The sequence below is a fragment of the Pseudoxanthomonas sp. 134C1 genome (assembly GCF_057773065.1).
This window is the reverse complement of the sequence record NZ_JBYMTH010000011.1, coordinates 113,702-169,657: the sequence shown is the minus strand read 5'-3', so window position 1 is coordinate 169,657 and position 55,956 is coordinate 113,702. Positions and strand designations below refer to the sequence as shown.

The following is a 55,956-nucleotide window of genomic DNA, read 5'->3' as shown; positions in this document are numbered from 1 at the left end:
CGCGGTCGGCGAGGCGGTGCGCGTGGCCAACGACGTTTCGCGCGGCAAGCTGGACGGCACCATCGACACCTCGCGCAAGGACGAGGTCGGCGAACTGCTGGCCTCCATGCAGCGCATGCAGCATCAGGTGCAGTCGGTCATCGCCGCGCAGTCGGAGATGGCGCAGCGCCACGAGGAAGGCGCGATCAGCTACCGCATGGACGACAGCGCGTTCCCGGGCGAGTACGGCCGCATGGTCCGCGACACCAACGCGCTGGTTACCTCGCACCTGGAAGCCATCGGCAGCGCGCAGCGGATCATGCAGCGCTACGCCATCGGCGACCTGAGCCCGGACATGGAACGCCTGCCGGGCGAGAAGGCCACCCTGACCGAAACCATGGACGCCACCAAGGCGAGCCTGTCGGCCATCAATGCCGAAATCAAGCGCCTGGCCAGCGCGGCGGCCGCCGGCGACTTCAGCCAGCGCGGTGAGGTGGACCGCTACCAGTACGACTTCCGCGACATGGTCGCCGGCCTGAACCAGCTCATGGAAACCACCGACGGCAACCTGGACCAGGTCTCCCAGCTGCTCCAGGCCATCGCCCGCGGCGACCTCACCACCCGCATGGACGGCGACTTCCACGGCGTGTTCGCCCGCATGCGCGACGACGCCAACGCCACCGTCGCCCAGCTCACCGACATCGTCTCGCGCATCCAGGACGCCTCCACCGCCATCAACACCGCCGCCGGCGAAATCGCCTCCGGCAACGCCGACCTGTCCCGCCGCACCGAACAGCAGGCCGCCAACCTGGAAGAAACCGCCGCCTCCATGGAGGAACTGACCTCCACCGTCCGCCAGAACGCCGACTCGGCCCGCCAGGCCAACCAGCTGGCCATCGGCGCGGCCTCGGTGGCCTCCCAGGGCGGCAACGTTGTCGGCCAGGTCGTCACCACCATGCGCGACATCGAAGCGGCCTCGCGCAAGATTGCCGAAATCATCGCCGTCATCGACGGCATCGCCTTCCAGACCAACATCCTGGCCCTCAATGCGGCGGTGGAAGCGGCCCGCGCCGGCGAACAGGGCCGCGGCTTCGCGGTGGTGGCCTCCGAGGTGCGCACGCTCGCCCAGCGCAGCGCCAACGCGGCCAAGGAAATCAAGGGGCTGATTGAGGCCTCGGTGGACCAGGTGTCCACCGGCTCGGCGCTGGTCAACCAGGCCGGCGCGACCATGGGCGAGATTGTCGCTTCGGTCCAGCGGGTCACCGACATCATGGCCGAAATCGCCGCCGCCTCGCAGGAGCAGTCCGCCGGCATCGAGCAGGTCAACCAGACCATCACCCAGATGGACGAGACCACCCAGCAGAACGCCGCCCTGGTCGAGGAAGCCTCCGCCGCCGCGCGCAGCATGGAGCAGCAGGCGCAAAGCCTCGCCGAGGCCGTGTCGGTGTTCGAGCTGGACGATCTGGCGCCAGCGCCGGTGGCCAGGCCAATCGCCAGCGCGAAGCAGGCGGAGCCGGCCGTGACCCGCGCCCCGCAGCGGAAAACCCCCGCCGCGATCGTGGAAGCCGCGCTCGCCACCGAAGGAGAGGACTGGCAGGAATTCTGATCCGTGGAGCGGAGCTCGCTCCGCTCCTGCGCGAATGTTTTAAATCCCGCCAACCGAGTGAACCAGGTCGACCGGGTGAGCCGGGCAAGCTCGGCTCCACGGAGAACGCGAACCCCGCGGAGTGGCGCTTGCTCCACTCCATGGCCGGACGTTTGAACACCCGGACCGCCGGGCACGCCCGGCTCCACCCCGCCCCCCCGCATGCCGAGCACGCTCGGCGCCATCCGAGACTTTCATGTCCGCCCCGCTCCGTTCCCGCGAAACCGCCGCGCAAGATGACGATCTCCCCCGCACCCACGGGCGCGAATTCGAATTCGGCGATCGCGATTTCCGCCGCGTCTGCGATCTGATCCGCCAGCGCGCGGGCATCGCCCTGGCCGATGGCAAGCGCGACATGGTCTACGGCCGGCTGTCCCGGCGCCTGCGCGCGCTCGGCCTGCGCAGCTTCCGCGAATACCTGGATCAGCTGGAGACCGACGGCGGCGACGAGTGGCAGGCGTTCACCAACGCATTGACCACCAACCTGACCGCGTTCTTCCGCGAGCCGCATCACTTCGATCGCCTGCGCGACGAACTGTCGCGGCGCACCGGCGATGGTCTGATCCGGTTGTGGTCGTGCGCCGCCTCCACCGGCGAGGAACCCTACTCCATCGCCATCACCGCGTGCGAGGTCTTCGGCAGCCTCAATCCGCCGGTGCGCATCCTCGCCACCGATGTCGACACCCAGGTGCTGGCGACCGGCGGGCGCGGCGTCTACCCGCTGGAGCGCATCGCAGGGCTGGACGACGGCCTTCGTCGCCGCTACTTCCAGCGCGGCACCGGCCCGAACGAGGGCCATTGCCGGGTCCATCCCGCCCTTCGCCAGCTGATCGAGTTCCGTCCGCTCAACCTGCTGGCGCCGCGCTACGACGTCGAGGGCCCGTACACGGCGATTTTCTGCCGCAACGTGATGATCTACTTCGACAAGCCGACCCAGCGCGGGATCCTGTCGCGACTGGTGCCGCACCTGGCCGACGACGGCATGCTCTACACCGGCCATTCCGAAAACTACCTGCACGCCGCCGACATCATCCAGCCATGCGGACGCACGCTGTACCGTCGCGCCGGAGTCCGCGCATGAGCGCCGCCGCCCTCGCCTTCGCCGACGGCAGCGTGCTGCGCTACCACGACGCCCGCTTCCAGACCCCGGCCGCCAAACTGTTGCCCACGCAGTATCTGGTGGTCGACGACGACACCGCGCTGGTCACCGTGCTGGGTTCCTGCGTGGCCGCCTGCATCCGCGATCCCCTGCTCAAGCTGGGCGGCATGAACCATTTCCTGCTCCCCGACGGCCAGGCCGGCGACGGCGCGCCGTCGCGCTACGGCAGCTTCGCGATGGAACTGCTGATCAACGATCTGCTCAAGCGCGGCGCCAGCCGTGCGCGCCTGGAGGCCAAGGTATTCGGCGGCGCCAACGTGCTGAAGGGCTTCACCAGCAATCCGGTCGGCACCCGCAACGCCGAATTCGTCCGCCGCTACCTGGAGACCGAACGCATCCCGGTGATCGCGGAGGATCTGTGCGGCATCCATCCGCGCAAGGTGTGGTTCTTCGCCGCCACCGGCCGGGTGGTGGTGCAGCGCCTGCCGCACGCGCACGACGCCGAAGTGGTGGCCGCCGAATCCGCCGCCCGCGCGCGGCTGTCGCGCACGCCGGTCAGCGGTGGCGTGGAGCTGTTCTGATGGGCGCGCCCTGCAAGGTCCTGATCGTCGACGACTCCGCGGTCGTTCGGCAGATGCTCACCGAGATCCTGTCCAGCGATCCCGGCATCGAAGTGGTCGGCTCGGCCACCGATCCGCTGATCGCGCGCGAGAAGATCAAGCGCCTGAATCCGGACGTGCTCACCCTGGACGTGGAAATGCCGCGCATGGACGGGCTGGCGTTCCTGGAAAACCTGATGCGGCTGCGTCCGTTGCCGGTGGTGATGATCTCCTCGCTGACCGAGCGTGGCGCCGACACCACCCTGCAGGCGCTGGCGCTGGGCGCGGTCGATTTCGTCTCCAAGCCCAAGCTCGACGTGGTCCGCGGGCTGGAGTCGTACGCCGACGAGATCGTCGCCAAGGTCAAGGCGGCGGCGCGCGCCAAGGTGCGCCCGCTGGCGCGTCCGGCCAGCGTGCGCCAGAACGTCGACGCGGTGCTGCCCGCCGCGTCGCCGGCGCGGGCGCTGCGCTTCCAGACCACCGATCGCCTGATCGCCATCGGCGCCTCTGCCGGCGGCACCGAGGCGCTGCGGGTGGTGCTGGAGCAGATGCCCGCCGATGCCCCCGCGATCGTCATGACCCAGCACATCCCCGCCGGTTTCAGCCGCGCGTTCGCCGAACGCCTGGACCGGCATTCGGCGATGGCCGTGCGCGAAGCCGCCGACGGCGAAGCGATCCTGCCCGGCCACGCCTATCTGCCGCCGGGCGGCCGCCACCTGCGGGTGATCCGCGATGGTGCGCGCTGGCGCTGCCGGATCGACGACGGCCCGCCGGTCAACCGGCACAAGCCGGCGGTCGACGTACTGTTCCGTTCGGTCGCGCACGCCGCCGGCGACAACGCCATCGGCGTGATCCTCACCGGCATGGGCGACGACGGCGCGCGCGGTCTGCTGGAAATCGCCCAGGCCGGCGCCCCCACCTTCGTCCAGGACGAGGCCACCAGCGTCGTCTGGGGCATGCCCGGCGCCGCCGTGCGACTGGGCGCGGCCAGCGAAACCGTCCCGCTGGATGACGTCGCCGAACGCCTGGTTCAGCTGTCCGCGCAATCCCGCTGACACCCTCTTTCCGCCGTATTTCCGGCGGATCTCCACCGCGGTCACAGTTTCGTCCGCGCATCGCGCATCACCGCGACGAACGCTAAAGAGCCATCCCCCATGGCCGATATCCATACCGTGATTCAGTAGAGAGCACCCATGTATTCGCGCATTCTGGTTCGTCTTGCCGCTCCCCTGCTCCTGACGCTGGTGTTCCCGCTGTCGGTCGCCTTCGACTGGCCCGGTGCGGTCCAATGGGCCATCCTGACCACGATGACGCTGGCCTGGCTGCTGTTTGCCTTCCTGTCGGTGTGGGGGGCGCAGAAGCCCAGCGCCGAGCACACCAGCATCCTGCGCGAGCAGGACACCCTGCTCAACGAACTGCGCCGCTTCGTCGGCAACGAAATCGACGGCTCGCGTGCCGAGATCGACCGCGCGCGCGGCCTGATCCGCGATGCGGTCGGTGGCCTCGGCGAGAGCTTCGACGCGATGATGCGCAAGTCCCGCGAGCAGAGCCAGGCGGTGTCGCGCATCGTCGACCGCGCCGGCGACGGCGACCGCGCCGGGGTGGACGTGGCCCGCTTCGCCCAGCACGCCAGCCAGCGCATGGAGCAGCTGGTGGAAGCGCTGGAACAGGTCAGCGGCCAGAGCACCACTACCGTGCACCACATCGACGAGATGGCCCAGCACCTGGACGGCATCTTCTCGCTGCTGGAAGATGTCAAGTCGATTGCCGACCAGACCAATCTGCTGGCGCTCAACGCCGCCATCGAAGCGGCCCGCGCCGGCGAGGCCGGTCGCGGCTTCGCGGTGGTCGCCGACGAGGTGCGCAACCTGTCCGAGCGCTCGACCGCGTTCAACGAACAGATCCGCAAGCTGGCGCACAGCTCCAAGGACGCCATCGCCAAGGTCCGCGAGACCGTCTCGCACATGGCCTCGCGCGATCTGGACCGTTCCCGCGAAGCCCGCGGCGAAGCCGCCGGCATGCTGACCCAGGTCGCCGCCATCAATGCCTCGCTGGGCGACGGCATGCGCGAAATCTCCCAGTGCGGCCATGCCATCGACCTCAGCGTGGCCGAAGCGGTGCGCGCCCTGCAGTTCGAGGACATCGCCACCCAGTCGCTGGGCAGCGCGGCCACCCACCTCGATCGCCTGACCACCATCAACCAGGAAGCGCTGGCCCTGCAGGAACTGCTGCACCGCAGTGGCGGCGTGATGGACCAGGAGCTGCTCTCGGCCCTGCGCCACATCGGCAACCGCCTGCGCGACCGCCGCAGCGAATGGGAACGCCCGCCGCACAAGCCGGTGGCGCAGCAGAACATGGGCGCGGGCACCGTCGAACTGTTCTGACCCGGCGGCATCCGCTTCCCGCGACGCCGGCGCCGCCTCCACGGTGCCGGCGTCGTCGTGTCCGCGCCGCCCCGCCGGGCAACTGGCATACTGGCGCGGTTGCTTCCCTGCCCGTTGCCCGATGACGGCCCGCACGCCTCCCACCGCCTCCAACGCCCCGAGCACCGCCGCCGACGCCCTGCGCGAGCTGTACGCACGCCAGGAAGCCGAGCGCCGGCATGTCGCGCGGGCGCTGCACAACGAGATCGGCCAGGCGTTGTCGGCGATCAAGATGTCCGCGCACCTGGCCGGTGACGAGGACGATGCCGCGCAGCGCGGCCAGGATCTGGCCGACATCGTGCGCATCGCCGACGACACCGTCGCCCGCCTGCGCGACCTGTACGCGGATCTGCGCCCGCCGCAGATCGACACGCTCGGTCTGGCCGCCTCGCTGCGCGGCGAAGCCGACCGCTGGCAGGCGCGCTGGGGCGTGACCCCGCAACTGGCGCTGACCGATCCGTCCCCGCGCGCGAGCGCGGACATCGAACTGGCCGCGTTCCGCCTGGTCCAGGATCTGCTGCTGCCGCTGGACAACCTGTCGACGCTGATGGTGCGACTGGCGCCCGCGCATGCGGGCCACGCCGTCCTGGAAGTCCATCATGACGGCGCGCCCGCCGATGCGCTGACCACCGCGCTGCTGCAATCACGCGCGCAGGCCGTCGGGCTGTCCCTGGATCTGGCCGCAACGCCGGGACAACCGCGCCTGCGACTGGCGCTGCCGGCGACGGCGGAGGATTGAGGATGTCCGTCTACCCCGCCGCCGCCGCGCCGATCGCCCGCCTGGGCGCGCAGGATCCGGAACTGCAGCGGCTGATCGATCAGGCCATGGGCGGCGGCGCGCCGCTGATGCTGCTGCATATCGACATCGATCACTTCCGCTCGATCAACGAGAACATGGGCGACGAGGTCGGCGACCAGGCGTTGCTGCTGCTGGGACAGCACCTGGCCAGCCAGCTTGGCCCGGACGCGCGGGTGTGGCGCCAGGGCAGCGACGAGTTCATCGTCGCCATGCCGCGCCTGCCGCATCTGGCATCACCCGATGAGTTCGGCGCGCTCGTGCGCGATCAGGTCGAACTGCCGATGGCGGTGCTGCCGTACACCCTGTTCCTCACCGCCACCATCGGCATCGCCCTGTGTCCGGAGGATGCCACCACCGCGAGCGGCCTGCTGCAGTGCGCGGAGACCGCGGTCGGCCAGGCCAAGCACGAGGGCCTGAACCTGGTCCGCCGCTACGCCCGCGACGCCGCCATCAGCATCCGCAGCGACAGCATCATCGCCCGCCAGATCGTCAACGCGATCGACAACAACGAATTCCGCCTGCACTACCAGCCGCAGATCAACGCGCACGACGGCCGCGTGGTCGGCATGGAAGCGCTGCTGCGCTGGCATTCGCCGGCGCTGGGCGTGCTGGTGCCGGAACGCTTCATGCACGTGGCCGAGAAACTCGGCGTGATCGTCCAGATCGGCGACTGGGTGCTGCGCCAGGCGTTCCGCCAGGCCCGCGTGTGGCGCGACTGGGGCTTCGACGATTTCGAGATCGCGGTCAACGTCTCCACCCTGCAGCTGCTGCGGCCGAATTTCGTGATGGAGGTGCTGGAGGCGATGCAGGGCGCCGGCATTCCGCCGCAGATGGTGGTGCTGGAGGTACGCCAGAACGCGCTGGCCAAGGACACCCTGCTGGTCCACCGCACCCTCGCCAGCCTGCACCGCGAGGGCGTGCGCCTGACCCTGGACGATTTCGGCATGGGCGATTCCAATCTGGATTCGCTGGTGCGTTTCGCGGTGGACAAGATCAAGATCGACCGCAGTTTCGTGAAGGGCGTGCCTGCCAGCAACCGCGAGGTCGCCATCACCTGCGCGATCATCGCCATGGGCCACCAGCTGGGCATGAAGGTGATCGCGCACGGAGTGGAAACCGACATCCAGCTGGGCTTCCTGCGCCGCAACCATTGCGACATGTTCCAGGGCCACCTGTTCGGCGAGCCGATGTCCGCCGAGGATGCCGGCGCGGTGCTGCGCCGCCGCTATCTGCGCGCCGACGCGTTCGCCGCGACCAAGCCGGACCGCACCCTGCTGCTGCTGGACGACGAAGAGAACATCCTGCGTTCGCTGGTGCGCCTGTTCCGCCGCGACGGTTACCGCATCCTGGCCGCCTCCAGCGTCAACGACGCCTTCGAACTGCTGGCCACCAACGACGTGCAGGTGATCCTGTCCGACCAGCGCATGTCCGACATGAGCGGCACCGAGTTCCTCGGTCGCGTGCGCGTGCTGTATCCGGACACCGTGCGCCTGGTGCTGTCCGGCTACACCGATCTGGCGACCGTCACCGAGGCGATCAACCGCGGCGAGATCTACCGCTTCCTGACCAAGCCCTGGAACGACGACGACCTGCGCGAACACATCCGCCAGGCCTTCACCGCCTACGAGAACCAGCCGCATCACCGCGTGGTGGGTTGATTGCCACGGCGAGGCCGCGCAGCGAGCGCCGCTCTACGGGTTGTGCGGAGCCGGGCCTGCTCGCCTGCCTTTGCGGATCGCGGAAACCCGCGTCGGGCTCAAGCCGCGTCCTTGCCCGGCTGCCGCACCGGCAGGGTGATCCGGAAGCGCGAGCCAAGGCCCGCCTTGCTGTCCACTTCGATGCGTCCGTTGTGCTTCTTCACGATGCCGTAGGAAATCGACAGGCCCAGGCCGGTGCCGCTGCCGACCGGCTTGGTGGTGAAGAACGGATCGAAAATGTTCTGCAGGATGCCCTCGGGGATGCCGCTGCCGGTGTCGGCGATTTCGATCCAGACCTCTTCGCCGGACAGGCCGGTGGTGACGCTGATGCGGCCTTTTTCCTCGATCGCGTGGCCGGCGTTGAGCAGGATGTTCATGAACACCTGGTTGAGCTCGGAAGGCAGGCACTGCACCAGCGGCAGCTTGCCGTAGTGCTTGTCCAGGGTGACCTTGTACTTGAGCTCGTTCCAGATGATGTTGATGGTCGAATCCAGCCCGTGATGCAGATCCGCCAGCTTCCACGAGTCGTCGCGACCGGAATAGGAGAAGTCCTTGAGGCTGCGCACGATCTGGGTCACCCGTTCGATGCCCTCGCGCGACTCCGACATCAGCTGCGGCAGATCGCTGGTGATGAAATCGATGTCGCAGCGCGCCCGCATGTCGTCGATTTCCGGCAGCAGCGTCTTCGGATCCGGCGCGCGCAGCGCCCGCTCGTACACCTCGATGAGGGCGAACAGGCTGTGCAGGTACTCCTGCAGCGAGCCCAGGTTGGAGTGCACGTAGCCGATCGGGTTGTTGATTTCGTGCGCCACGCCGGCGGCGAGCTGGCCGATGGAGGCCATTTTCTCCGACTGCACCAGTTGCTCCTGGGTGCCGGCCAGGCGAATCAGCGTCTGGCGCAGCTGGGCGTGGCGGCGCTGCAGTTCCTGCTGGCGCGCATGCCCTTCGCTGATGTCGTGGAACAGGATCAGCGCGTAGCCGTCGTCGCCGGGCGCGTGGTGGTGGTAGATGCGCAGTTGCAGGATGCGGCCATCCTCCAGCCCCAGTTCGCCGCTCCAGCGTCCGGTCGCGCGGGCGGCGCGGCGCGCCTCCGACGGCACCAGTTCGAGCACCGCCTGCAGCGATTCCGGTTCCTCGCCCTCGGGCAGCAACGCCAGCGCGGACGCATTCGCATGCAGGGCGCGGTCGTCGCCGCGGCACAGCAGCACGCCGTCGTCCATCAGCTCGGTGAGCGCCTGGATGTCGACGAAGGACGGGACGTCCGCGGGGAAACGGGAAGCGGAGGAAACACTCACGACGGATGGCCCTGCGGAAGGGTCTGGCGGCGACGGGGGCCGCCAGTATCGGCAAGCCTCACGATGGCGGCAAGCACGCGCCCACGGCGTGGCTCAGACCACCGCGAGGGGACGACTGCCACGCAGGACTTCGGTCTGTCCGTTGGCGTCGTAGGCGCCGCTGCTCTCGCTGCGCCCGAGGTGACGCAGTGCCCAGTTCACTTCGCGGCGGCGACGCGCCAGCAGCGCGCCATTGGCCTGGTTGGCCTCGGACAGTTCGCGCAGGCGGGCTTCGAACGGCGCTTCCGGCTGCGCGGGCATCCGGCTTTCCAGTTCGCGCAGCGCGGCGAGCTTCTCCCGGGTCGAGCGCACCAGCGCCTCGACGTCGTGTTCCAGGATCGCGCGGCGCTCCTCGGCCAGCGCCGAGGCCAGGCGCTCCATCGGCGTCTCCGGTCCGGCGCTCATCGGCCGAGCTGGCGTTCCAGGCTCAGCATGCCGTCGGCGATCGCCTCGGCGTTGATCTGATAGGTCCCGGCCTGCAGCGCATCGCGGATCTGCTGCACGCGTCCGGTGTCCACCGCCGAAGCCGAGGACAGCTCGCGCTGCAGCGCCTGCAGGCTGGTGGCCTCGCCGGTCAGGCGCAGGCTGTCACCGCCCGCGCTGGCTTCCACCGGACGGGAACGTTCGGCGCCGGAGGCCGCCACCTTGCCACCGACGGGTCCGGTGGTGCGGATGGCAGAAGGCGCGTTGCCTTCGATTTTCTGGCTCATGTCGGTCTACCTGTTGCGGGTTCAAACAGCATATCGGCCGTCAAAGACAAAGCTTTAGTGACGGAATCCACATTTCTTTATCGGAAGCGCACCCGGGGCGCACTTCCCTGCATGCTCGGTATCGGCCGTCCTGGCGGGGACTTTAGGGCCGGCGCGCATCTTTTCCATCATCGGCTCACCCAGACGTCGCCGCCCGGGCCCACCACGCCCTGCACCACCCGGCGTGAGGACAGGTTTTCCACCGTCACCCGCTCGTTTTCGCCGGCATCGGCCAGCGCCTTGCCGGCCACCCGCACCTCGACACCGCCACGCCGCGACACCAGCGCCACATTGTCGCCGCGCCGGATCAAACGGGGCGCGACCAGATCATTCGCACCCAGCACGGAACCGGCGGTCAGCATGCGCCGGGCGACCTGGCCAATGGCCTGCGCGGGATCGGTCAACGCACCCGCGCCGATCCGCCCGCCATCGCGGGTCTCGGCGGCGAAGGCATCCGCGGTCACCACCTGCCCCGGCGCGATGCCGCGGTTGAGCACCAGCACGGTCTGGCTGCGGCGCACCCGCACCGGCACGAACAGGCGCCAGCCCTGCGGACAGCCGACCTCGACCGAACCGCCGTTCTGCACACGGGCCTCCAGCGGTGCGGCGCAACGCGGCAGGCGCAGGTTCGGATCCAGTGTGGCCTCCGCCTCGCCGGCCGAGGCCATCGCGCCGACCGCGGCCTGGCGGATGCTGTCCACCGGCTGGAAGTCCGCCGCCGGCACGGCGAACGCCGCCAGCAGCGCGGGCAGCAGCGCGAGTCGTCGCATGGGCGGGCTCCGTCGATTCATCATGCCGGTGGATGCAAGCCGTGTGCCGTAGCCGGGCCGCATCGCGCGCGCCGGGGACGACGCGGCGAAATGGCCGCGTGATCACCGTTGCGCGATGGCCACGCCGTTCTCCTCATCCGGATGTCCGCACCGCTCAAGCCGTCCGCAACCCGGCCGATATGCCTGCATGACCCAGGATCTGCTCAACCGCATCGACCAGCGCACCCGCCTGGCCGGCCACAACCGGCTCGCCCTGTTGCTGTTCCGCCTGGGCGGGCGTCAGCTTTTTGGCGTCAACGTCTTCAAGGTGCAGGAGGTCCTGCGCCGCCCGCCCCTGTTCCAGCTGCCCGGTCTGCCCACCGAGTTCGCCGGCGCGGCCGATGTGCGCGGCCGCTCGATCCCGGTGCTGGACCTGGGCCTGAGCATCGGCCATCCGGAACGCGATCCGGATCCGGCGCGCGCGCCCAATTATCTGGTGGTCACCGAATTCAACCGCTCGGTGCAGGGTTTCCTGGTCAGCGACGTCGAGCGCATCGTCAACATCGCGGTCGAGGACATCCACCCGCCGCCGGAACTGGGCGCCGAAGCCAGCTACCTCACCGCGGTCACCCGCTTCCAGGGCGAGCTCATCCAGGTGATCGACGTGGAAAGCGTGCTCGCCGACATCTCGCAGGCGCGCATGGACGCGCCGCTGGCGCCGGAAATGGCGCTGCCGGCCGACGCCCCGCCGCTGCAGGTGCTGGTGGTGGACGATTCGCGCGTGGCCCGTTCGCAGATCCGCAGCGTGCTGGACCAGTTGGGAGTCAGCGCCACCCTGCTCTCCGACGGCAAGCAGGCCCTGGATCACCTCCTGCAGATCCAGGCCGCCGGCGAGGATCCGGCCGAGCGCTACGCCATGGTCATCTCCGACATCGAGATGCCGGCCATGGACGGCTACACCCTGACGACGGAAATCCGTCGCCACCCCGGCCTGGCCGGCCTGTATGTCCTGCTCCACACCTCGCTCTCGGGCGTGTTCAACAACGCCATGGTCGAGCGCGTCGGCGCCAACGCCTTCGTCGCCAAGTACAGCCCGCATGAACTGGCGGACTATGTCCTGAACCGGCTGAAGCAGGTAGTGGCGACGAAACGGGCGGCGTGAGGGCGGCCCGTTGGCCGCCGGGATTGGGGATTCCGAATCGTGGATTGAGTAGCCCCTTTGGAAAAGGGGGGCGGACGGCCCGCGCCAGCGCGGCGACGGGGGATTTGCGCGCGGTGCCCGGGTTCTGACAAGAAGCAAATCCCCCTCGGTCCCCCTTTTGACCCGCCATTCGGCTGCTGAGAAGCGCCGCAAAGGGGGAGGCGAAACCACCAGGCGCCAACCGTTCCCCCGCCAGAAGGAATGGCACCGGCACCGGGCCGGCGGGGCTCCTCCGGCGGACTGGCACAAGCCTTGCACCCACCCGGGCAACGTTCCCAACGGGGCCCGCCAATGTCCAATGCCATCCGCGATTATCTCGGCGTCCACGCCGCCGCCCTGCCGCTGCGCGAGCAGCGCATGCAGCTGATCGCCAGCAACCTCAGCAATGCGGACACCCCCCACTACAAGGCCAAGGACCTCAACTTCCAGGCCGTGCTGGAGAACGCCGCCGCCCGCCAGGCCGCGCCGCTGCAGACCAGTGACGCGCGCCATCTGAACGGACTCGAGTTCGGCCCGCAGATCTACGAACGCCAGGGCGTGCAACCCAGCCTGGACGGCAACACCGTCGACGCCGACACCGAGCGCGCCGCCTATGGCCGCGCGGCGCTGGAGTACCGCGCCTCGCTGAGCTTCATCGAATCCAAGGTGCGCACCATGCTCACCGCCATCACGGGGCAATAAGCCATGAGCAACCTGCCGATCTTCGATGTCGCCGGTTCTGCCCTGCAGGCGCAGTCGGTACGACTGAACACCATCGCCAGCAACCTCTCCAACGCCGACTCCATCGCCTCCTCGCCGGACGCGGTGTACAAGCCGATCGAACCGATCTTCCAGGCCCGTCCGCTCAACGCCGATGGTTCGCTGACCTCGGTGCAGGTCAAGGAGATCACCCAGAGCGAAGCGCCGCCGATCAAGCGCTACGAACCCGGCCATCCGATGGCGGACGCCGAAGGCTACGTCTACGCGCCGGATGTGGATCCGGTCGCCCAGATGGTCAACCTCATTTCCGCTTCGCGTGGCTACCAGGCCGGCGTCGAAGTCCTCAACACCGCCAAGGAACTGGCGCTGGCCACGCTGACCATGGGCCGCTGACGCGCCCCGTCCACCGGAGCAACCGCATGACCACCGCCGTCAACGGCGATCCCTTCGCCGCGATCAACAACAGCACCACCGGCACCGGATCGAACAAGAAGAAGGAAAGCCTGGGCCAGGCCGAGTTCATGCGCCTGATGACCGAGCAGCTCAAGCACCAGGATCCGCTCAAGCCGCTGTCCAACAGCGAGTTCATCGGCCAGCTCGCGCAGTTCTCCACCGTGCAGGGCATCAGCGAACTCAATACCACCGTCAACGGTTTCACCACCGCGTTGACCGGCGATCAGGTGCTCAAGGGCGCCTCGCTGGTCGGTCATGACGTGCTGGTTCCGTCGGAGAAACTCGCCCTCGGCGCGCAGGGCAACGCCACCGGCCTGGTCATGTCGCCCGGCACCGGCTCGCTCAAGATCGAAATCACGGACGCCAGCGGCGTGGTCGTGGACACCCTCGATATCGACGCCGCCAAGGGCGAGACCGCGTTCGCCTGGGACGGCCTGAAGGCCAATGGCGAACGCGCGCCGGAAGGCGTGTACGCGATCAAGGCCACCCATACCGACGACACCGGCAAGGCCACCAAGCTCAACACCTACGTCGATTCCACCGTGGAAAGCGTGACCATCGGTTCGGACGGCCTGTACCTCAACCTGCCCGGCCTGGGCACCGCTCCGCTCGACTACGTGCTGCGTATCGGCAAGTCGGCTTCCTGATCCCTGACATCCACGGGCCATTCCGACCCGGCATCCGCTAAGGAGTTCACCATGGCTTTCAACAGTTCGCTCTCCGGCATGAAGGCGGCCAACGCCGACCTCAACGTCACTTCGCACAACATCGCCAACGTCGGCACCACCGGCTTCAAGGAGTCGCGCGCCGAATTCGCCGAAGTGTTCTCCACCACCGGCTATGGCCTGCTGCGCAACGGCATCGGCGCCGGCGTGCGCCTGACCAACGTGGCCCAGCAGTTCTCGCAGGGCGACATCAACCAGACCGGACGCTACCTGGATCTGGCGGTGGACCGCGAAGGCTTCTTCACCGTCAGCAACAACGGCTCCAACGTCTATACCCGCGCGGGCAATTTCCAGCGCGATCCCAACGGTTTCGTCACCACCCCGGACGGCTTCCGCCTGCAGGTGTTCCCGCCGCGCTCCGACGGCAGCGGTTTCGACACCGGTCGCCTGGTCGATCTGCAACTGCTGACCAGCGACAGCCCGCCGGCGCCCACCACCCTCGTCAACCTGGGCGTCACCCTGCCCGGCAACGCCGCGCAGCCGACCATCACGCCGTTCAATCCGAACGACGGCAACAGCTACAACGAGACCACCTCGGTCACCGTGTACGACTCGCTCGGCGTGGCCCACCAGCAGTCGGTCTACTACGTGAAGACCGCCGCCCCGAACGAATGGCAGGCCCACGTCTACGTCGACGGCACCTCGATGGGCCCGGCCACCACGGTGCGTTTCGACAACAACGGCGCGCTGACCCTGCCAGCCAACGGCCGCATCACCCTGGCGCCATTCACCCCGACCACCGGTGCCGGCGTGCTGAACATGACCCTGGACATCACCGGCACCAACCAGTACGGCGAAGCCTTCGCCAAGAAGGACCAGCGCCAGGACGGCTACGCCAGCGGCAAGCTCAACGAGTTCACCGTGTCGCCGGAAGGCGTGGTGTACGCGCGCTACTCCAACGGCGTGGATCGCGCCATCGGCCAGGTCGCGCTGACCAACTTCACCAACCCGCAGGGCCTGGTCCCGCAGGGCAACAACACCTGGACCCACAGCTACGCCTCCGGCGAGCCGCGCACCGGCGCGCCGGGCACGTCCGACTTCGGCCAGGTCGCCTCCGGCGCGCTGGAAGCCTCGACCGTGGATCTGACCGAACAGCTGGTCAACATGATCGTCGCCCAGCGCAACTTCCAGGCCAACTCGCAGATGCTGTCCACGCAGGATCAGATCACGCAGACCGTCATCAACATCCGTTGATGACGGCGGGATTCGGGATTGGGGATTGGAGATTCGCGTAAAGCGCGCGCTCCGATCTCCTCCCGCTCCTTCGCTCTTACCAATCCCGAATCCCCAATCCCGAATCCCCGCCCATGGACAAAGCCCTCTACGTCGCCATGACCGGCGCCCGCGCTTCGCTGCAGGCCCAGGGCGCGGTGTCGCACAACCTCGCCAACGTCGATACCAAGGGATTCAAGGCCGCGCTGGCCGCGACCGAGGCGTTCAAGATTCCCGGCCAGGGTTTTCCCTCGCGCGTGGACGCGGTGCTGACGGACCCGGGGTTCGATTCGCGCACCGGCACCCAGATGGTCACCGGCCGTTCGCTGGACGTGTCGCTGCAACCGGGCCGCTGGCTGGCGGTGCAGGCGCCGGATGGCGGCACCGCCTATACCCGCAACGGCGAACTCAGCGTCACTCCCAATGGCCAGTTGGTCACCAACGGCGGCCGCGCCGTGCTTGATGAGAACGGCAATCCGATCGCCATTCCGCCCGCGCAGTCCTTCGATCTCGGCGCCGACGGCACCATCTCCATCGTGCCGCAGGGCGAAGGCCCGCAGACCATGGCGATGGTCGCGCGCATGCACATCGTCGACATGCCCGCCTCGGAGCTGGCGCGCGGCACGGACGGCCTGATGCGTCCGGCCGACCCGACCCGGCCGCCCCCGCCGATGGCGCAGGGCAACAGCCTGACCACCGGCGTGCTCGAAGGCAGCAACGTCGACGCCGCCGGCGCCCTGGTCCAGATGATCCAGCTCCAGCGCCAGTTCGAAATGCAGGTGAAGGTCATCCGCACTGGCGACGACATGGCGCAATCGTCGAATCAGTTGCTGCGGCTGGGGGGCTGAAGGCCGTGAATCGGGAATGGGGAATCGGGAATCGCAGGAGCGCATTTGTGGCTCCCATCCCAGTTTCCATTCGCGTCGGGATTTCGACCGTTTCATTGGCACGGCACTTGCCTGTTCCTTCATGCGAAGAAGGATCCGGTGCCCACATCGATTCCCGATTCCCCATTCACGATTCCCAACCAAGGACCACGCCATGAACCAGGCACTCTGGGTCGCCAAGACCGGGCTCGATGCGCAGCAGACGCGCATGTCCGTGGTCTCCAACAATCTGGCCAACACCAACACCACCGGCTTCAAGCGCGACCGCGCCAGCTTCGAGGATCTGCTGTACCAGCAGCTGCGCCAGCCCGGCGGTTCGACCTCGCAGCAGACCCAGTTGCCGTCCGGCGTGCAGCTGGGCACCGGCGTGCGCGTGGTCGCCACCTCCAAGGACTTCCAGCAGGGCAATCCGCAGCAGACCGGCCGCTCGCTGGACGTGATGGTCAACGGCCGCGGTTTCTTCGAGGTGATGCTGCCCGACGGCACGCCCGCCTACACCCGCGACGGCTCGTTCCAGATCAACGCCCAGGGCGAACTGGTCACCAACAGCGGCTACGCCGTGCAGCCCGGCATCCAGGTGCCGGAAGGCGCGCAGTCGATGACCATCGGCAACGACGGCACGGTCAGCGTGACCATGGCCGGCGAGGCGCAGGCGGTGGAAATCGGATCGCTGACGCTCACCGATTTCGTCAACCCGTCCGGCCTGCAGGCCAAGGGCGAGAACCTGTATGTGGAAACCACCGCCTCCGGCCCCGCGCAGAACGGCACGCCCGGCCTCAACGGCCTGGGCAACCTGGTGCAGGGCTCGCTGGAAGGTTCCAACGTCAACGTGGTGGAAGAGCTGGTCAGCATGATCGAAACCCAGCGCGCCTACGAAATGAACGCCAAGGCGATCTCCACCACCGACTCCATGCTCGGCTATCTGAACAACAACGTCTGAGGCCCGCCATGACCCGCCTGTCCCGCATCGCCACCCTCGCCTGCTGCCTTCTCGCACTGGCCGGCTGTTCGCGTTCGTTCGGCGACGTGCGTCCATTCGCGCCGATGCAGCCTGTGCAGGTGGTGATGGCGCCGCAGGCCGAGCCCAGCTCCGGCGCGATCTACCGCGCCGGTCCGGGCCTGAACCTGTACTCCGATCGCCGCGCCCGCGACGTCGGCGATCTGCTGACCATCAATCTGGTCGAGAACACCAATGCGCAGACCAGCGCGACCACCCAGGTCGACAAGACCAGCGAGGTCACGATGGCGGCGCCGAATATCGCCGGCGCGCCGCTGACCTACAACGGCCGCGACCTTCTCAGCGCCTCGGTCAAGGGCGATCGCGGCTTCAACGGCAACGGCAAGAGCGCTCAGAGCAACCGCCTGCAGGGCAGCGTGACCGTCACCGTGATCCAGCGCCTGCCCAACGGCAACCTGGTGGTGCAGGGCCAGAAGAACATGCGCCTGAACCAGGGCGACGAACTGGTCCAGATCCAGGGCATCGTGCGCGCGGCCGACATCGCGCCGGACAACAGCATTCCGTCCAGCAAGGTGGCGGAGGCACGCATCGCCTATGGCGGTCGCGGCGCCATCGCCCAGTCCAACTCGATGGGCTGGCTGGGACGTTTCTTCAACTCGCCGATCTACCCCAACTGATTCCCTGACGGCCCGAACCGGGAGCGCCGCATGATGGCCATCCGCCTGCCCTTCCATCGCACCCCGCGCGATCCCGATCGCCGCCGCACCGATCCCTGGACCGCGCTCGGCGCGCTGTTGTGGTGGCTGATGGTGCTGGCCTGCCTGGCGCCTTCGGCCCGCGCCGAACGCATCAAGGATCTGGCCCAGGTCGGCGGTGTGCGCAGCAACCCGCTGGTCGGCTACGGCCTGGTGGTGGGCCTGGACGGCAGCGGCGATCGCACCAGCCAGGCGCCCTTCACCGTGCAGAGCCTGAAGAACCTGCTGGGCGAACTGGGCGTCAATGTGCCGCCCAACGTCAATCCGCAGCTCAAGAACGTCGCCGCGGTCGCCATCCATGCCGACCTGCCCGCCTTCGCCAAGCCGGGCCAGCCGATCGACATCACCGTTTCGTCCATCGGCAACGCCACTTCGCTGCGCGGCGGCAGCCTGCTGATGGCCCCGCTGCGTGGCGCCGACGGCGAGGTCTACGCCATCGCCCAGGGCAATCTGGTGGTCGGCGGTTTCGGCGCGCAGGGCCGCGACGGCTCGAAGGTCTCGGTCAACGTGCCCAGCGTCGGCCGCATCCCCAACGGCGCCATCGTCGAGCGCGCGGTGCCCAACGCGATGAACGACGGCAGCGGCAGCGTCACCCTCAATCTGCACCAGGCCGACTTCACCACCGTCTCGCGCATGGTCGCCGCGCTGGACCAGCGCTTCGGCGCCGGCGCCGCCTACGCGATGGACGCGGTCACCGTCGCGGTGCGCGCGCCGGCCGATGCCGGCAGCCGGGTCAACTTCCTCGCCCAGGTCGAGAACCTGGAACTGACCCCCGGCAGCGCGCCGGCCAAGGTCATCGTCAACGCCCGCACCGGCACCGTCGTGATCGGCGCGCAGGTGCAGGTGATGCCGGCCGCGGTCACCCACGGTTCGCTGACCGTGACCATCACCGAATCGGCCAACGTCAGCCAGCCCAACAGTTTCAACCGTGGCGGGCAGACCGTGGTCACGCCGCAATCCGACGTGCAGATCACCGCCGAGGGCAACCGCATGTTCAAGTTCGAGGGCGGCACCTCGCTGGACGAGATCGTCCGCGCGGTCAACGAGGTCGGCGCGGCGCCGGGCGATCTGATCGCCATCCTGGAAGCGCTCAAGCAGGCCGGCGCGCTGCGCGCGGAGCTGGAAATCATCTGATGAACATCCTGCAGCCCACCCTGCCGCTGAATCCGACCGCCAACCCGGCGGCGGACAACGCGCGCATCCACGAGGTGGCGCAGAAGTTCGAGGGCCAGTTCGCGCAGATGCTGATCAAGTGCATGCGCGACGCCAGCTTCGGGGACTCGCTGTTCCCGGGCGAAAACCAGATGTTCCGCGAGATGTACGACCAGCAGCTGGCCAAGGCGATGACCCAGGGCAAGGGCATGGGCCTGGCGCCGATGATCGCGCGCCAGCTCGGCGCCACCGACGCGACGGCCGCGCCGGTGCCGGTCAACACTGCGTTGTCGCAATACCGCAAGATGATGCCGTCCGGCGCCGAGCAGATGCTGGGCGTGATCGCCGGACGCGCACCCGGCCTGTCGGGCATGCCTGCCGAAGGCGCCGATCCCGGTGCCGCGCTGGGCCTGCCCCGCATCGACTGGGCCGCGCTGACCGCACCCGAAGCGCAAAGCGCCTGCGACGAGGTCGAACAGGTCGCCAGCGCCAATCCGCAGCAGTACGCCCGCAACACCCCCGAACGCTTCGTGGCCGAGATCTGGGAACACGCCCAGCGCGCCGCCAGGGAACTGGGCGTGGACCCGCGTGCCCTGGTCGCCCAGGCCGCGCTGGAAACCGGTTGGGGCAAGCGCGTCATCCAGCGCGACGACGGCGGCAGCGCGCACAACCTGTTCGGCATCAAGGCCGCCGGCTGGAAGGGTGAGCGCGCCCGCACCGGCACCCACGAATACCGCAACGGCGTGCGCCAGAACGAGACCGCCGACTTCCGCGCCTACAGCTCCCCGGCCGAAAGCTTCGCCGACTACGTGCGCCTGCTGAAGAACAACCCGCGTTACCAGAAGGCGCTGGCCGCCGGCAAGGACATCCACGGTTTCGCCCGCGGCCTGCAACAGGCCGGCTACGCCACCGATCCGTCCTACGCGAAGAAGATCGCCAGCATCGCCACCGGCCCCACCCTCGGCAAGGTCATCTCCGCCGTCGGCCACGCCGTCGGCGGTTCGATCGGTGCCTCGGTGGGCAACGCGCTCGCCAGCCGCTTCCTGGGCCGCTGAACGGAGTAGTCCATGTCCAACCTCCTCGCCACCGGCAGCAGCGCCCTCCTCGCCTTCCAGCGGGCGCTGTCCACGGTCAGCCACAACGTCGCCAACCTCAATACGCCGGGCTACTCGCGCCAGCGCACCGAGTTCGCCGCGCGCGACGGCACCTTCCACGGCTACGGCTACCAGGGCGGCGGCGTGCAGATCGTCGACGTCCATCGCATGGCCGATTCGCTGGCCACCGCGCGCCTGCTCGACAGCACCGGCGAATTGAACCGCCTGCAGCAGATGTCGGTGCTGTCCAACCGGCTGGACAGCCTGTTCTCGGAAAAGGCCACCGGCATCGCCGCGCCGTGGTCGGGTTTCTTCGATTCGATCAGCGCGCTCTCCTCCAGCGCCGCCGGCGCAGCCGATCGCCAGAGCGTGCTGTCCCAGGCCAATGCGCTGGTCACCCGCTTCAACCAGATCGATCAGCAACTGGACAAGGTGGATGGCGAGGTCAACAGCGGCCTGACATCCAGCGTTGGCGAAGTGAACCGGCTGGCCAAGGAAATCGCCCAGCTCAACGGCCGCATCGGCAACAACGCCGCCAACGCCTCCGGCGATCTGCTGGATCGCCGCGATCAACTGATCAGCCAGCTCATCGGCTACACCGGTGGCACCGCCGTCCAGCAGGACGGTGGCCAGATCAACGTGTTCACCGCCGGCGGCCAGCCGATGGTGGTCGGCGCCACCGCCAGCTCGCTGGTGACGGTGGCCGATCCCTACCGGCCCGAGCGCCTGCAGGTGGCGCTGGAAACCAACGGCCAGCGGGTCACCCTGGACAAACGCGCGCTCGGCGGCCAGATCGGCGGGCTGATGGAATTCCGCACCACCGTGCTGGATCCGGCCATCGCCGAACTCGGCCGCGTCGCCATGTCGCTGGCCGAGACCTTCAACGAAGGCCATCGCGCCGGCATGGATCAATACGGCCAGATGGGCGGGGACTTCTTCACCGCGCCGCAGCCGCAGATCTCGTCGCATTCGGGCAACACCGGCAACGCGGTGCTGCAACCGTCGCTGGGCGATCTGGGCGCGCTCAACGGCAAGAACGTGATGCTGCGCTTCGACGGCGGCAACTGGGTCGCCAGCGATCCGGATACCGGCACCGCCATTCCGGTGACCGGTACCGGCACCGCCGCCGATCCGCTCGTGATCAACGGCGTGGAACTGGTGCTCGCCGGCGGTACGCCGGCCACCAACGATCGCTTCCTGCTGCAACCCACCGCGGGCGCTGCCGGCACGATCAAGCTCGCCATCAGCGATCCCAGCCGGATCGCCGCCGCCAGCCCGGTCAAGGCCAAGGCGGATCTGGCCAACACCGGCACCGGCAAGCTCGGCGCGGTCACCGCCACCAACCCGGCCGATCCGAATCTGCTGGCGCCGTCGGTGATCGAGTTCATCGACGCCAACCAGTACACCATCGACGGCGCCGGTCCATTCACCTACACGCCGGGCCAGGCCATCACCCACAACGGCTGGAGCGTCACCATCGACGGCGCGCCCGCCGCGGGCGACGCCTTCGACCTCGGTCCCACCGGCGCCAACTCCAGCGACAACGGCAACGCCAGGCTGCTGTCCAACCTGGACGACGCCCGCAAACTCAACGGCGGCACCCTCACCCTCAACGGCGCCATCTCCGGGCTGACCACCACGGTCGGTTCGGCCGCGCGCCAGGCCGACTACTCGGCCGAGGCCCAGCAGGTGCTGCAGGATCAGGCGCAGGCCGCGCGTGATTCCATCTCCGGCGTCAACCTGGATGAAGAGGCGGCGGACCTGATGCGCCTGCAGCAGGCCTACCAGGCCGCGGCGCAGATCATTTCCACCGCCGACACCCTGTTCCAGTCCCTGCTGAGCGCGACCCGCCGATGAACAACCGCATCTCCACCGGCCTGATGTACCAGCAGTCGATCACCACGATGCTGGCCAAGCAGGCCAAGCTGGCCCACACCCAGCAGCAGCTCGCCTCCGGGCAGAAGCTGATCAGCGCCAAGGACGATCCGGTCGCCGCCGGGAATGCCGTTGGCCTGGATCGCACCCTGGCCGAACTGGAGCGCTTCGCCGCCAACGCCAGCGCCCTGCAGAACCGGCTGGGCCTGCAGGAGAACGCGCTCAAGCTGGTCGGCGACGCGATGGCGCGCGTGCACGAACTGACCGTGCAGGCCAACAACGCCGCGCTCGGCGACGACAGTCGCAAGGCGATCAGCGCCGAGCTCAAATCCATCCACGACGGCCTGCTGGATCTCGCCAACAGCACCGACGGCACCGGCCGCTACCTGTTCGGCGGCACCGCCGACGGCAGCGCCCCGTTCGCGCTCGCGGCCGGCGGCGTGATCTACAGTGGTGACCAGACCCAGCGCCAGGTCGAAATCGCGCCGGACACCTTCGTTTCCGACACCCTGCCCGGCAGCGAGATCTTCCTGCGCCTGCGCACCGGCACCGGTCGCATCGACGGCGCCGCCGCCGGCGCCAACACGGGCACCGGCCTGCTGATGGATCTCAGCGTCACCGACTCCAGCGCCTACGACGGCGGCCAATACCGCATCCGCTTCACCGGCCCGGCCACCTACGAGGTCTACGGCGCCGGCCCCGCCCCGATCTCCACCGGCACCTACACCAAGGGCCAGAGCATCGCCTTCGCAGGCGTGCAGGTGAAGATCGACGGCCAGCCCAACGCCGGCGACGAATTCAACGTCGGGTCTTCGGCCACCCGCGATGTGTTCGCGACCCTCCGGAACCTGATCGGCGCGCTGGAAACCAATCCCACCACCGACGCCCAGCGCGCCTCCATGCAGAACCAGCTGCAGGCCGCCATGCGCGACGTCGCCAGCGCCCAGGGCCACATGATCGACGCCCGCGCCAGCGGCGGCGCCCAACTGATGGCCATCGACAGCGCCGCCGAACTGCGCGACGCCAACAGCGTCACCCTCAAAGGCACCCTCTCCAGTCTGCGCGACCTCGACTGGGCCGAGGCCATCGGCCGCTACAACCTGGAAAACACCGCCCTCCAGGCCGCCCAGAGCGTGTTCATGCAGATGCAGCAGTTGTCGCTGTTCAAGATGATGGGGTGAGGAGCGACGGGATTGGGGATTGGGGATTCGGGATGACCGGTCATGCGGCATTCAAAGCTGGGAATCGAAACCCAGGGTTCCGCTGAACCTCGACCGATAGCAGCGATGCTGGAAGGCAACGGCGACCAACCTCACCCTGCCCATTCGTCCAGAAGCGCACCGGCACTTCAGCAAGGCAACGCTCTTAGCCTCTCCCTTGACCAGCCGTGCGGCTGTTAAAAGCGAAAAAGGAGGACCGAGGGGGATTTTCTCTCGGCGCCAACCGCCCCCCTCCTCCATACGCAACACAAACGCGCCGCCTTTACCTCCCCCTTTGAAAAAGGGGGAATGAGGGGGATTTGCTCTCGGCGCCAACCACCACCGCCCCTCCTCCATACGCAACACAAACGCGCCGCCTTTACCTTCCCCTTTGAAAAAGGGGGAATGAGGGGGATTTGCTCTCGGCGCCAACCACCACCGCCCCTCCTCCATACACAACACAAAGCGCCGCCTTTACCTCCCCCTTTGAAAAAAGGGGGAATGAGGGGGATTTGCTCTCGGCGCCCCCCGCTCATCCACACACAATACAAGCGCGCCCCCACCCAATAAAGCGTGAGCCCAGAAACACTGAAGCGAAAACGCTCAAAGTTAGTCGACACCGCCCAACCGCATCGGCAGACTCCGGCATCAGGAAGTCAGAACTCCTACTCACAAAACGGTAGTACCCGTCATTTCAGCGCTATTCCATGCCATTGGAATGACAAACCGGCGTTCTTTTTCCAACGCCGGGAGGGTGGTGAATACAACACCCGAAAGGGAAATAACCCCACCGATCTGTGAGCGGTTTCTGACCTCCCGGCACCCGGCCGCACTTTCGCGCGCCGGGATTCTTCAACGAAGAAATGGAGGTCCCATGATCAACTTGCGTATGGTCTATGTGTTGGAAGAAGAAACCCAGCTGAATCTCATCCAGCTGCGTGATCACCTCAAACTGCTGTCCTTGCTCATCAATCCCCGCTTCCGCCAGGACGAGCACCATTGCCTGCCCATCCCGCTGCAACCGCTGAGCGACTGCTTCGCCGGCCTCGCCCATGAAGCCAGCCACATCCTCGACCAACTCCGCTGGCACTCCGGCAGACCCAACGTCGAACCGGTCAACGACGCGTAACAAAAAACGCGGGCTGCTAGCGCCCGCGTTCCATGGTTGGTGAACGCGCCATGCCTAGAAAATTCACACTTCGTAACCCGAGGCGTCGCGCACGGCATTTACCCAGATGCGCCCAGAAAGATGGGGGCTCCATCTTCTGACTCATTCACCCGTACCTAGCAAATTCCTCTACAGCAACGAGCGACCAAAGAATTATCTATTCGATTGTTCTAATCACACTTTCCCTGTGACTTTTCATTACTCTCAATTTGCTCTATCGCCGAACGATAAACCTTGGAATCATCCCAAGATGGCAACGGATCGAAAGGACCTATCCCTGGTGGCGACAACTCATCATCCAATGCTTTTTTTAGCACGGGTAGTGCGGCACGTGCTCTCGGCCCTATAACGCCAGCAACGCGCGCCAACTGAGCCCGGACTGGTGGTATCTCTACTGCCATCGTATCAACCAATCTCATAATTGACTGGCAAGAGATGCTATCAATCTCGTCCTTACTGAGAACTGCCATCGCCCTCGCGAGGTCCTGAGCGTACGACACCCGCGTATTCATATCTTCCTCGCTTGATATTTCCTCAAGAGCAGCATCAATCCTAATAGGCTCTTGCGCAAATGCGCTAAACCCGAGAAACATCAACAGAAAGCCAGCCCTGCTTGTCATCTATCGCTCCTCGCGAGCTCACTACGGAGAACGCCCCTTCAAGGACATGGGTCAGAGCAGTATTTCCAATACATATCAAGAAGCTTGAGCATGCCTTTCTGGCACAAGGTATTCTCATCACTGTTCCCCATCCAACCACGCATTCACTTCAAACTGCCGTCCCTGCTCATCAATCCCCGCTTCCGCCAGGACGAGCACCACAGCCTGCCCATCCCGCTGCCCCCCCCCCTGAGCGACTGCTTCGCCCGCTTCGCCCACGAAGCCAGCCACATCCTCGACCAGCTCCGCTGGCACTCCGGCAAACTCAACGTCGAACCGGCCAACGACACGCAACAAAAAACGCGGGTTGCTAGCGCCCGCGCTCTTAATAAGATCGAGCCTTAATCGCGCAACCTTCACTTTGATTGCATCCTTTCTCTCCTCGATTTTCCTTACTCCCTTGAACAGCCGAGGTATTCGTCGACGAGCTCCAAAGCCCCCTCATACAACTAGAGTTCCGCATTATCAAGGAACGACTATGGCGACGGTAAACTGAACATGTAACCCAAATTCCCTCAATATCGATACCGACTTTTTATCCAGGTCGAACTCACAGGTGCCCCCTCCATCTAAATCAGATTTTTTTAGAACGAGAACATCCAAGTATGCAACTTCCACGCCAGGCAGGGTCTCGAGCCCAGCACATGCGCCGGCTAGACGCTCTCCAAATCGGGAAACAAGCTCAGGGAAAGACTCTGAATCATCACCTCTCATCTCCAGAACCCAGACACCTGTTTTTTCCGTGACTTGCCGGCCGCTACTCGTTGACCATGCATGTCCTTTAAAATGAGATCTTGTTGGCGCGGCGCCAATTGCCTTAGTTAATTCGTCAGGGCTTAATTCATCCCCTTTTATGTAGAGAGAAATTTGAAATGAATTTCCATCGCAACTCATATCACTAACCCTCATGTAAGTTTCCCACAACTTCTCCCTGCGGATTTTCCACGTCACCCGTCTCCGGATTTACACCATAGTCATCGCGCGCCCGTCCGCCGCCCTGCCCCTTATCACGCCCCTTAATTCCATGAAATCTTCGGCGCCCCTCATCGGAACCGACTTCGTTTCTTCGCCCCCACTCTTCAGCACCTTTTCTACCATCCCAGAACCCTGGGGTGTACTTCCTCGACTCCTGCCTCAACTCTCCACATGGTGCTCCCCCGCATGGGTGTGGAGAAAAGAAGAAAATAAATGGCGCTGTAATTATGGCACCCGCGGTCGCCGATATTCCTTGGCCCAGCACCGCCCAGGGAATTGGCCTGAATTGTGGAATAGGCTCAGGCCGTATTCCAATAACGGTAACCGTAGCAACAGTCGTGGTCGCGGGTGCTGGCGATGGCGTTACAGTGATAGGCGGCAGTGGCAATGGCTCATCTTCAGTGCGAGATGGGATACTTTCTTGCGCAAGCCGCCCATCCGGATCCACAAATCGATATGGATTATTGTTCGCATACCAAAACCGGTTGAAGTTGGCCCCCGAGTTTGAGTATGCCGCTATCGGATCCGCCGACAAGAACCTACCTATCAGTGGATCGTAGTACCGCTGCTGCATGTAGGTCAGCCCGGTAGCTGCATCCTGCACGTGCCCAGCAAAGCCAGGGCCATCAGTTAATGCATGATTTACGAGTTGACCAAATGGCTCGTACTCGCTGATCTCCACAATATTTCCGACTGAATCCGTAACGGCAACCGGCGTTCCAAGCGCATCCGTGTGGATGTACTCGACCGTTTGAGCATTGACCTTCAGGGTGAAGGCGCTAACCATTGCCAAGAAAAAGAATCGGCAAATCCTAAATATTACTTGGTTGTCCATACCATCAGCACTCCGACTCTTGGGCTAATCTCAGGAAAGGAGGCCTATCAATGGAGGAATCAGCGGCCCCACGTCCAGCACTCTATTCCGGCTCGCTGTACCGGGTGACTCTAGTGGGGCGCGCATAGGCATCAAATGCGTCTGCCCGATAACGAAAAAGCATGCCATCCTGATTTATCGTCTGAAGCTCAACCGGTAATGGAAACTCATCCCCTTTACTGCATAGCGCACAGGGATTCGTGCCTATCTTTCCAAATATGTTTCTAGCGTCTTGCTTATAGAGAATATCTTTACTAGAAAGGATGGTCTGTCCGATCCCCTTCTCAATGCGCAGCATCTTTCCTTCAAGATCCCCGTACTTTTGACTGTATATATACCTTTCCCAGCCTCCGTCTTCTCTAGTCACCTTTAACGCCCGTGTCGTAGGACACGGCGTAGTTTCACAATATCCGATTGTTGGCGTGTCGACGTAGCTAGCGTTACGGACGCCATAATCGAAAGACCAGACCAACGGCACCGATATACCCGCACCTGATATTTGCTTTTTGAATAACGCAACGGCACTGGTTATATGGGATTCCAACGGAAAGCTATTCACGCCTAGCTGATAGCAATTCCTAGGCACATCGGTCCTTCCATGAAGTCTAATCCCAAATCTGAATGTACCCGTCGCACCTGATGGATGAATCATGGTCGTAACATAGTCATCCGCTGTTTCCACACCCACGAAATCCGCGCAGTTTTTCCAGCCAGTACTCCCATAGGAAAGAAGATTGCTGGCACTGAATTTCCATTGAGAGCCGTCAGGCAGTTCCACTTCCGTCAGCATAGGCAACCCATTCGGACTTGAGTAAATGTAGCGCCACGTCTTTCCCGCCGAAGTGGCAGAAGAAGCAATCCCATTAGTATAGGAGATGCTTATAGAGCGACCATCATTCGCGACAATTGAGGTCACGTTCTGCGAATCCGGATTTTCGTATGTAAACGAAACAACGTTCCCATCTCGGTCTTCAATTTTTGTCGGGAGCGCCTTGTACTTCCTGACCGCCAATTCGCTCTTGTAGCTCCACATATCCACGCCAAGATATCCAGTAAGTGTTCTCGTACTTAGCTGGATCGGAACGATCCAATCGAACCAATACTTCTTCCCATCGGGAGAATGAGCCAGAAACCCTTCACCGGGAACACCATTGGCGGTCGTAGGCAAACACGAAAACACCCAACGGGATTGAGTTCCCCAGTAGAATGATGTCGATTCAGTTGGCTTTGGCGCCGTCGGTTCAAGCACCAGCATTGCCTGATCATTTGAATCCGCATCATGCAAAGTGATGCCTCTCCAAAAATGACGCGATTCGAATGAGATTCCGACCTGATCAGGAGCATTCTGCGCCAGCACATAGACATCGGGCGGGCTAGCACTGGTGGGTACAGAGGTACTGACTGAGCAGCGGTTATTTGATTTTCCGGTACCTGTTGGAGTGCGCACCACCCATCCATCCGGCACTGCATAGTTAGCCGTTAGGTGCGGAATATCGAACTCCCAGTCCGCCAATGGAAAATCATGACGTCCCGGGTGCCTGGAGTTGATCCGCACTAAGCGCACGGGAAGTTGATTGTTGCCCGGGATGTCGATATCGACCTGAACGAACTTGGTTTCGCCCGTGTACAGGCTGGTTTTATCTCCAAAAAGATCATTTCCGAGCGATGAGATGGATGTTCTGCTTCTTAGCAGTCCTTGATAGTCAATGCCCAGGTCCGCTGTTGTCCTGGGTGTTTGCGCTAGCGCGAAGGATGAACTTGCCATCAAACACATGGCCATGAGAATAGTTTTTGGTCCGTACGCCATTTGAGACTCCCCTCCTGTGTAGCCTGAACGTTCGTGATTCAACAGCCCCCTCCAGGAACGCGCTATTGAGGAGTTGCAGAAACTGGGGGCGAAGAAGAACATCCAATTGCATTGCACGCACGGATCGTCACTGTTGGCAGAGTCGATGGCGAACCCATGTATATGTACTGAGCGCTCGTGATATTTCCATCGAAGAACTTGGTCGTGCCCAAATAGGCCTCATAGCGCGTAGTTCCTGCAACCGCAGTCCATGAAGCCATCACTCTTACCTGCCACGGTGGGCTGAAGTTGATGACTATGTATTTTGCAACAACGCCCGTCGGCGCCGCTGGAGGTAACGACACGGTGATGCCTGCGCTCGTACTCCATCCGGCGCAACCAGCCGAGTTGCAGCCTTTCGCTCGGTAGTTATAGCTTCCGTTGCCTTTACCGCTAACAGTGAGGCTACCACCTGCCGCGTTGTATATCTGCACCCAGTTGCCGCCGTTGGCCTGTTCTTCAACCAGATAGCTCGTTGCACTTGACACCGCACTCCAAGCCACGGTGTAACTACCCGTGGTACTCGTCGCCGGGATCGTTATCGAAGGCGTACCACCAGGCGGCAAGGTCACCTGAGTCGTAGTTGTATTTGAGTACCCTCCGCACCCGGCCACATTGCACGCTCGCGCACGATACCCGTAACTCCCAGTGCTTCTTCCACTGATGGTTTTGTTGTTTCCCGCTGCGTTATGAATTTGGACCCAGGCTCCACTATTGGTGCGCTCGTCTATCTGGTAGGTTGTGGCCGCGCTTACTGCACTCCAGCTCACTGTGTAGCTGCCCGTGGTATTGCTAGGGGGCAAAGCTACCGTTGGTATGCCTGCCGGCACGTAGATCGCTTGGACATTTCCTGTGGCCGAGTACACCCCACAACCAGCGAGGTTGCATGCCTTCACTCGATAGCCGTAGCTGCCGGCGGGTTTACCGGTATAACCCTGGCTCAGATTCGGACCGCTGTAGGCAGTCGTCCACGCACCGCCATTAACGCTTTCTTCGAGCGTGTAGCTATTTGCCGAGTTGACCGCGCTCCACCCGACCGTATAAGTGCCACTCGCCGCTGTGGTTGGCACGCTCAAAGTTGGCGCGATTCCCGGAGCGAACTGCACTGCGACATCGCTGGTCCCACTCCAAGTGCTGCACACTGAATTCAGGCATGCGCGAATGCGGTAACCATAAGTCCCAGCAGCCTTCCCGTTAAATGCCCGGGATGTGCCCGTACCGTTGTACGCCGTAGTCCAGGCACCACCGGAAACCGACTCCTGCAACTCATATCCGGTTGCATTTACCGAAGCCGTCCAGGTCGCAGTGTAGCTGCCGTTCGTATTGAATCCCGGCACCGTCAATACAGGAGTGGCAGGTGCGATGATATTTACTGTCCGCGCAACCAGGCTTCCACCAAGATAGACGTACTGAGTTGTCTTGGCCTGCCGGATATCCGAGTCATACATCAGCTGCCCGGATCGGCTGTATAAGCTGTACTTGCTAGCCGTCGTGTAGTCCCGAACCCGGCGGCCGTGTGCATCATAGACATAGCTGGAAATACCGTTTACACCACGCAATCGGTTGCCATAGTCGAAGTTGAATACCCTGCCATTCTTGTTAGTCAAGTTGCCTTGTACGTCATAGCTCAGGCCCACAACCGTAGCGCCACCCGTCGTATTGGTCACGCTGGTCAATCGGTTGCTAGAATCGTAATTATACGTATGGTCGCGAACATTGGTGCCCGCTGTGACTTTCAGCGCAATCAGGTTGTCCAGCACGTTGTAGCCATAGCTGGCTGTTCCGAAGCTGCCCCCCGTCGCTTGAATCAGCCTATCCAAGCCGTCGTAACTCATAGAACGACTTTGGCGAGCACCGCTTGTATGATCAATGATGCTGCCGACATTGGCATGCTTGTCGTAAACATACTCCAAATCCAGCACGCCACCACTGTCGGTGCTCCGCGCCGGTAACTGGCGCGCATTCTGAGTCATACTATGAGTAATGCCGTTGCCATAGGTGAACTGTTTGATTTCACCGCTAGGGTGGTACTGCACGCCGAGCACATACGGACCAACTTGGGTCGGTTGGCCCAATGCATTGGGCGCATAGGTCACGGCTTGTCCGTTCGGATAGCTCCGTGAACTGAGATACCCCAAGGCGTTATAGGTATAAGCAAGAGGCCAATTGATGCTGCCCCAAGTCATCCTCTCTAGCGTCAACAGGCGCCTACGATTGTAGTTGTAGACAGTGGTAACAACATTGGTGCCGTCATTGTCCACCATCGTGCTCGCGAGCCGGCCGTCCGGAGTATAGGTATTTGTCGTATTACCTCGCCCATCCGGGAAACTCAGCGACTTCAGCCGGTTGCGCGTGTCATGGGTGCGCGCGACTTTGCGCGCGACGACCGTCGTGCTGGTACCTGTTGCATCACAGGTCGTGCCCGCAGGCAACCCTGCGGCACTCCAGCTCAGATTGCCTGCACCGTCGTAACCAAACAACGTGGCTCCAGTTTCCGGCTCTGTTGTTCGGCACAACTCCTGGGCGGTGTTATAGCTGTAGCTCCGGTCAAGCATTACCGTGCCACCGTCGACATCGCCACTATTACTTCGACGGATACGGGTCGGCTTACCAAAGACATCGCGGGTAATGTGGGTCACCGCTGCTTCGGGCCTCCAGATTCGGACAGGCCTGGAGTAGTCCGGCTGATCGAACATCTGGTACCACGTTCGTGTCTGCTTCCCTAGAGGCGAAGTGATTCGCATGTAGGGTCCGGACGTATCCTTCAGATAACTCGTCACCGTTGTCAGCAAGCCCAATTCACTATCTTCGCTTACAGAACTCACACGGCCCAAAGCATCGTAATTGGTCCACGTGCCAGTGGTACCACTTGCAGTTGTCCCAGTCGGGTAAGACACGAATGTAGCCCGGCCATCATGATCATACGTGAATCCCTGTGTCCGCAACGTTCCTTCCAAGTTAGAGCCGTCATAGTCATGCACGAGAATAGGTCGCCACAACGCATCATAGAACGTGTTCGTACGGTGCGCCCCAGTGTCTTCTCGACGTAACCAGTGGCCGGCCGGAATTCCATGCTCATCAATCGCCCGATACTCGAAACTGAAAGCTGTTGCACTCCAAGTACTGGTGTCACAGACTCCCGCGACCGATTCGGATGGGTGAACAACTCGCGTCAATCTTCCCATTGCATCGTACGTGTAGCATGTCTTAAAGCCGTTCTCATCAATAGTCGAATTTATCCAACCGTCATCGCTCACTTCTACAGATTGCGTGGTCGTATCGGCGTAGGCAATGCTCTGAGGTAGCCCGCGCTTCCAGTTTCCGAACGTAGTCGTATTTCCGTTGCCATCCTTGATGGTCTTCAGCGTGCCCAATTGCCCGCTTGCTACGGTGGATGTACTGTCATAGGCAAGCGTCTGTTGCAGTCTTCCGAATGACTTCACCGCGCTAGGTCGTGCCCGCGCGTCATAGGTGGTCTCAGAAGTAACTGTTCCCGCAGGCGATTCGCTCGGCGTGCATTCGACGGGTGCCACGCAGGTTGTCTTGGCTTCCTGTCCCAGAACCCACAACGTCATATTGTCGTGGTATTCGATTGTGTCAGTCCTAGTGTAAGTCTGTGCCTGTACTGTCAGCGGCAGCGCCAGAACTGTCCAAATTCCTATCTTCGATTTCATTTCGCGCCCCTGTCCGCCTCATGCGTTAACCACGCTTGTCGACCCATAAGCCAACAATTTCCTTTATCGCGCCGAAGATTCACCCGCGCTCCCATGCAACAAGTGTCTAAGGGGCTAACAGCACCTCGCTGTCCCCAGATGACAACAACTGTAGAGAGAGAGCTCCCCGTACACGCGCCCAGAAAACCAACTTTTCCAGCTACCGACGGATCATGAGTCCAGAGATCTGTCGTTCAGGCATAAATGAGAGGCTACAAGGCTCGCCTTGTCAAGCAGCCGATTGACGCGAAAGAGTTACTAAAGTCAGCATTCTCTCGCTCGTTCACAAGCAACGGTGTGAACGCAATCAGGCCGCACTCGCCATCCGATCCATCAGGCTATCCGCCATCTCCCGCCAACCGGCGAGTTGATGCAGCACGCCCAGCGATTTGAGGTAGTCCTCGTCGACTTGCTCGTTGCTGGCCAGCGCGCCGGCGACGTGCACGGCGCCGGGGACCCAGAAGCTGCGCAGGCTGGAGCGCTGCGGTTGGCGGTGGAAGGCGACGGCTTCGACGATGGGCATGGGCAGGCCCCACAGGCCGAGCAGATAGGCGCCGGCTTCGGTGTGGCCGGGACGGTCGTCGCCTTCGGGGAGCGGCTCGCGCTCGTCGCGCACGCCTGGCAGCAGCAGGCCGACGTCGGCCAGCAGGGCGGCGGTGGCGCCGAGTTCGGCGCTGGTGTTCGGCAGAATCCGCGCGGCCAGGCGCGAGGCGATCAGGGCGCGTTGTTGCAGGGCCAGGCGGTCGACGTTGCTGCCGGTCTTGATCGAGAACACTTCGCTGGCCAGGACCAGATCACGCAGGGTCGCCAGCCCCAGTCGGGTGACGGCGGCGCGCATGTCGGTGATTGCGCGTCCGTTGGAGAAGTAGGCCGAGTTGCACAGCTGCAGGACCTTGGCGGCGATGGCCGGATCGCCGGAGACGATACGGGCGATGTCGGTGCTGTCGCCCTGCTCGTCTTCCAGCGCGCGGGTCAGCGCGAAATACAGGTGCGGCGGCGACGGCAGATGTTCGACCCGGCCGATGACGCGGCGCAGGCGCGGGCTGTCCAACAGGTCGCGCAGTTCTTCCAGGCTGTGGATGGCCTCCAGTACGGTTTCGGAGGACAGCGGCAACGGCAGGAAGCGATGGGCGACGCCGATCAGCTTGATCGGCGGGGAAACGCCTGCGTCGGTGTTTTCAAGCAGCGCGATGCGGATGGTTTCCGGGCGCAGGGTGCGGATCTGGCCCAGCAGCGTGGCCGGCGGCAGATCGGGCAGACTCGGGCCAACGATCATCACGTCAATCGGGGAATTGGCGACCGCGAACATGGCGGCATTGCCGTCGGCGACGAACTCGACCTTCCATTCGTCGCCCATGTCGCCGATGTAATCAGTCAGATCACCAGGCAAACAGGCGGTGTCGCCCACATACAGGATCCGCAAGACACTTCCCCTTGGAACGTTGTTCAATGGTGTCGCTCGACGGGCGCGTCCCTGATCCGGATGCACGCCCGCGCGAGAATCTACCTAGTTTTCGGCCGCACGATCACATTCCTGAAGCGCGGTCACGCGATATTGCGCAGCCCTTCACACAACCGTCTTCGTAAAAGCGGCTTGCACATCGGATTCGTCAATTTTTTGGCGCGATTCCGGGCAAAGTACGCCCTTCCACCGGCCCCATGACCGACAGGTGCGCGAGCAGGCGGGCCAGGGTGACCACGTCCTGGAAGTTGTGCGCGGCCACCCGGTGCAGCCATTCGGAAGAGCCGCCGCGCAGGAAACCCAGCCACGCCGCGGGTGCTTCCGAACCCGGCAGGTCATCCTCGCGCACGATCTCCAGCGCATGCCGCTCGATGGTGGCGAGACGGCAGTTTTCCCAGACACCTCGGTAACGGCGACGAGTGGGATACAACAGATCCAGGTGCGCCAGTCCCTCCAGCGGATTGCGACACCGTGCCAGCCGGTAGCGCGTGACCAGCAATGGCGCGTCGTAGCAGCGTCCGTTGTAGCTGACCAGCCGCGTATCGGCCCGCAGCCAGCCGGCGAAGGTATCGAGCATGGTGTGTTCGGCGGCGAGGTGCGCGATCAGCAACTGACGCACGCGCAATCCTTCGGGAACGAAGTCCGACGCGCCGATCATGAAGGCGCGCGTGCCGGTGCCGCCCGCCAGTCCGGTGGTTTCGGTGTCGAAGAAAAGAAGATGCGCGGTGGACAACGGGTCTTCGCGCGCGAATGCGCCGTCGAACGACTCCGGTATCGCCGGCCACGGCAACACCCGTTCGATCAGGTACAGGCCATCGGCGATCTCGTCCCCCGGCAGGGTGCGCTGATGTGCGGCGGCCCGGACGGTCGGCACGGACCGTGCACGCACACCCAGCATCCGCCGCAGCGACGCGGTCATGTCGATCGCGGTGTCGCGCATCGCGGGCGGCGATGTGACGGGCGTGGCGTGCCCCGCCTGCTGCCGCAACCGGCGCAATTGTTCCAGGGCCGTGCTCATGCCGCTGTCAGCAGTTCCAGCACGCGCCGCGCCAGCGTCCTGGGCGTGACTTCGGCGGTTTCGTCGGCGGCCAGGATCGGCCCGACGCACGCCGGGCAACCGGCGCGGCAGGCGCAACCATCCACCAGCTCGCCGGCGCGTCGCACCAGTTCGGCCTGGCGCCGCCACAGGGGTTCGCTCAGGCCGATGCCGCCGGGGTAATTGTCGTACAGATACAGCGTGGGCACGAAGCGGTCACCCTCCAGCGGCGACAGCAGTTGCCCTTCGCCGCCCCGCAGTTGTCCGCGTCCGTGTGCATCGGGCAACGCAAACCAGGCGCCATCGCCATCGCCGACCGCCTTCTGCAGATCCCGCCCCTCGGCCATCACCGCCACGGTGGCGGCGATGTGCAGCGCGTTGGCGGCGCCGAGGAAGCCGTCCAGTGCTTGCTGCCGCGAGGCGAAGCCGGCATGCAGGACCTCCGAAGGGAGTTGCCACCATACGCCGGTGGTATGCATCTCCTGATCCGGCAGCGTGACCGGCCCATAGCCGATGTTCTCGTGGGTGTAGTAACGGATTTTTTTGTAACCGGCCACCCGTCGCACCACATGCACTTCGCCATGATGACTGGTGCCCTGCCCCGCGCGGCAGCCGTCGAAACGCTCCAGCACCTTCAACTTGGTGTAGTCGATGGCGTCTGTGTAGTAGTCCACATGGGTGCGCGTGACATACGCCTTGCGGCCTTCCCAGTCGAGCCGCTCCACCTGGTAAGGCGTCGACTGGATCATGTGGATGGCGCCTTCGTACAGGGTCAGCGGCGCGGCGCTGAAATCCACCTCGGCGATGATGGTCTGGCGGCCGTCGGTGCGATCCACCACCACGAAGTTGCCATCCGCGACCGCGCGCAGGCTGACCGCATTGGCCGGATAGCTGTCGGCGATCCATTCGTAGCGTTCGCCCTCGCGATGGACCACGCTGTCTTCGCTCAACAGTTCCAGGAACGGCGCCGGATCCACCGGACCGAAATGTTCGCCCGCCAGGAACGGCAGCTCGAACGCCGCGCAGCGGATGTGATCCAGCAGGATCATCGGCTGATCGGCCGCGATGCGCGCGTGTTCCGGCGGGCTGTCGGCGAAGAAGTCCGGATGCCGCACCACGTACTGGTCCAGCGGCTGCGAACTGGCGACCAGCACGCCCAGGGAAGGTTGCTGGCGGCGGCCGGCACGGCCGAAGCGCTGCCATGTGGCGGAAATGGAGCCGGGATAGCCGTTGAGCACCACCGCGTCCAGGCTGCCGATGTCCACGCCCAGCTCCAGCGCCGAGGTGGAGACGATGCCGTCGATGCGGCCATCCCGCATGTCGCGCTCGGCCTGGCGGCGCTCGGTAGGCAGGTAGCCGCCGCGATAGGCGCGTATCCGCGCCGGCTTTCGCGGATCGTGGTCGAACACGTCCTTCAGGTACTTGGTCAGCACTTCCACCATCGTCCGCGACTGCGCGAAGACCAGCGTCTTCAATCCGGCCTTGATCGCGAGCCGGGCGATGCGGTTGCTTTGCGAGCGTGCCGACGCGCGCAGGCCCAGATCCGGATTGACCACCGGCGGATTCCACAACAGCACATGCTTGTCGCCGCTGGGCGCGCCGGACTCGGTGATGGCATGCACGTCCGCTTCCAGCAGCGCCTCGGCATGTCCCTTGGGATTGCCGATGGTGGCCGAGCACAGGATGAATTGCGGCGAGGCGCCGTAGAACGCGCACACCCGGCGCAGACGACGCAGCACATTGGCCACGTGCGAACCGAACACGCCGCGATAGGTGTGGACTTCGTCAATCACCACATAACGCAGGTTTTCGAAGAACTGCGCCCACTTGGTGTGATGCGGCAGGATCGCCTGGTGCAGCATGTCCGGATTGCTGACCACGATATCGCCGTGCAGGCGGATCGCCTGGCGCGCATCGCCCGGGGTATCACCATCGAAGGTGAACGCCTTGATGCCCAGATCGCCGGCCGTGTTGAGTTCCAGCAGTTCGCTGACCTGGTCCTGCGCCAATGCCTTGGTCGGGAACAGGTACAGCGCCTTGGCGCCGCCCCCCATCACCGCCGACGCCACCGGCAGCGTGTAGCACAGCGACTTGCCCGAGGCGGTGGGCGTGGCGATGACCAGATGCTCGCCGGCCGCCGCATGTGCCCACGCTTCGGCCTGGTGGGCATAGAGGCGCTCGATGCCACGGTGGCGCAGGGCCCGCGCCAGCCCTTCCGGCAAGTCTTCCGGCAATGGCGCGTAGCGGCCCTCGCGGCCGGGCACGGTCAACTGGCCGGTCACCCGATCCGGGTACTTGGCCGCCAGCCGTTCGGACAGCCGCATGCCATCGGCGGCACCGGATGGCAGCAGGTCGCGATGGGAACGGGCGAGTTGCCGGGCGGGAACGGACATGGGCGGCCTCCAACAGGGGCCGACATGACATTCCAACGCCGTCGCAGGAACTGAGATTGGCGCCGGCTTCGGGCGACCCGCGGGGCGTGGACAAAACAAAGGCCCGGCTTGCGCCGGGCCTTTGTGTGCAACTGGTGGGCGGTACAAGGTTCGAACTTGTGACCCCTGCCGTGTGAAAGCAGTGCTCTACCGCTGAGCTAACCGCCCGAATCTCGGGGCGCGTATGTTAATCGGGCCCGCCGGATTGGTCAAATTTTTTCGCCGGCGTCCTCGGAAACGCCCGCCACGCAGGCGTCTCCGGGCCTCAGACCGCGGCAGTCACCAGTACTTCGATGCGCCACTCGGCATTGGCCAGGCGAGCCTCGACCGTGGCGCGCGGCGGCGTGTGCCCCGGCACCACCCACTCGTCCCAGACCTGGTTCATGCCGTCGAAATCCAGGATGTCCTTGAGGAAGATTTCGACCCGCAGCAGCTTGCTCTTGTCGGTGCCCGCCTGCGCGAGCAGCGCATCGACGGCGGCGAGTACCTGCCGGGTCTGGCCACGGATGTCCTGGCCGGCATCGTCGGCGATCTGGCCGGCCAGGTAGACCACGCCATTGTGGATGGCCATTTCCGACATGCGGGGGCCGACATCGAAACGCTGGATCATGGTGAAGCTCCTCGAATTACCGGCATCGCTCATGCCGTGGCGAAAGCTTAGCGCAGCACTCCGGGGCCGGCCAAAGGAAAACCGCCTCCGCGTGGCTTCCGCCGCCGTCTTTCAGGCTTCCTGCGGCCGGATGTCCGGAGCAGCCACCACAGGCGACGGATGCCCCTCGCGGCGCTCGGGCAGCGAGTAGCCACCTTCATAGACGCTGACGCGATTGCGCCCTTCGTGCTTGGAGCGGTAGAGCATGCGATCGGCCAGCGAGAAAAGCCGCGTCAGCTGATAGCCCGCCAGTGCGCTGGTGGTGACCCCGAAGCTGGCCGAGACCTGGAAACGATGTCCAGTCGGCGATGTATCGATGGCCGCGATGCGCCGACGGCAATCCTCCGCGGTCGCCGTGGCGGCAGCCAGATCCAGGCCCGGCAGGATGAGCGCGAACTCTTCCCCGCCCAGTCGCCCGACCACTCCGCTCGACGGCGTCAGTTCACGGCAGAGCCCTGCGACCAGTCCAAGAATGTGGTCGCCGCTGGCATGGCCATAGCGATCGTTGATGCTCTTGAAGTGATCCAGGTCGAGCATGATCAGCGCCACTTCCGTGCTGTTCCTGGCGCATTGCGCAAGCAGGCGTTCGGATTGGGTGGTGAAGTGGCTGCGGTTGCTGATCCCGGTCAGCGCGTCGGTCTGGGCCAGGCGCTTGAACATCATCTGGGTGCGCTTGGTCCGGTAGGCCCAGTAACCGATGCTGGCCAGCAGCATGACCAGGAGGATCACCACCAGCCGCGTATTCTGGCTCGCCTTCATTTCGAGCTTGCGCTGCAGTTGCAGCAGTTGGTTCTGGCTGCCGAGACGCTGGATCTGTTCCGATTTCTCCAGCGTTTCCTGACGGACGATCTGGTACGCCAGCTCCCGCGCCTTGACCTCGTTGAGATAGGCCTTGTCCGCTTCCGCGTACCGACGGTAATAGACCAGCGCGGTCTCGTTGTCACGCCTGCGCTCGGCAACCCGGAACATGGTGCGGTACGCGCTGACCAGCGATTGGGTACTGGTCCCCATCGAGCTGCTGAGCGTGATGGCTTCGGACGCGTAGGTCTCCGCGGCCTTGAGGTCGCCGCGCTCCAGCAGCAGTTCGGCCAGCGTGGCCTTGACGAGCATGGCCAGGTACGGATAGCGGTACGACTCCACTTCCGCCAGATGCGTCCGCAGCAGTTCGATCGCTTCACCCCGCTTGTACTCGGCTGCCAGCAACCGGGCGAGGATGACCCGCATGTGGTTGGCAATCAGGCCCTCGCTGCGCGCCTCGCAGTGTTCGATCACCTCCCGCAGGGGCGCTCCCCCGGCCGGCAACGCGGCCAGGTAGAACATGGCCTCGTACTTGAGATACTCGGCGAAGCAGCGCGCACGCGCATCCGGCTTGTTGGCCAGGATGCGTTCCGCGTACTGCAATCCGAGACGATACTGGCCTATCTCGTTATGGAGATAGGCGGCTTCCACCAACGCGTGGATACGCAACTGCGGCTCGTCCACCTGGTCCAGCCGAGGCAGGATGTGCCCGAGCTGGCGCAGGCTCTCGGTAAACCGGCGGCTCTTGGTATAGATGTTCACCAGCAGCGCGCTCGCGCGGAACCGGATGTGTTCATCCGTCGACGATTCGGCGAGCTTCTTCAGGCGTGGAATCACCGCGTCGTACTTGCCCGAAAAGGCCAGTCGATAGGCCTCCAGATAGGCCAGTTGCTCGCGCTGGAGGGGTTGGAGTTCCCGTTGGCGCCGCTGGACCGCATCGATGAGGGCGCTGAAGCGCGCGGGCTCCGCGCTGCGGATGGATTCGGCCTGGGCCAGCAACTCCGTCACGCTTCCCGGCGACGGTGTTACCGCGAATGCCTGCAGGGGCAATGCCAGCACCAGCCACAGGACGAGCCGACGTCGGAGCGGCGCACGCGCCATCAGGAGCCCTTCATGTCCGGAGCCATGAGCCGCGCGCTCAGCAGAAATGCATATGGACCGAACCCCATTGGACGTGGATTTCCCCGCTCATGGAACCAATCGGCCCCGTGCATGGGACCGTCCCGGGAGGATCTTAGCGCATCGCCTCCCGGGCAGCAGTCCGCCCCGCTTCAGCCCACGTGGCCCAGCGAACGTTTGGGCTGAACGCTTGACAGGTCCCGGATGGCCTCCGGCCAGGGCACCGGCTCAAGCGGGCCGGGCACGGCTTCCGGGTCATCCGCCGGGAATGCGGACACCTGGTTGCGCCCATGCTCCTTGGATTGGTAGAGCATCCGATCCGCATCGGACAGCAGGCGTTCCAGGGTGTACCCGGAAAGCGCGGTGGAGGTGATTCCGAAGCTTGCGGCGACCTGGAAACGATGGCCGGTTTCCGTCGTGTCGATCGCGGTGATGCGTACGCGGCAATCCTCCGCCAGGCGGATGGCCGAGCGCAGGTCGCAGCCATACATCAGCATCGCGAACTCTTCTCCTCCCAACCGGCCCAGCACGTCGATGCGCCTGCACAGCGATTGGCACACCTTCGCCACCTGCTTGAGGGTCCAGTCCCCGTCGAGGTGCCCGAACCTGTCGTTGATCGACTTGAAATGATCCAGGTCGAACATGATGAGCGCCGCTTCCTCGCCGTTGCGGGCGCACTGGGACAGGTTGCGTTCCGCGAGCTGGGTGAAATGGTGGCGGTTGCAGATGCCGGTCAGCGCGTCGGTCTCGGCCAGCTGCTTGAGCGAAACCTGGACGCGCTTGGTCTTGTAGGCCCAGTACGCGATGGTCGCGAGCAGCAGGACCAGCAGGATGATGACCAGGTGGGTGTTCTGCGCGGCCTGCCGCTCGACCTCCCGCTGCAGCTTGAGCACCTGGTTCTGGCTGTCGAGGCGCTGGATCTGCTGCGACTTCTCCAGCGTTTCCTGGCGCACGATCTGGTAGGCCAGTTCACGCGCCTTCACTTCGTTGAGGTAGGCCTTGTCGACTTCCGCGTAGCGGCGGAAATAGACCAGAGCCTGATCGGCATCGTTGCGCGCCTCCGCGATGCGGTACATGGTGCGATAGGCGCTGGCCAGCGACGGCAGGTTGCCGTCCATGTTTCCCTGCGCGATCGTTTCCGAGGCAAAGCTCTCGGCCGCGCCCAGTTCTCCCTTGTCGAGCAACAGCTCCGCGATAAGCGCCTTGACCTGCGCGATCAGGTAGGCGAACCGGGTGCCCTCGACTTCGCGCAGATTGTTCCGCAGCAGTGCGACGGCGGCGTCACGCTTGCCCTCGCCGGCCCATTTCTTGGCCAGTGTCACGCGGATGGTATTGACCGCGGCGATCTCGTGTTGGGTCTTGCATTGCTCGATGGCCTGCAGGATCGAATCGTCCTGGCGGGGCAGCGTGGCCAGATTGTTGAGCGCCTCGAACTTCACCTGGTTCGCGAAGCATTCCGTGCGCGGCTGCGGCAGGTCCTCGAGGATGCGTTCGGCGTACCGCAACGCCAGTTGGTGCTGGCCCACCTGCCCGTAGGTGAATGCCGCCACGCCCAGTCCCTGGTGGCGAAGGTCCTTGGACTTGACCTCTTCCACCAGCGTCAGCGTGGTTTCCAGCTGCCGCAACGATTCGGTGAACTGGCGCCCCAGTGTGTAGGTATTGGCGATCAGCACGCCGGCGCGGAACTTGATGTCCGGATCCGCGGATGCTCCGATGAGCGCGCGGGCACGCTCGGCGGCCTTCTCATACTGACCCTGGAAGGTCAGATCGTAGATCGCGAGGTATTCGATCTGTTCGCGCTGGTGAATGCTCGCGAATTGCCGGGAGCGCTCCAGTTCGACCAGCAGGTTCTGGAACACCTTCGGCTCGGAGCTCTTGATCTGCTCGGCCTTCTCCAGCAATGACTGGACCTGCGCCTGCTCGCGCGGATGCTCCTGCGCGGCGTGCGCCAACGGCGGCCCCAGAAGGACCGCCGCGAGCGCCAGCCGCTGGAAAACGCGCGGGAGCATGCTCAACAGGCCTCGCCCGGCGTCGTCAGCGGTCGCTCGGCGCGTCCTCGGGTTCGGAAGGATCTTCCTGCACGCCGTCCGGCTCCTCGCCGTCCGCGGGCAATTCCGGACCCGGCTCCCACACCAGCTTGGCCATCTTGTCCCGCCCACCCATCAGCTGGCTCAGGCCGGCGAAGTCCCCGGCGAGCAGCGCGCTCTTCTGGGCGGGTTCCAGCTCCAGCGATTCGATCGCCGCGCGCAGTTGGTCCGGCGAAAGTCGTGACAGCGCGGGATCCTGGCCCAACGCTTCAAGAAACCGGATGGTGTTCGACATGTTGCTTCCTCGTTGTCTGTAGTGGTTGTTTCAAGGGAAACCGGCGGGAATTCCGGTTTCCGGCTGCAGCGCGGCCATGCGCTCGCGCATGCTAGCGTTGATCCGCATCCGGCGCGCCGGAGGTATTACCAGCGTGGTCTGTTGCTCCAACTCCCTGCTGGCGAGGTCGGACAAAGGGAACCGCTCCTGCCGCGGCGCCCCCAGGGGCAAGGTCGCTGCTTCGTAGGCGATGACACCGTGATCCAACGGATAATCCTCCGCCAACAGGTCGACCAGAAGCTGCCGCTCGGCGGAAGAAGTCCTGAAACGGCGCAGGCTGCGATCGCCAGCCAGGCCCACCTGCCACAGGATGAGATAGGCGGAAGGATCGATCCGGCGCTGGTACAGCATGAACTGGCTTGCCTCGTAGTGCTGGCAGCCGAAGGTGCCGGGATCGATGCCAAGGTCGGCGTAGAGACAGTCCTCGGCGGAGATGCCGGGCTCCATGTGCGCCTCGAATCCCGCTTCGCGCACCCGTTCGACCGCCAGATGCGGCGCCAGGGCGAATACACCCGGATGGCCGTAGAAGGCGCCGCAAACCCGGCGACCCGCCCTCACTTCCGTGACCATCATCTCAACCATTTCGTTGTAGGTGTCACGTCGCGACTTGCCTTCCCCGTACAGCGGCTGCAGGCTGCGGACGTCTGCGTTCATTCCCTGGATCCACAGTTCGACCAGCGGATCGGACACCGCCACGAACACCACGTCGGCCTGTTCGATATGGGCACGCGCACGCGGGCCGATGTGGGCCCCCAGCAACATCCCCGTCCCCACGCAGACCAAGCTTCCCCGCACGTCCATCGCGTCGCCGAAGGCCCCAAAATGCGAAATCTAACGGTCCGGCCGCCGCATTGCAAAAAAACCCGATGACAGCGGGCGGGGAAACATCAGTCCCCCGCCCCGCTCCGGCTCAGGGTTTGGCCTTGGCCGCCTCCGCAGCCGCCTTGCGACGGGCTTCGGCATCCTGCTGGAACTCGACGATATGCGGCAAGGCGCGCAGCAGTCTGGATTCCGGATCCAGAGTCCAGGTCTCGCCCGCCGGCAGTTCCAGGCGGCCTCGACCGTTGTCCATCGGCACGGTCTTGACCTGGCCGTCGACGCCGCCGATCCGGACCTGCACCGGTACCGGGAACGGCAGGTCGTCCGGCGTCTTCCAGCGCAGGACCAGGCCGCCGGCATCGCGCTCGGCCACCAGTTCCGGCAACGCGGCCCGATACAGGTAGACGTCGAAGAACCAGCCGTAATCACGGCCGGTGACCTTGCGGACGATGTCGATGTAATCGCGGGTGGACACGTAGCGTGGCTTGAAATTGCCCGGCCGCGGCTTGTCGGTGCCGTACACGGCCTGGCGGATGCTGGCGAAGAAGGCCTCGTCGCCAATCAGTCCGCGCAGCATGTGCAGCATCAGCGAACCCTTGTAGTAGATGTCCAGGCCGGGGCCGTTCTCGCGGTCGTAGACGGTCTTCTCGGTCTGGCTCCTGCCGGACACGATCGGATACTTGTTGACCAGTCCGGCTCGCTGGTCCAGCAGCGCCGCGTGGTACTCCATCTCGCCACGCAGGTACTGCAGGTACAGCGGCTGCATGTAGCTGCCGAAGCCCTCGTGAAGCCACATGTCGTCCCAGTCCACGTTGGTCAGCTGGTTGCCGAACCACTCGTGGGCGAATTCGTGCTGCAACAGCCAGTCGTAGCCGTACTTGTCCTTCTTGTAGTCGTTGCCGTAGGCGTTGATGGTCTGGTGTTCCATGCCCAGGTGCGGGGTCTCGACCACGCCCATCTTCTCGTCGCCGAACGGATAAGGGCCGATGTTGCGCTCGAAGAAATCCAGCACCCGCGGGAATTCGTCGAACAGGCCACGCGCCTTCGCCTCGCGTCCCTTCAGGTACCAGAAGTGCAACGGGATGGTGTTGCCGAAGCGGCTGCGGTACTCGCCCTTCATCTCCTCGTAGGGGCCGACATTGAGGGCGATGGCGTAGGTGTCCGGATCCCGCGCGCGCCAGTGGTAGGTGCGCCAGCCGTCCTTTTCCTGCATGCCCATGGCGATGCCGTTGCCGGCCGCCACCAGCGGGGCCGGCACGGTGATGTGCTGGTCCACCGCCAGCGGCTCGCCCTGTGGATGATCGATGCAGGGCCAGAACAGATCGCAGCCCTCGCCCTGCACCGCCGACGCGATCCACGGTTCGCCGGTCGGCGCCGTCGCCCAGACGAAGCCGCCGTCCCAGGGAGCGCGCTTGGCCACGTGGGGTTTGCCGCCGTAGACGATGCGGACTTTCACCTGCTGATCCGCCGCCACCGTCGCGGGCAGATCGATGCTCATGCGTCCTTCCGGATTGCGCCAGGCGCTGTTCGGCAGGACGGCGCCGTCGGCTTCGACCCGGCTGATGGCCAGGTTGCGGTCGAGATCCACGACGACCCGCCGGATCGGCGTCCTGGCCCGGAAGGTCAGGCGGGCATCGCCCTGGATGGCCTTTTCCGCCGGCAGGACCTTGAAGCTCAGATCGGCGTGCTCGAACACCACCGCTTCCTGCTCAGGCGCGCGCGGCACGCCGGAATCACGGGTCAGATCGGTGATATCGGGCTGTTCCGCCAGCGCCCCGGCGGACAGGCTCAGGGACAGGGCAAGCGTCAGGCAGGAGGATTTCATCGGCATCTGGACTCCGGTCGGTGCGAGGCGGGAACCGCGGCAACCGCCGATGTTGGCATGGCGGGCGGCCCGGCCGGTATCCGACTGAAGTCATGCCGCCGGATCCGCGCTCCCGGCACCGGCGCCAGATCAGGCGCCGGCCAGCGCCCGGCCCGCCCAGGCCACGATCTGGTCGCGTGAGAGCGCGCCGGAATGACGGTCCAGTTCGCGACCGCTGCGGATCAGCACGAGCGTGGGAATGCTGCGGATGCCGTAGCGGGCCGCCAGCGCGGTTTCCGCCTCCGTGTCCACCTTGGCCAATCGCAGCCGCGGTTCGAGCACCGCCGCCGCGGCTTCGAACTGTGGCGCCATCGCCAGGCAGGGACCGCACCACGATGCCCAGAAGTCCACCAGCAAGGGCAGATCGCTGCGCAGGGCATGCCGGTCGAAGTCACCGGTCGTCAGCGCCAAGGGCCGCCCCTGGAACACGGCCTGATGACAACGTCCGCAGCGGGGTGACTCGCCGAGCCGCTCGGGCGGCAAGCGGTTCATCGCCCCGCACCCGGGACAGGCCAGCAGCCAGCTCGCCGCGTTCATGCCGCCGCCTGCCCGCCGGCCGGCAGGCGCAGGTGCAGCAGCGGAAACGGCTTGCCCAGCCCGTCCAGTTCGGAGCGCGAAGCCACCTCGAAGCCCATGTGCAGGTAGAAACCCACCGCGCCCGGGTTCTGTTCATTCACGTCCACCCGGTCCGCTCCCCATTGCTCGATGGCGTGCCGCAGCAGCGCCTTGCCGGTGCCCGATCCGTGATGCGCGGGATCGACGAACAACATCTCCACCTTGCCTGCTTCCGCGCCGACGAATCCGCGCGGGCGGCCGTCCGATGTCCGGACCACGGCCAGGCGCTCGGCGGACGGGAGGTACCCGTCACGGACCAGGGGCCGGAACAACTGGATGTCGGCTTCTTCCAGGAAGTGATGGGTCGCGCGGACGGCCGACTCCCACACCTCGAGCAGATGCGGAAGATCGGCGGCGGTGGCGGTCTCGATTTTCATCCCGACAGCTTGCCACGCCGGATGCCGGGCCGGATGCCGGGTGCCGGGTGCCGATCTGTAATCCGTACTTCCGTCTTCGTTTCCGCCCTTTTGCCTTCACTCCACCCCGTCCGGAAAGGAATAGACTGGCGGCGACCGGAGTTTGGCCGAAGACGTGGAGGTACGCGTATGGCCACGTGGTTGCTTGCCGCCGCCCTGGCGTTTTCGCCGCAGCCGCCGCTGCCGGATGCGGCGCTGCCGGCCGATATCCCCACGGTCGAGGAAATCATCACCGTGCCGTCGGAACTGCAGGATCGGTTCCGGCAATGGATGGCGCACGCGGATGATGCCGACCCCACCACGCGGCTCAACCATCTGGTCGCCTTCCTGTTCTCCAGGGAGGGCGGTTTGGGATTGCAGTACCAGGACGGCGCCAACTACACCGTCGCCCAGACCTATCAGACCGGACGCGCGAACTGCCTGAGCTTCACCCTGATGGTGGTGGCGCTGGCGCGCGCGGATGGACTGCAGGCCTATGCGCAGGAAATCGAGGACGTGCTGACCTGGTACCAGGAAGGCAACACCGTCTATCGCAACAACCATGTCAACGCCGGCATCCGCATCGGTCGTCAGCGTTTCAGCGTGGACGTGGCGTGGGATCAGGTCATCGCGCGGCAGCAGCCCGAGGCGATTCCCGACACGCATCTGTTCGCGATGTTCTACAACAACCGCGCGGTGGACCTGCTGGGCGATGGCGACGCCGCCAGCGCGCAGGCGTATCTCGCGCGCGCCCGCGCGCTCAGCCCCGGATACCCCGCGTTCTGGAACAACACCGGCGTGGCCGCGCTCCGGCGGGGTGACGCGGCGGGTGCGGAACGCGCCTACCTGCATGCCCTGACATTGAACAAGAACTACTCGTCCGCGCTGTTCAACCTGGTGACGTTCTACAACCGCAATGGCCGCACAGCCGAAGCCAAACCGCTGCAGCGGCGGCTGGAACAGGTTCGCGCGCACGACCCGTTCGATCAGTTCCTGCTCGCGCTCGAACACGAGCGCTCGGGCGACTACGAGGGTGCGGTCAATTACTACCAGCGCGCCATCCGCCTCTTCGGCAGCGAACACCGGTTCTATCTGGGACTGGCGCGGGCGTACCTGCATCTGGGCAAGGCGCGGCGCGCGGGCCGCGCCCTGGCCCACGCCCAGGAACTGAGCGAAGGGGCGACGCGCGCCCAGTACCAGGCCAAGCTGGAGCGCCTGCGGCGGCCGCGCGAGCCGAGCATCTTCGGGCCGCAACCGCGCTGAAGTGCCGGATCCTCAGCCTGTGCCGAGGCGCCATTCGCCGAGGAAAGTGTAATCCGCCTGGCCCTCGATGCTCTGGATCAGCACGAATCCGTCGGGCTCCAGGCCAATCGACGCCACCGTCGGCGTGGCGGGCTGTGGATCGCTGTAACCAAGGGTGAGGTGCGGGATGAAACTCCTGCCGACATGATCCTTGAAGCCTGCCCGGATCAGGCGTTCCTGCAGGCCGCGCCAGAAACGGATCAATTCCGCCGATGAAGACGAAGCCGCCAGCGTGAGCGCCGGTCGCCGCGGATTGCCCAACGGCTGCAGATGATCCAGTTGCAGATGGAAGGTCTCGCCAACGAATCCATCCGCGGCTTCGCGCGCCCGGCTTATCCAGTCAGGGCGGGGTCCACTGCTTTCGCCCAGATAGTGAAGGGTCAGGTGGTAGCGCTCCGGACTCACCCAGCGCGTGTGCGGATGGCTGGCGCGCAGTCCGGCCGCCACGCCCGCGATCCGCGCGCGCTCGGGTGCCGAAGGCAGGAGCGCGAAGAACAGACGATGCAGGGGCGCACTGCTGCCTTCAAAGAGATCGTTCTGCGTGGACATGCCACATATTAAGCTAGGACCTAGCGCAGCTGGCTGTCCTTGCTCCCGCGCCGGTTGTACATCTGTCCCTGGTCCTGCGCCTGGTCCGCCGCCTCCTGGCAGGCCACACACAGGCGCACGCCGGGCACCGCCTTCTGGCGGGCCGGCGGAATCGGCGCGTCGCATTCTTCGCAATGGCTGAGGCTGGGACCGGTCGGCAGATTGCGGCGCGCCCGCGCAATCGCGTCCTTCACGGTCGCGTCGATCTGATCCTGTACGGCGCCGTCGCCGGCCCAACCGGTTGCCATGGTCCTGCCCTCTCGCGTGTCACCGGGCGGAGGTTACACCCGCCGCCCCGGAATGCCTTTCACGGAACGAAATGGGGACTCCCGCCGGAGGCTTCAAGCATGCGCCAGCGCGTAGTCGATGGCCGCGCAGATCGCCGCCACCTGGGCATCGTTGCATTGCGCGGGGGTCGCCTTCGGACTGTCCGGATAGACCTCGGTGGTGGTGGTGTAGCGGGCGTTGGTCACCCCCGCGCACAGGCCCAGCGGCTTGAACGCGTACTCGATGACGCCCGGCGCGACCACCGGTGAACCGATGATCTCGCCGCTGGCATCGGCCGGCGCGATGTGGGTGACCTTCTCCACCGCCGCGATCACCGCCCGCTGGAAGTCGGGCTGCGGATTCTCGCTGTCGTCGACCAGGTAGAAACCATCGGGAATCTCGCCCGGCTCGAACGGCTTGCCGTCGCGCGCCGCCAATGCGGGCCTGAACTCGCTTTCGTCGGTGTCGGTGGTTTCGTGCAGATCGATATGCATCCGCGCGACATCCCGGATCGGCGCGACCAGTCGGATCAGCGCGGCCGATTCCTGGGCGGGGCTGTCGGCCCGGAACGAACGGTTCGGATCCAGCGCATCGGCATTCCAGCGATGGATGCGCTCGTAGCCCCAGGGGCTCACGCACGGCGCGATCAGCAGGTTGGCCCGGCCGGCATAGTCCGCCGCGCGCTGTTCGAGGAATTGCAGCGCGCCATGCACGCCGCTGGTCTCGTAGCCGTGCACGCCGCCGGTCACCAGCATGGTCGGCAGCGCCGGGCTCCAGTCGCGGCTGCGCACGGCGAACAGCGGGTAGCGACCATCGGCCCCGTAGTCCAGTTCGCCGTACCGTTGGACATCGAAGCGCTCGCGCAGACGATCGATCACCGTCACCACGTCCGCGACATAACCGCGCTGGACGGTCTGGCGGGCGCGCCATGCGGCTTTCTCGGCGGCGGTCCAGGGCTGGCCGGGCGTGCCGATGGGATAGAAGCGGTCGGTCGTATTCATGCGCATGCGGCGGGCGAAAATGGAAAAGGAGCAGCACTTTAACAGGGCACCGCGGGCGCGCGGCCAGGCAGCCCGCCGCGCGCGGGATCCCATGCGTTTTTTTCAACTCCCGGACGAACGGTCGTCCGCCTTCACGCGGATTGAGCGCGGGCTGGTGCAAATACGGCGCACCCCCATGCCCACCGCCACCTGACCATGTTCCCGGAGGTCCTGCCATGAAGTGCAGTTCCGTTCTTTCCCTCGCCTTCGCCTGTCTGCTGCCCGCGGCTCCGACCGTGGCGCAGGACAACAAGGCGCCCCCCATGACGCCGGAAATGCAGGCGATGATGGATGCCTTCCAGAAAGCCGGCACGCCCGGCGCCGAACACCGGAGGCTGGCCGCGCTGGACGGCACCTACGACCTGACCGTGAAAAGCTGGCACAGCCCCGACGCTCCGCCCAGCACCGATACCGGCACCGCCACCCGCAAGATGATCCTCGGCGGCCGCGTGCAGGTCGAAGAGGTGAGTTCGCAGATGATGGGCCAGCCGTTCAACGGGCAAGGCCTGCACGGCTTCGACAATGTCACCGGCAAGTACTGGGCCACCTGGAACGACAGCATGAGCACCGGCCTGATGGTCAGCGAGGGCACCTGCGACGCCAGCCAGACCTGCACCTACACCGGCACCTACCATGATCCGGTCAGCAAGAAGCCGGTGACCTCGCGCATGGTCAGTCGCTGGTCGGACAAGAACACCGAGGTGCTCGAGATGTATGCGCCCGGTCCGGATGGCAAGGAAGCCAAGATGATGGAGATTACCTACAAGAAGCGGCCCTAGGCGTGCTGCGCAACGGACACGGGGCGGTGTAAAACCGCCCCGTTTGTTTGCGGCAGGCTATTTCTCCCGCGCCGCCGCTTCGATCTTCGCGACGTCGAGCTTGCGCATGTCCAGGAAGGACTGGGTCACCCGCGCCACCAATGCCTCGTCGCCCGAGGTCATCAGCTCGTCCAGCACCTGCGGCGAAATCTGCCAGGACAAGCCGAAGCGATCCTTGCACCAGCCGCACTGCTCGGACTCGGGCACCGACGACAGCGGTGCCCAGTAGCGGTCTATCTCGGCCTGGTCGCGGCAGGTCACGAGGAAGGAGATGGCCTCGTTGAACGCGAAACCATGCGAATAACCGCTGTCCATGGCGGCCATCCAGGTATCGCCCAGACGGAAGTCCGAGAACATGACCGTGCCGGCGCGGTCGTTGGCGGTGTCTTCGGTGTAACGGACCCGTTGCCCTGCTTCCGAGTCCTCGAACACCGAGCGATAGAACGTCGCCGCCTCTTCGGCCTTGCCGTACACCTCGCCGGTGAACATCAATACCGGCACGATGCGCGGACGCGGCGGTGCGCCTGGCGGACTGAGCATCAGCTGCCAGGACAGGCCATAGCGGTCCTGCACCCAACCGTAGTGCTCGCTGAAGGGATACGCATCCAGCGGCATCAGCGCCTGCCCGCCGTCGATCAGCTTCGCCCAGGCCACGTCCAGCTGTTCGCGCGCCTGCGCGTCGCGGGCGGGATCGAAATGGACGAGGAAGGAAATCGAGGGGTTGAAGGTGAACACGGGCCCGGCGCTGATCGCCATGAACGGCTGCCCGGCCAATGTGAACGACACCAGGTCGCAATCGCCGGAGGGCGTGTCGCGCAACCGGACGATGGAGTCGACCCGCGAATCGGGGAAGAGCGAGCAGTAGAACTCCGCGGCCTCCCGGGCCTGGGTATCGAACCAGAGATGGGGGGTGATGGGTTTCACGAGGGACATGCGATGGCTCCTGCGGGAACGGGCGTTGTACCCAAGCGACGAACCAGGTCGCCGGAAATCGACACTCTTCCATAGGCCGCGTCAAACCGCTGTTTCCGGGCTCATCCGTGCGCCAGCGGCCGAAAAGCCGGCTATCGTGTGCGGGACGCCGCCTTGCCGCGGCCCAATATCCCCTTCACAGGATCCCCTCCCATGGCCACACCGAACTACTCCTACGAAAAACGCCAGCGCGAACTGGCCAAGAAGAAGAAAAAGGACGAAAAGGACGCGAAGAAGCGCCTCGAACGAGAGGCGGCGAAACCGGAGGCGCCCGCCTCCGGCAATGCATCGGAATGAACGATGCCGACCCTGCATCCGCCCGGATCTGGGTGGATGCCGATGCCTGTCCGGGGCCGATCAAGGAAATCCTGTTCCGTGCCGCCGAGCGTGCGCAGGTGCAGGTGACCCTGGTCGCCAACCAATGGCTGCGCACGCCCTCCTCCCGCCATATCCGCGCCCTGCAGGTGCAGGGCGGCTTCGACGTGGCGGACGACGCCATCGCCGAACGGGCCCGTGCCGGCGATCTGGTGGTCACCCAGGACATCCCGCTGGCGGCTCGCGTCCTCGCCAACGGCGCCGAGGCGATCAATCCGAGAGGGGATCGCTATACGCCGGACAACATCGCCGAGCGGTTGTCGATGCGCAATTTCATGGATGAACTGCGCGGCGCCGGCGTGCAGACGGGGGGACCGGCCGCCTTCAATGCCCGCGATCGGCAGGCGTTCGCCAACCAGTTGGACCGCTGGCTGGCGGGACGCGGCTGACGCCGGTACGGATGGCGCCGCCCCTGTCCGAACTGGAACTCCGTCCGGCGATCCACCTGCTGTTGCATGTGGTGGTGCCGGTCCTCACCGCTCGCCTGTTCTGGCCAAAACAGTGGAAACGCGCCGCCCTGTGGATGCTGGCCGGCTGGGTGATCGATCTCGATCACCTGCTCGCCGATCCGGTATATGCGCCGGGCCGCTGCAGCCTGGGCTTCCACCCATTGCACACATGGCCCGCGATCGCGGTCTACGCCGCCCTCGCGGTTCCGCGAGGAACGCGATGGTTCGGCATCGGCCTGCTCATCCACATCGCGCTGGACGGACTGGATTGCGTCTTGATGTAGGCATTCCCGGGTTCAAAGGTGGATCCTTCAACCGGGCTCCGCGGGAACGAGGGCGCCAGGCGCCCTCTCCCATTCGCCATCAGCGCTGATCGGACTTGCGCGGTTCCGGCTGCGGTGCCGTCGGCGTCTGCCCGGTCGCACCGGCGCCATGGTTGACCAGATGTTGCGGCTTGCCCTTCAGCCGGCGGAGATCGTCACCGCGCGGGGGCGTGGCGGACAGATCGCGCTTGGCGCACTTGCAATAGGTCTGGCCACCGATGTTCTGGCATTTGTAGACTTCGTCCACGGCACATGACGCGGGCGGCGGATTGACGGGGCCGCCGGCCAGGGCGGCGCCGGCCAGCAGCAGGCCGGCCAGTGAGGTGGAGCTGACGATGAACTTGCGCATAGGGATGTCTCCTCGATAGGGGTGATGCAGACCATCACTGGCCTGCATTTCCTCTACCGGCAAACACGCCCGCCGGGCGTCACCGGATTTCATTCCTCCGGCATCGCCCGCGGCCTCCCGTTCATGTCACATGTTGCGGCGGTACTCCCCGCCCACGTCGTACAGGGCATGGCTGATCTGGCCCAGGCTGTGGGTCTTGACCGCCTCGACCAGCGCGACGAACACATTGCGCCGATCCCGCGCCGTCTTCTGCAGGTAGGCCAGGCCATGGCCGTCATGCGTCCCGGCGTCGGCATGCTCCTCCAGCGCGGTGGAATGCGCGTGGTCGGTTTCGCCCTCCGGTGCCAGCCCGTTGCGGGAGACCTGCCAGGCCCGCACGTTGGCGATCTGCTGGCCCTTCTCTTCCTCGGTGGAACGGATCAGTTCGATCTCGGTCGCGATCTCACCGCCGTGCTCCTTGGGCAGGAAGGTGTTCACGCCCACCAGCGGCAGGCTGCCGTCGTGCTTCTTGTGTTCGTAGTACAGCGACTCTTCCTGTATCTTGCCGCGCTGGTACATGGTATCCATCGCGCCGAGCACGCCGCCGCGCTCGCTGATCGCCTCGAACTCCTTGTAGACGGCCTCTTCGACGGTGTCGGTCAGGTACTCGACCGCGAAGCTGCCCTGCCAGGGGTTTTCGTTGAAATTGAGCCCCAGTTCCTTGTTGATGATCATCTGGATCGCCACCGCGCGACGCACGCTCTCCTCGGTCGGCGTGGTGATCGCCTCGTCATAGGCGTTGGTGTGCAGGCTATTGCAGTTGTCGAACAACGCATACAGCGCCTGCAGCGTGGTGCGGATGTCGTTGAACTGGATTTCCTGGGCGTGCAGCGAACGGCCCGAAGTCTGGATGTGGTACTTCATCATCTGGCTGCGCTCGTTGGCGCCATAGCGCTCGCGCATCGCGCGCGCCCAGATCCGGCGCGCCACCCGGCCAATCACCGTGTACTCCGGATCCATGCCGTTGCTGAAGAAGAACGACAGGTTGGGCGCGAAATCGTCGATTTTCATCCCACGCGCCAGGTAGTACTCGACGATGGTGAAACCATTGGACAGGGTGAAGGCCAGCTGCGAGATCGGGTTCGCGCCCGCCTCGGCGATGTGGTAGCCGGAAATCGACACCGAGTAGAAATTGCGCACGCCGTTGTCGACGAAGTACTGCTGGATGTCGCCCATCATGCGCAGGGCGAACTCGGTGCTGAAGATGCAGGTGTTCTGCGCCTGATCCTCCTTGAGGATGTCGGCCTGCACGGTGCCGCGCACGGTCTTCAGGGTCTCGGCCTTGATCCGCGCGTAGGTTTCCGCATCCACCAGTTGATCACCGGTCACGCCCAGCAGGCCCAGGCCGAGTCCGTCGTTGCCGGCCGGGAGATCGCCGGAATAACGCGGGCGCCCGCGGCCGGCGAACAGCCCGTCCAGCGTCTTCTGCGCTTCGGCCCAGCGGCCGGTGTCGGCCTTCAGGTACTTCTCCACCTGCTGGTCGACGGCGGTGTTCATGAACATCGCCAGGATGATCGGTGCCGGACCATTGATGGTCATCGACACCGAGGTGGTCGGCGCGCACAGATCGAAGCCGGAATACAGCTTCTTCATGTCGTCCAGCGTGGGAATGTTGACGCCGGAATTGCCGATCTTGCCGTAGATGTCCGGGCGCGGCGCCGGATCCTCGCCATACAGCGTGACACTGTCGAAGGCGGTGGACAGGCGCGCGGCCGGCTGGCCCAGGCTCAGGTAGTGGAAACGGCGGTTGGTCCGCTCCGGCGTGCCTTCGCCGGCGAACATGCGGATCGGGTCCTCTCCGGTGCGGCGGTACGGATACACGCCGCCGGTGTAGGGATAGCTGCCGGGAAGGTTCTCTTTCTGCAGGAAGGTCAGCAGTTCGCCCCAGCCGCGGTACTGGGGTGCGGCGATCTTGGGAATCTTCTGGTGACTGAGCGACTCGCGGTAGTTCTCGATGCGGATGGTCTTGCCGCGCACCTCGTACTCGTTGACCTCGTCGGTCGACGCCTTCAGGCGCGCCGGCCATTCGCGCAGCAGCTTCAGCGCCTCGCTGGACAGCGACTGCACCGCGTCCTGGTAGCGCTGGCGCAGGGTCAATAGAGAGCGATCGACGCGATCTGCCCCCTCCCCCGCCTGCGGGCGAGGGTTGGGGTTGGGGTGGGGGCCGGTGTCACCGCTCTTGCCCCCATCCGCCCTTCGGGCACCTTCCCCCGCGAGCGGGGGAAGGAGATCAGCGGCGTCGTAGAGATCCAGCGCCTTGGGGAGCTTCGAATCTTCCAGATCACGCAGCGACTGCCAGTACGACTGCGCGCGGCTGGCGGTTTCGGCTTCGCTCTCGATGCGGCGGTTGATGCCACGGCCCTGCTCGGCGATCTCGGCCAGGTAGCGCACGCGTGCGCCGGGGATCAGCACGGTCGCGCGTGGTTCCTTCAATGCCGTGTCGATGTCCGGCGTCCACTTCTCCGCCGACAGGTGCAGCTTCTCGCGCAGCAACCGGCACAGGTTGGCGAACATCCAGCTGATGCCGGGATCATTGAACTGGCTGGCGATGGTCGGATATACCGGCACCTCCGCGTCCGGCGTCTGGAACGCCACCCGGTTGCGCTTCCACTGCTTGCGCACATCACGCAATGCGTCTTCGGCGCCGCGCTTGTCGTACTTGTTCAGCACCACCAGTTCGGCGAAGTCGAGCATGTCGATCTTCTCCAGCTGGCTGGCCGCGCCGTAGTCACTGGTCATCACGTACATCGGGAAATCGACCAGGTCGACGATTTCCGAATCGCTCTGGCCGATACCGGCGGTCTCGACGATGATCAGATCGAAGCCCAGCGACTTCAGGTAGGCGATACAGTCCTTCAGCACCGCGTTGGTCGCCACGTTCTGGCGGCGGGTCGCCATCGAACGCATGTAGATGCGTTCGCTGCGCAGCGAATTCATGCGGATGCGATCGCCCAGCAGCGCGCCACCGGTGCGGCGACGGGTCGGATCGACCGAAATCACCGCCATCCGCATCTGCGGGAAGCTGGACAGGAAGCGGTTCATCAGCTCGTCGGTCACCGACGACTTGCCTGCGCCGCCGGTGCCGGTGATGCCGATGACCGGCGCCGCGCGCCGGAGGGATTGGGGATTGGAGAATGGGGAATCGGAAGAGCGGCCCACTGCCCACTGCTTGCGCAGCTTGTCCAGCTCGGCCTCCGGGAATTCTCCATCTTCGATGGCGCTGAGCATCTGGCCGATCGCGGCCTCGTTCTCGGCGCCGTCGGCTTGCGCTTTCTGCGAATCCCGATTCCCGATTCCCGACTCCCGCGCGCCCTCGGGGCGCGCGCCCCCAACCACCATCAAAAACACCACCCCCCCCTAACTGCC

At 65.0% G+C, this 55,956-nt stretch carries 51 protein-coding genes, 1 tRNA gene and 1 pseudogene (1 of these 53 running past the window's edge); 26 read left to right on the top strand and 27 right to left on the bottom strand.

What is annotated here, in order from left to right; translation table 11 throughout:
• From AC3DEZ_RS18000 to AC3DEZ_RS17970, 7 genes are all read left to right on the top strand, one after another.
• Positions 1-1,585, top strand: partial view of a methyl-accepting chemotaxis protein gene (locus tag AC3DEZ_RS18000; protein ID WP_488389454.1) — the 3' portion only. Its footprint begins 650 nt before the window's first position; only the last 1,585 of its 2,235 coding nucleotides appear in the window; its start codon lies off the left edge, out of view; the stop codon is at positions 1,583-1,585.
• 235 nt (positions 1,586-1,820) lie between these two features.
• On the top strand, positions 1,821-2,705 hold the full coding sequence (locus AC3DEZ_RS17995; RefSeq protein WP_488389453.1) for a CheR family methyltransferase: 885 nt from the start codon (positions 1,821-1,823) through the stop codon (positions 2,703-2,705).
• The gene (gene cheD, locus AC3DEZ_RS17990) at positions 2,702-3,304 is read left to right on the top strand and encodes a chemoreceptor glutamine deamidase CheD (protein WP_488389452.1); all 603 of its coding nucleotides are present in this window, start codon (positions 2,702-2,704) and stop codon (positions 3,302-3,304) included. Before AC3DEZ_RS17995 ends, cheD begins: the two co-directional genes overlap by 4 nt.
• Entirely contained in the window at positions 3,304-4,377 is a 1,074-nt protein-coding gene (locus tag AC3DEZ_RS17985) for a protein-glutamate methylesterase/protein-glutamine glutaminase (RefSeq protein ID WP_488389451.1), read from the top strand. Before cheD ends, AC3DEZ_RS17985 begins: the two co-directional genes overlap by 1 nt.
• A 138-nt stretch (positions 4,378-4,515) precedes the next feature.
• Positions 4,516-5,706, top strand: a complete 1,191-nt coding sequence (locus tag AC3DEZ_RS17980; protein ID WP_488389450.1) for a methyl-accepting chemotaxis protein — start codon at positions 4,516-4,518, stop codon at positions 5,704-5,706.
• 121 nt (positions 5,707-5,827) lie between these two features.
• On the top strand, positions 5,828-6,484 hold the full coding sequence (locus AC3DEZ_RS17975) for a sensor histidine kinase (RefSeq protein ID WP_488389449.1): 657 nt from the start codon (positions 5,828-5,830) through the stop codon (positions 6,482-6,484).
• A gap of 2 nt (positions 6,485-6,486) precedes the next feature.
• Positions 6,487-8,202 carry an EAL domain-containing protein gene (locus AC3DEZ_RS17970; RefSeq protein ID WP_447102470.1) on the top strand — a complete coding sequence of 572 codons (1,716 nt, stop codon included), beginning with the start codon at positions 6,487-6,489 and terminating at the stop codon, positions 8,200-8,202.
• A 98-nt stretch (positions 8,203-8,300) separates the two neighbouring features.
• On the opposite strand, the gene AC3DEZ_RS17965 is transcribed toward AC3DEZ_RS17970, so the two are convergent.
• The 4 genes from AC3DEZ_RS17965 to flgA form a co-directional block, all read right to left on the bottom strand.
• Positions 8,301-9,461, bottom strand: coding sequence for an ATP-binding protein (locus tag AC3DEZ_RS17965; protein ID WP_488389463.1), 1,161 nt, complete (start codon positions 9,459-9,461; stop codon positions 8,301-8,303).
• A gap of 168 nt (positions 9,462-9,629) precedes the next feature.
• On the bottom strand, positions 9,630-9,980 hold the full coding sequence (locus AC3DEZ_RS17960) for a flagellar protein FlgN (protein WP_447102471.1): 351 nt from the start codon (positions 9,978-9,980) through the stop codon (positions 9,630-9,632).
• Positions 9,977-10,285: a flagellar biosynthesis anti-sigma factor FlgM gene (gene flgM / locus AC3DEZ_RS17955; RefSeq protein ID WP_447102472.1), complete on the bottom strand. Its 309-nt coding sequence runs from the start codon at positions 10,283-10,285 to the stop codon at positions 9,977-9,979. Before flgM ends, AC3DEZ_RS17960 begins: the two co-directional genes overlap by 4 nt.
• A gap of 167 nt (positions 10,286-10,452) precedes the next feature.
• Positions 10,453-11,094: a flagellar basal body P-ring formation chaperone FlgA gene (flgA, locus tag AC3DEZ_RS17950; RefSeq protein ID WP_488389448.1), complete on the bottom strand. Its 642-nt coding sequence runs from the start codon at positions 11,092-11,094 to the stop codon at positions 10,453-10,455.
• A 187-nt stretch (positions 11,095-11,281) separates the two neighbouring features.
• Here flgA and AC3DEZ_RS17945 point away from each other — a divergent pair, with 187 nt between their 5' ends.
• The 13 genes from AC3DEZ_RS17945 (at position 11,282) to AC3DEZ_RS17885 (ending at position 24,412) form a co-directional block, all read left to right on the top strand.
• Positions 11,282-12,235 (top strand): chemotaxis protein, encoded by a 954-nt coding sequence (locus AC3DEZ_RS17945; RefSeq protein ID WP_295382514.1) that lies wholly within the window; start codon positions 11,282-11,284, stop codon positions 12,233-12,235.
• 330 nt (positions 12,236-12,565) lie between these two features.
• The gene (gene flgB / locus AC3DEZ_RS17940) at positions 12,566-12,955 is read left to right on the top strand and encodes a flagellar basal body rod protein FlgB (RefSeq protein ID WP_447102475.1); all 390 of its coding nucleotides are present in this window, start codon (positions 12,566-12,568) and stop codon (positions 12,953-12,955) included.
• A 3-nt stretch (positions 12,956-12,958) separates the two neighbouring features.
• On the top strand, positions 12,959-13,366 hold the full coding sequence (gene flgC, locus AC3DEZ_RS17935) for a flagellar basal body rod protein FlgC (RefSeq protein WP_295382512.1): 408 nt from the start codon (positions 12,959-12,961) through the stop codon (positions 13,364-13,366).
• Between the two features lie 26 nt (positions 13,367-13,392).
• A complete protein-coding gene (locus AC3DEZ_RS17930) occupies positions 13,393-14,073 on the top strand; it encodes a flagellar hook capping FlgD N-terminal domain-containing protein (RefSeq protein WP_488389447.1) in 681 nt (226 codons plus the stop codon).
• 51 nt (positions 14,074-14,124) lie between these two features.
• On the top strand, positions 14,125-15,345 hold the full coding sequence (gene flgE, locus AC3DEZ_RS17925) for a flagellar hook protein FlgE (RefSeq protein ID WP_488389446.1): 1,221 nt from the start codon (positions 14,125-14,127) through the stop codon (positions 15,343-15,345).
• A gap of 113 nt (positions 15,346-15,458) precedes the next feature.
• On the top strand, positions 15,459-16,211 hold the full coding sequence (locus AC3DEZ_RS17920; RefSeq protein WP_488389445.1) for a flagellar basal body rod protein FlgF: 753 nt from the start codon (positions 15,459-15,461) through the stop codon (positions 16,209-16,211).
• 193 nt (positions 16,212-16,404) lie between these two features.
• Positions 16,405-17,190 carry a flagellar basal-body rod protein FlgG gene (gene flgG, locus AC3DEZ_RS17915; protein WP_141452527.1) on the top strand — a complete coding sequence of 262 codons (786 nt, stop codon included), beginning with the start codon at positions 16,405-16,407 and terminating at the stop codon, positions 17,188-17,190.
• An 8-nt stretch (positions 17,191-17,198) separates the two neighbouring features.
• Positions 17,199-17,885, top strand: coding sequence for a flagellar basal body L-ring protein FlgH (flgH, locus tag AC3DEZ_RS17910; RefSeq protein WP_488389444.1), 687 nt, complete (start codon positions 17,199-17,201; stop codon positions 17,883-17,885).
• Positions 17,886-18,014: 129 nt separating this feature from the next.
• Positions 18,015-19,097: a flagellar basal body P-ring protein FlgI gene (locus AC3DEZ_RS17905; protein WP_447105260.1), complete on the top strand. Its 1,083-nt coding sequence runs from the start codon at positions 18,015-18,017 to the stop codon at positions 19,095-19,097.
• The gene (gene flgJ / locus AC3DEZ_RS17900; protein WP_488389443.1) at positions 19,097-20,170 is read left to right on the top strand and encodes a flagellar assembly peptidoglycan hydrolase FlgJ; all 1,074 of its coding nucleotides are present in this window, start codon (positions 19,097-19,099) and stop codon (positions 20,168-20,170) included. The genes AC3DEZ_RS17905 and flgJ overlap by 1 nt, the downstream gene beginning before the upstream one ends.
• A 12-nt stretch (positions 20,171-20,182) precedes the next feature.
• Positions 20,183-22,066 carry a flagellar hook-associated protein FlgK gene (gene flgK, locus AC3DEZ_RS17895; protein WP_488389442.1) on the top strand — a complete coding sequence of 628 codons (1,884 nt, stop codon included), beginning with the start codon at positions 20,183-20,185 and terminating at the stop codon, positions 22,064-22,066.
• A complete protein-coding gene (flgL, locus tag AC3DEZ_RS17890; RefSeq protein ID WP_488389441.1) occupies positions 22,063-23,265 on the top strand; it encodes a flagellar hook-associated protein FlgL in 1,203 nt (400 codons plus the stop codon). The genes flgK and flgL overlap by 4 nt, the downstream gene beginning before the upstream one ends.
• Positions 23,266-24,157: 892 nt before the next feature.
• Positions 24,158-24,412 (top strand): XAC0095 family protein, encoded by a 255-nt coding sequence (locus AC3DEZ_RS17885; protein WP_488389440.1) that lies wholly within the window; start codon positions 24,158-24,160, stop codon positions 24,410-24,412.
• Between the two features lie 209 nt (positions 24,413-24,621).
• Here the strand turns inward: AC3DEZ_RS17885 and AC3DEZ_RS17880 are convergent, their stop codons facing one another.
• Complete coding sequence (locus AC3DEZ_RS17880) at positions 24,622-25,071, bottom strand: hypothetical protein (RefSeq protein ID WP_488389439.1); 450 nt, start codon at positions 25,069-25,071, stop codon at positions 24,622-24,624.
• 90 nt (positions 25,072-25,161) lie between these two features.
• Here AC3DEZ_RS17880 and AC3DEZ_RS17875 point away from each other — a divergent pair, with 90 nt between their 5' ends.
• On the top strand, positions 25,162-25,455 hold the full coding sequence (locus tag AC3DEZ_RS17875) for a hypothetical protein (protein ID WP_488389438.1): 294 nt from the start codon (positions 25,162-25,164) through the stop codon (positions 25,453-25,455).
• 120 nt (positions 25,456-25,575) lie between these two features.
• Here the strand turns inward: AC3DEZ_RS17875 and AC3DEZ_RS17870 are convergent, their stop codons facing one another.
• The 16 genes from AC3DEZ_RS17870 to AC3DEZ_RS17795 all read right to left on the bottom strand — a co-directional run bounded on the left by AC3DEZ_RS17870 (position 25,576) and on the right by AC3DEZ_RS17795 (position 46,050).
• Positions 25,576-26,019: a DUF4279 domain-containing protein gene (locus AC3DEZ_RS17870; protein WP_488389437.1), complete on the bottom strand. Its 444-nt coding sequence runs from the start codon at positions 26,017-26,019 to the stop codon at positions 25,576-25,578.
• A complete protein-coding gene (locus AC3DEZ_RS17865; protein WP_488389436.1) occupies positions 26,009-26,920 on the bottom strand; it encodes an RHS repeat domain-containing protein in 912 nt (303 codons plus the stop codon). The genes AC3DEZ_RS17870 and AC3DEZ_RS17865 overlap by 11 nt, the downstream gene beginning before the upstream one ends.
• Positions 26,921-27,002: 82 nt before the next feature.
• Complete coding sequence (locus tag AC3DEZ_RS17860; protein WP_488389435.1) at positions 27,003-28,808, bottom strand: hypothetical protein; 1,806 nt, start codon at positions 28,806-28,808, stop codon at positions 27,003-27,005.
• Positions 28,809-28,828: 20 nt separating this feature from the next.
• Positions 28,829-32,479 carry an RHS repeat domain-containing protein gene (locus AC3DEZ_RS17855; RefSeq protein WP_488389434.1) on the bottom strand — a complete coding sequence of 1,217 codons (3,651 nt, stop codon included), beginning with the start codon at positions 32,477-32,479 and terminating at the stop codon, positions 28,829-28,831.
• 346 nt (positions 32,480-32,825) lie between these two features.
• Positions 32,826-33,941, bottom strand: a complete 1,116-nt coding sequence (locus tag AC3DEZ_RS17850; protein WP_447102486.1) for an HDOD domain-containing protein — start codon at positions 33,939-33,941, stop codon at positions 32,826-32,828.
• A 187-nt stretch (positions 33,942-34,128) separates the two neighbouring features.
• Complete coding sequence (locus AC3DEZ_RS17845) at positions 34,129-34,998, bottom strand: ribonuclease H-like domain-containing protein (RefSeq protein WP_488389433.1); 870 nt, start codon at positions 34,996-34,998, stop codon at positions 34,129-34,131.
• The gene (locus AC3DEZ_RS17840) at positions 34,995-37,409 is read right to left on the bottom strand and encodes a DEAD/DEAH box helicase (protein ID WP_488389432.1); all 2,415 of its coding nucleotides are present in this window, start codon (positions 37,407-37,409) and stop codon (positions 34,995-34,997) included. The genes AC3DEZ_RS17845 and AC3DEZ_RS17840 overlap by 4 nt, the downstream gene beginning before the upstream one ends.
• 132 nt (positions 37,410-37,541) lie before the next feature.
• A tRNA-Val gene (locus tag AC3DEZ_RS17835) sits at positions 37,542-37,616 on the bottom strand.
• A gap of 97 nt (positions 37,617-37,713) precedes the next feature.
• Positions 37,714-38,058, bottom strand: coding sequence for a RidA family protein (locus AC3DEZ_RS17830; protein ID WP_447102489.1), 345 nt, complete (start codon positions 38,056-38,058; stop codon positions 37,714-37,716).
• A gap of 111 nt (positions 38,059-38,169) precedes the next feature.
• Complete coding sequence (locus tag AC3DEZ_RS17825) at positions 38,170-39,996, bottom strand: GGDEF domain-containing protein (RefSeq protein ID WP_488389431.1); 1,827 nt, start codon at positions 39,994-39,996, stop codon at positions 38,170-38,172.
• A 170-nt stretch (positions 39,997-40,166) separates the two neighbouring features.
• A complete protein-coding gene (locus AC3DEZ_RS17820) occupies positions 40,167-42,023 on the bottom strand; it encodes a sensor domain-containing diguanylate cyclase (protein ID WP_488389430.1) in 1,857 nt (618 codons plus the stop codon).
• A gap of 25 nt (positions 42,024-42,048) precedes the next feature.
• A complete protein-coding gene (locus AC3DEZ_RS17815) occupies positions 42,049-42,336 on the bottom strand; it encodes a hypothetical protein (protein ID WP_488389429.1) in 288 nt (95 codons plus the stop codon).
• 30 nt (positions 42,337-42,366) lie between these two features.
• Positions 42,367-43,176 (bottom strand): SAM-dependent methyltransferase, encoded by an 810-nt coding sequence (locus AC3DEZ_RS17810; protein ID WP_447102493.1) that lies wholly within the window; start codon positions 43,174-43,176, stop codon positions 42,367-42,369.
• A 109-nt stretch (positions 43,177-43,285) separates the two neighbouring features.
• Positions 43,286-45,019, bottom strand: coding sequence for a M1 family metallopeptidase (locus tag AC3DEZ_RS17805; protein WP_488389428.1), 1,734 nt, complete (start codon positions 45,017-45,019; stop codon positions 43,286-43,288).
• 129 nt (positions 45,020-45,148) lie between these two features.
• On the bottom strand, positions 45,149-45,595 hold the full coding sequence (gene trxC / locus AC3DEZ_RS17800; protein WP_488389427.1) for a thioredoxin TrxC: 447 nt from the start codon (positions 45,593-45,595) through the stop codon (positions 45,149-45,151).
• Positions 45,592-46,050 (bottom strand): GNAT family N-acetyltransferase, encoded by a 459-nt coding sequence (locus AC3DEZ_RS17795; protein WP_488389426.1) that lies wholly within the window; start codon positions 46,048-46,050, stop codon positions 45,592-45,594. Before AC3DEZ_RS17795 ends, trxC begins: the two co-directional genes overlap by 4 nt.
• 168 nt (positions 46,051-46,218) lie before the next feature.
• On the opposite strand from AC3DEZ_RS17795, the gene AC3DEZ_RS17790 reads away from it, so the two are divergent.
• Positions 46,219-47,331, top strand: a complete 1,113-nt coding sequence (locus AC3DEZ_RS17790) for a tetratricopeptide repeat protein (protein ID WP_488389425.1) — start codon at positions 46,219-46,221, stop codon at positions 47,329-47,331.
• Positions 47,332-47,343: 12 nt separating this feature from the next.
• Here the strand turns inward: AC3DEZ_RS17790 and AC3DEZ_RS17785 are convergent, their stop codons facing one another.
• From AC3DEZ_RS17785 to AC3DEZ_RS17775, 3 genes are all read right to left on the bottom strand, one after another.
• On the bottom strand, positions 47,344-47,919 hold the full coding sequence (locus AC3DEZ_RS17785) for a 2'-5' RNA ligase family protein (RefSeq protein ID WP_488389424.1): 576 nt from the start codon (positions 47,917-47,919) through the stop codon (positions 47,344-47,346).
• Positions 47,920-47,939: 20 nt separating this feature from the next.
• Entirely contained in the window at positions 47,940-48,206 is a 267-nt protein-coding gene (locus tag AC3DEZ_RS17780) for a DksA/TraR family C4-type zinc finger protein (protein ID WP_447102499.1), read from the bottom strand.
• 93 nt (positions 48,207-48,299) lie between these two features.
• Positions 48,300-49,226 (bottom strand): M14 family metallopeptidase, encoded by a 927-nt coding sequence (locus tag AC3DEZ_RS17775; protein WP_488389423.1) that lies wholly within the window; start codon positions 49,224-49,226, stop codon positions 48,300-48,302.
• Positions 49,227-49,441: 215 nt separating this feature from the next.
• Between AC3DEZ_RS17775 and AC3DEZ_RS17770 the strand changes: the two genes are divergently transcribed.
• The gene (locus AC3DEZ_RS17770) at positions 49,442-50,044 is read left to right on the top strand and encodes a DUF1579 domain-containing protein (protein WP_488389422.1); all 603 of its coding nucleotides are present in this window, start codon (positions 49,442-49,444) and stop codon (positions 50,042-50,044) included.
• Between the two features lie 57 nt (positions 50,045-50,101).
• Here the strand turns inward: AC3DEZ_RS17770 and AC3DEZ_RS17765 are convergent, their stop codons facing one another.
• Entirely contained in the window at positions 50,102-51,016 is a 915-nt protein-coding gene (locus tag AC3DEZ_RS17765; protein ID WP_488389421.1) for a VOC family protein, read from the bottom strand.
• 192 nt (positions 51,017-51,208) lie between these two features.
• On the opposite strand from AC3DEZ_RS17765, the gene AC3DEZ_RS17760 reads away from it, so the two are divergent.
• Genes AC3DEZ_RS17760 through AC3DEZ_RS17750 form a run of 3 tightly spaced genes read left to right on the top strand, consistent with a single transcriptional unit; the run spans position 51,209 to position 52,163 of the window.
• Positions 51,209-51,352, top strand: a complete 144-nt coding sequence (locus tag AC3DEZ_RS17760) for a hypothetical protein (RefSeq protein WP_488389420.1) — start codon at positions 51,209-51,211, stop codon at positions 51,350-51,352.
• Complete coding sequence (locus AC3DEZ_RS17755) at positions 51,349-51,819, top strand: YaiI/YqxD family protein (RefSeq protein WP_488389419.1); 471 nt, start codon at positions 51,349-51,351, stop codon at positions 51,817-51,819. The genes AC3DEZ_RS17760 and AC3DEZ_RS17755 overlap by 4 nt, the downstream gene beginning before the upstream one ends.
• 11 nt (positions 51,820-51,830) lie before the next feature.
• Positions 51,831-52,163, top strand: a complete 333-nt coding sequence (locus AC3DEZ_RS17750; protein WP_488389418.1) for a DUF6122 family protein — start codon at positions 51,831-51,833, stop codon at positions 52,161-52,163.
• 79 nt (positions 52,164-52,242) lie between these two features.
• Here the strand turns inward: AC3DEZ_RS17750 and AC3DEZ_RS17745 are convergent, their stop codons facing one another.
• The gene (locus tag AC3DEZ_RS17745) at positions 52,243-52,551 is read right to left on the bottom strand and encodes a hypothetical protein (protein ID WP_488389417.1); all 309 of its coding nucleotides are present in this window, start codon (positions 52,549-52,551) and stop codon (positions 52,243-52,245) included.
• A gap of 126 nt (positions 52,552-52,677) precedes the next feature.
• Positions 52,678-55,902 (bottom strand): annotated as a pseudogene (locus tag AC3DEZ_RS17740) (methylmalonyl-CoA mutase family protein); the annotation flags it as partial.
• Positions 55,903-55,956 lie beyond the last annotated feature (54 nt).

What these genes read in the sequence shown, in the direction of transcription:
- AC3DEZ_RS17995 (WP_488389453.1), top strand. Translation starts at nt 1,821, where the DNA reads ATGTCCGCCCCGCTCCGTTCCCGCGAAACCGCCGCGCAAGATGACGAT.
- cheD (WP_488389452.1), top strand. Translation starts at nt 2,702, where the DNA reads ATGAGCGCCGCCGCCCTCGCCTTCGCCGACGGCAGCGTGCTGCGCTAC.
- AC3DEZ_RS17985 (WP_488389451.1), top strand. Translation starts at nt 3,304, where the DNA reads ATGGGCGCGCCCTGCAAGGTCCTGATCGTCGACGACTCCGCGGTCGTT.
- AC3DEZ_RS17980 (WP_488389450.1), top strand. Translation starts at nt 4,516, where the DNA reads ATGTATTCGCGCATTCTGGTTCGTCTTGCCGCTCCCCTGCTCCTGACG.
- AC3DEZ_RS17975 (WP_488389449.1), top strand. Translation starts at nt 5,828, where the DNA reads ATGACGGCCCGCACGCCTCCCACCGCCTCCAACGCCCCGAGCACCGCC.
- AC3DEZ_RS17970 (WP_447102470.1), top strand. Translation starts at nt 6,487, where the DNA reads ATGTCCGTCTACCCCGCCGCCGCCGCGCCGATCGCCCGCCTGGGCGCG.
- AC3DEZ_RS17965 (WP_488389463.1), bottom strand. Translation starts at nt 9,461, where the DNA reads ATGGACGACGGCGTGCTGCTGTGCCGCGGCGACGACCGCGCCCTGCAT.
- AC3DEZ_RS17960 (WP_447102471.1), bottom strand. Translation starts at nt 9,980, where the DNA reads ATGAGCGCCGGACCGGAGACGCCGATGGAGCGCCTGGCCTCGGCGCTG.
- flgM (WP_447102472.1), bottom strand. Translation starts at nt 10,285, where the DNA reads ATGAGCCAGAAAATCGAAGGCAACGCGCCTTCTGCCATCCGCACCACC.
- flgA (WP_488389448.1), bottom strand. Translation starts at nt 11,094, where the DNA reads ATGCGACGACTCGCGCTGCTGCCCGCGCTGCTGGCGGCGTTCGCCGTG.
- AC3DEZ_RS17945 (WP_295382514.1), top strand. Translation starts at nt 11,282, where the DNA reads ATGACCCAGGATCTGCTCAACCGCATCGACCAGCGCACCCGCCTGGCC.
- flgB (WP_447102475.1), top strand. Translation starts at nt 12,566, where the DNA reads ATGTCCAATGCCATCCGCGATTATCTCGGCGTCCACGCCGCCGCCCTG.
- flgC (WP_295382512.1), top strand. Translation starts at nt 12,959, where the DNA reads ATGAGCAACCTGCCGATCTTCGATGTCGCCGGTTCTGCCCTGCAGGCG.
- AC3DEZ_RS17930 (WP_488389447.1), top strand. Translation starts at nt 13,393, where the DNA reads ATGACCACCGCCGTCAACGGCGATCCCTTCGCCGCGATCAACAACAGC.
- flgE (WP_488389446.1), top strand. Translation starts at nt 14,125, where the DNA reads ATGGCTTTCAACAGTTCGCTCTCCGGCATGAAGGCGGCCAACGCCGAC.
- AC3DEZ_RS17920 (WP_488389445.1), top strand. Translation starts at nt 15,459, where the DNA reads ATGGACAAAGCCCTCTACGTCGCCATGACCGGCGCCCGCGCTTCGCTG.
- flgG (WP_141452527.1), top strand. Translation starts at nt 16,405, where the DNA reads ATGAACCAGGCACTCTGGGTCGCCAAGACCGGGCTCGATGCGCAGCAG.
- flgH (WP_488389444.1), top strand. Translation starts at nt 17,199, where the DNA reads ATGACCCGCCTGTCCCGCATCGCCACCCTCGCCTGCTGCCTTCTCGCA.
- AC3DEZ_RS17905 (WP_447105260.1), top strand. Translation starts at nt 18,015, where the DNA reads ATGGTGCTGGCCTGCCTGGCGCCTTCGGCCCGCGCCGAACGCATCAAG.
- flgJ (WP_488389443.1), top strand. Translation starts at nt 19,097, where the DNA reads ATGAACATCCTGCAGCCCACCCTGCCGCTGAATCCGACCGCCAACCCG.
- flgK (WP_488389442.1), top strand. Translation starts at nt 20,183, where the DNA reads ATGTCCAACCTCCTCGCCACCGGCAGCAGCGCCCTCCTCGCCTTCCAG.
- flgL (WP_488389441.1), top strand. Translation starts at nt 22,063, where the DNA reads ATGAACAACCGCATCTCCACCGGCCTGATGTACCAGCAGTCGATCACC.
- AC3DEZ_RS17885 (WP_488389440.1), top strand. Translation starts at nt 24,158, where the DNA reads ATGATCAACTTGCGTATGGTCTATGTGTTGGAAGAAGAAACCCAGCTG.
- AC3DEZ_RS17880 (WP_488389439.1), bottom strand. Translation starts at nt 25,071, where the DNA reads ATGACAAGCAGGGCTGGCTTTCTGTTGATGTTTCTCGGGTTTAGCGCA.
- AC3DEZ_RS17875 (WP_488389438.1), top strand. Translation starts at nt 25,162, where the DNA reads ATGCCTTTCTGGCACAAGGTATTCTCATCACTGTTCCCCATCCAACCA.
- AC3DEZ_RS17870 (WP_488389437.1), bottom strand. Translation starts at nt 26,019, where the DNA reads ATGAGGGTTAGTGATATGAGTTGCGATGGAAATTCATTTCAAATTTCT.
- AC3DEZ_RS17865 (WP_488389436.1), bottom strand. Translation starts at nt 26,920, where the DNA reads ATGGACAACCAAGTAATATTTAGGATTTGCCGATTCTTTTTCTTGGCA.
- AC3DEZ_RS17855 (WP_488389434.1), bottom strand. Translation starts at nt 32,479, where the DNA reads ATGAAATCGAAGATAGGAATTTGGACAGTTCTGGCGCTGCCGCTGACA.
- AC3DEZ_RS17845 (WP_488389433.1), bottom strand. Translation starts at nt 34,998, where the DNA reads ATGAGCACGGCCCTGGAACAATTGCGCCGGTTGCGGCAGCAGGCGGGG.
- AC3DEZ_RS17840 (WP_488389432.1), bottom strand. Translation starts at nt 37,409, where the DNA reads ATGTCCGTTCCCGCCCGGCAACTCGCCCGTTCCCATCGCGACCTGCTG.
- AC3DEZ_RS17830 (WP_447102489.1), bottom strand. Translation starts at nt 38,058, where the DNA reads ATGATCCAGCGTTTCGATGTCGGCCCCCGCATGTCGGAAATGGCCATC.
- AC3DEZ_RS17825 (WP_488389431.1), bottom strand. Translation starts at nt 39,996, where the DNA reads ATGGCGCGTGCGCCGCTCCGACGTCGGCTCGTCCTGTGGCTGGTGCTG.
- AC3DEZ_RS17820 (WP_488389430.1), bottom strand. Translation starts at nt 42,023, where the DNA reads ATGCTCCCGCGCGTTTTCCAGCGGCTGGCGCTCGCGGCGGTCCTTCTG.
- AC3DEZ_RS17815 (WP_488389429.1), bottom strand. Translation starts at nt 42,336, where the DNA reads ATGTCGAACACCATCCGGTTTCTTGAAGCGTTGGGCCAGGATCCCGCG.
- AC3DEZ_RS17810 (WP_447102493.1), bottom strand. Translation starts at nt 43,176, where the DNA reads ATGGACGTGCGGGGAAGCTTGGTCTGCGTGGGGACGGGGATGTTGCTG.
- AC3DEZ_RS17805 (WP_488389428.1), bottom strand. Translation starts at nt 45,019, where the DNA reads ATGAAATCCTCCTGCCTGACGCTTGCCCTGTCCCTGAGCCTGTCCGCC.
- trxC (WP_488389427.1), bottom strand. Translation starts at nt 45,595, where the DNA reads ATGAACGCGGCGAGCTGGCTGCTGGCCTGTCCCGGGTGCGGGGCGATG.
- AC3DEZ_RS17795 (WP_488389426.1), bottom strand. Translation starts at nt 46,050, where the DNA reads ATGAAAATCGAGACCGCCACCGCCGCCGATCTTCCGCATCTGCTCGAG.
- AC3DEZ_RS17790 (WP_488389425.1), top strand. Translation starts at nt 46,219, where the DNA reads ATGGCCACGTGGTTGCTTGCCGCCGCCCTGGCGTTTTCGCCGCAGCCG.
- AC3DEZ_RS17785 (WP_488389424.1), bottom strand. Translation starts at nt 47,919, where the DNA reads ATGTCCACGCAGAACGATCTCTTTGAAGGCAGCAGTGCGCCCCTGCAT.
- AC3DEZ_RS17780 (WP_447102499.1), bottom strand. Translation starts at nt 48,206, where the DNA reads ATGGCAACCGGTTGGGCCGGCGACGGCGCCGTACAGGATCAGATCGAC.
- AC3DEZ_RS17775 (WP_488389423.1), bottom strand. Translation starts at nt 49,226, where the DNA reads ATGAATACGACCGACCGCTTCTATCCCATCGGCACGCCCGGCCAGCCC.
- AC3DEZ_RS17770 (WP_488389422.1), top strand. Translation starts at nt 49,442, where the DNA reads ATGAAGTGCAGTTCCGTTCTTTCCCTCGCCTTCGCCTGTCTGCTGCCC.
- AC3DEZ_RS17765 (WP_488389421.1), bottom strand. Translation starts at nt 51,016, where the DNA reads ATGTCCCTCGTGAAACCCATCACCCCCCATCTCTGGTTCGATACCCAG.
- AC3DEZ_RS17760 (WP_488389420.1), top strand. Translation starts at nt 51,209, where the DNA reads ATGGCCACACCGAACTACTCCTACGAAAAACGCCAGCGCGAACTGGCC.
- AC3DEZ_RS17755 (WP_488389419.1), top strand. Translation starts at nt 51,349, where the DNA reads ATGAACGATGCCGACCCTGCATCCGCCCGGATCTGGGTGGATGCCGAT.
- AC3DEZ_RS17750 (WP_488389418.1), top strand. Translation starts at nt 51,831, where the DNA reads ATGGCGCCGCCCCTGTCCGAACTGGAACTCCGTCCGGCGATCCACCTG.
- AC3DEZ_RS17745 (WP_488389417.1), bottom strand. Translation starts at nt 52,551, where the DNA reads ATGCGCAAGTTCATCGTCAGCTCCACCTCACTGGCCGGCCTGCTGCTG.